The organism is Streptomyces xingningensis, assembly GCF_054957865.1.
The window spans coordinates 1-56,288 of the sequence record NZ_JBDJPF010000038.1; the positions used below are offsets into that span (position 1 = coordinate 1).

Here is a 56,288-nt window from a genome sequence, read left to right on the forward strand (position 1 = left end):
ACCAGGTCTTGGGAACCGACGTCACGCATGGGCCCGGATTAACCAACAGGGTCCGTTCAGGACCGGGCCCTCGCTGTCCGGCTTCTCCGCGTATCCTCGACCCGTGCTTCTCTCAGACAAGGACATCCGGACCGAGATCGATGCCGGCCGGGTGCGGATCGACCCGTACGACGAATCGATGGTGCAGCCGTCGAGCATCGATGTGCGGTTGGACCGCTACTTCCGGGTGTTCGAGAACCACCGGTACCCGCACATCGACCCCGCCGTGGAGCAGGCGGACCTCACGCGTGAGGTGGTGCCGGACGGCGACGAGGCATTCATCCTGCATCCGGGCGAGTTTGTGCTCGCCTCGACATACGAGGTCATCACGCTCCCCGGTGACATCGCCTCGCGGCTGGAGGGCAAGTCCAGCCTCGGCCGGCTCGGGCTGCTCACGCATTCCACGGCCGGCTTCATCGACCCGGGCTTCTCCGGTCATGTGACGCTGGAGCTGTCGAACATGGCAACGCTCCCGATCAAGCTCTGGCCGGGCATGAAGATCGGGCAGTTGTGCATGTTCCGGCTGACCTCCCCGGTCGAGCATCCCTACGGGTCCGCGAAGCACGGTTCCCGTTACCAGGGCCAGCGCGGGCCGACGCCCTCGCGGTCCTTTCAGAACTTCCATCGCACGCAGGTCTGAGCAGGACCAAGCAGGACAGGGCAAGAAGCAACAGTGAGTGACAAGCGCGAGAACCTGACCTACCCGCTCTTCGGGCAGGCCATCCGGGAGCTGGCCCAGACCATCGCGGATGACGGCTATGAGCCGGACATCGTCCTGTCCATCGCACGCGGTGGCGTCTTTGTCGCGGGCGGCCTCGCCTACGCGCTGGACTGCAAGAACATCCACCTGGTGAATGTGGAGTTCTACTCCGGGGTTGGCCAGACCCTGGAGATGCCGGTCATGCTGGCGCCGGTGCCGAACGCGATCGACTTCTCGAACAAGAAGGTCCTGATCGCGGACGATGTGGCGGACACCGGCAAGACGCTGAAGCTGGTGCACGACTTCTGCCTCGACCATGTCGCCGAGGTGCGCTCCGCGGTCATCTACGAGAAGTCCCACTCCCTGGTGAAGTGCGAGTACGTCTGGAAGCGCACCGAGGCTTGGATCAACTTCCCGTGGAGTGTTGAACGGCCCGTCGTGCGGCGTGAGGGGCAGGTCCTCGACGCGTGAACGGCCGCCCGGAGGCCCGGTTCTCAGGAACCGGGCCTCCGGCCTTGTTCAGCCGCGCTTGGCCTGGACGCCTTCGGAGAGGTCGGATTCCACGCCGTTCGCGTCGACTGCCACGACCTTGTATGTGTACCAGGTGTCGTCAAGCGCCTTGATGTCCAGGTACGAGGGCCGGTCCAGCGGGTTGCCCACCACCGGGTTGATCCGCCCGTTCTCGTAGCGGTAGAGGCGGTACGTCACCCCGTCCCCGGCGACCGCGTTCCAGGAGAGCCGTATCGAGCCCGGTGAGCTCGTGGCCGTCAGGCCGGTCGGTGTGGCCGGCCGGTCGTTCGGGAGCTGTCGCGGGCGCGTGGCGCTCACGGCCGGGCGGATGCGCTCGGACTCGTTGCCCGCCTCGTCGACGGCGGTGACGGTGTAGACGCGGCCGGCGCCCGGCGGCACGTCACGGTCGAGGTAGCCCAGTTCGGGGCCGTGCACCGTGGCCACCAGCTCGAAGGGCTCGCCGTTGTCGTCCGCCCGGTAGACCTTCCAGGCCGCGGCCTTGTTGTCGCTGTAGCGGCTGACCTCCCACCGCACGTGGATGCCCTGCGAGTCGCCGTACGCCGCGAGGTCGAACGGGATGTCGGGCGGTGTGAGGTCCTTGGTGACGAAGGGGACGGACGCGGACCGCTGCGACTCGTTCTGGTGGGTGTCGAAGGCGGTGACGGCGTAGTCGTAGGCGGTTCCGTCGAAGCGTGGCTCGTCGGTGTAGTCGGTGAGGTCGGCCGTCCAAGTGGTCCCGGCCTGCTGCCAGTTGTTGGTGTGGTCCGCCCGGCGCCAGACGTGGTAGCCGCGTACGTCCGGCTCCGTGTTGCGGTCCCAGGACAGTTTGACCTTCCGGCCGTCGGCCGTGACCTTGAGTCCGAGCGGGGCGGCCGGGGCGGTGGTGTCCGGGGCGCTCGGACGGGTCGCCGGGACGGTCGTGGTCGGGCGGCTCTCCTTGCCCGCCGTGTTCAGCCGGGTGACGCGGTAGAAGACGGTCCGGTCGTACGGGGCCGTGGCGTCGAGGTAGCCGGGCGAGGACAGGGGCTTGGCGGTCAGCCGGGTCCAGGGGCCGCTCTGCCCGGTGGCGCGGTAGACGTGGTAGCCGTTGCCGGGGAGGCCGCTGTCGTGCCAGGAGAGGGTGACGCCCTTCGGCTCGGCCGAGGCGGTCAGGTCGTACGGCGCCGGGTCGGTCGGCACCGGCTTCCCGGGCGTGGTGATCCTCGCGTCGGCGGACCGCCCCGAGACATTGCCCGCCTTGTCGACGGCCGTCACGGTGTACGCGTACCCGTTGCCGTTGTCCGCCGGGCGGTCGGTGAAGGAGGGAGATGTGAGGAGCTTGGCTCCGCTGATCTTCTTCCAGGCGCCGGGGGCGCCCTGGCGCGGCAGGTCGCGGCGGTGGACCTGGTAGCCCGCGAGGTCCAGCTCGCTGTTCCTCGCCCAGCTCAGCGTCGCCTTGCCGGACTTCTTGTCGAAGGACGCCTTCAGCCCGGCCGGGGCCAGCGGCCGGACCTTGTCATCGGCCTTGCCGGTGAGGGGGGTGTAGGCGAACTTCACCCGCGCGGGGCCGGTGAAGTTGGCATAGTCCACGCGCAGGGTGTGCTTGCCCTTGGGGACGGTGACCCGCACCGACTTCTTCTGTGCGCCCTTGGTGTTCTTCCACAGGTCCACCTTGCGGGCGTTGTCGAGGTAGACGCGGATGCCGCCGGCGGCCTCGGCGGAGAAGGTGAAGGGGCCGCCCGAGCCGAAGTCGCGGGTGGTGGTCCAGCTGGCGCCGAAGTTGTCGCGGGGCAGCCCGGCCGGGGCGCCCTTGCCGTAGTTCTCGTCGATCGTGCTGTCGCAGGCGGTCTTCTTCGGGGCCCCGCGGAAGGTGGTGTTGGGGTAGAAGGCCGCCTTCCAGACGCCGGGAGCGTCAGTCCCAGGGCAGCCGAGGCGAGAGCGAGCGTCGTGGCCGAGGCGCGGCGCACGGCGTTTCGTCCGAGCATTCTGTGAGTCCTTGCTGTGCAACGTGTGGCGCAAGGATGTGGGGGGAACGCCGGGTTGATCCTGCCATAACGGGATAGTTCGCAACCAGTCGTCTTGGCTTGACGGTTGGGGCCGGTCGTGCGAGGGCCCCGGCCGCGATCGTGCCCGTCGCGGCCGGGGCCCGTTCCATGTGGCCGTCGGGCTACAGCGTGCCCAGCTTGATGATCGCCAGCAGTGCGATCAGCTGGATCGACGAGGCGCCCAGCGCCTTGGGCCAGGGGATGTCGTGCGACTTGCTCACCATCGAGGTGAACAGCACGCCCGCCAGCAGCCAGGTCGCCCAGCCCAGCAGCTGGACGAATCCGCTGTCCCCGCCCAGGAACATTGCGAAGAGCAGCCGTGGCGCGTCCGTGATCGACATGATCAGCATCGAAAGCCCCACCGTCGGCTGCCATATGCCGTCCCCGCCGAGCTGCCGGGCCAGGGTGTGGGTGACCGCGCCGAGGATCAGGCCGGAGACCAGGACGATGACACCGGCGATCAGCACCAGCGGGATGCTGTTCGCGAGCGTGGCGTTCAGCACGTCCTTGCGGGCCTTGTCGAAGCCGAAGACCGCGAGCAGGCCGTAGACAAAGGTGACGATCAGCGCCGGGCCCCACATCGCATGGTCGCGCATCCGCCAGAACGTGGCGGACGGACGCAGCACGATGCCGGTCAGCAGCTCCTTCCAGTGCAGCCTGGGGCCGGTCGGCGGAGCCGGCGCCTGCCGGCCCGGGCCATAGGTCTGGGCCTCGCCGTACGGGTCGTACCCGCCCTGGCCGGGGTGGGCGTCGGGGGCGTAGGCGTCCGGCGCCTCGCCGATGCCGAACTGCTGGGTGTGTCCCGGGTTGTCGCCGGGCCGGGCGTAGGGGTCGTGCGGTGCGTACGGGTCGTGCGGGGCCTGGTCCCGGCCGTACGCCGGACCCCCGCCGAAGTACTCCGGCTCGTCGTGGCCGCCCGGCCGCTGCCACTGCTGACCACCGCCGGGCGCGTCGCCCCGGCCACCGTACGGGGCCTGCTGCCCGGGGTGTTGTCCCTGTTGCGAGGGGCGGGGGTCGTGAGAGTCCCGTCCGCGTCCCATCCTGAATCCAGCCACGCCTTCGAACGTACCCGCTCCGGAGAGATGGCGGAGCCCGGCCGGGGTGGCCCGGCCGGGCTTTGCCGCAGAGCTGTGACAACCCCTAGGGGAAAGGTCGGGCCCTAGGGGAAAAGTCGGGGTTTAAGGGCCGGTCCCCGAAGCGGCGTTCGGGGACCGGCCGTCAGGCGCAGGCAGCGGCCGTCACTTCACCGGCTCGGGCTCCGGCGCGTCCGCCGATTCGCCGTCGCCCGCCGGCTCGGCCGGGGTCTTGACCGAGTCCAGCAGGAGCTGGGCGACGTCCACGACCTGGATCGACTCCTTCGCCTTGCCGTCGTTCTTCTTGCCGTTGACCGAGTCGGTCAGCATCACGAGGCAGAAGGGGCAGGCGGTGGAGACGATGTCGGGGTTCAAGGACAGGGCCTCGTCCACCCGCTCGTTGTTGATGCGCTTGCCGATGCGCTCCTCCATCCACATGCGCGCGCCGCCCGCGCCACAGCAGAAGCCGCGCTCCTTGTGGCGGTGCATCTCCTCGTTCCGCAGGCCCGGGACCTTGGCGATGATCTCGCGCGGGGGGGTGTAGATCTTGTTGTGGCGGCCCAGGTAGCAGGGGTCGTGGTAGGTGATCAGACCCTCGACCGGGGTGACCGGGATCAGCTTGCCCTCGTCGATGAGGTGCTGGAGCAGCTGGGTGTGGTGGATGACCTCGTACTCGCCGCCGAGCTGCGGGTATTCGTTGGCGATGGTGTTGAAGCAGTGCGGGCAGGTCGCGACGATCTTCTTCTTGGCCTTCTCGACCTTCACGCCCTCCTCTGCATCTTCACCGAAGGCCATGTTGAGCATCTCGACGTTCTGTTGGCCCAGTTGCTGGAAGAGGAACTCATTGCCCAGGCGCCGTGCCGAGTCGCCGGTGCAGTTCTCGTCGCCGCCCATGATGGCGAACTTGACGCCCGCGATGTGCAGCAGTTCCGCGAAGGCCTTGGTGGTCTTCTTGGCGCGGTCCTCGAGCGCTCCCGCGCAGCCGACCCAGTAGAGGTAGTCGACCTCGGTGAGGTCCTCGATGTCCTTGCCGACGACCGGGACCTCGAAGTTGACCTCCTTGGTCCACTGCAGGCGCTGCTTCTTGGCGAGGCCCCAGGGGTTGCCCTTCTTCTCCAGGTTCTTGAGCATCGTGCCCGCCTCGGAGGGGAAGGAGCTCTCGATCATCACCTGGTAGCGGCGCATGTCGACGATGTGGTCGACGTGTTCGATGTCGACCGGGCACTGCTCGACGCAGGCGCCGCAGGTGGTGCAGGACCACAGGACATCCGGGTCGATGACGCCGCCCAAGCCGTTGGGCGCGGCCTCAAGGGTGCCGATCAGCGGACGCTCGGCCTCCGCCAGGGCGGCCGCGGGAACGTCCGCCAGCTGCTCGGCGGTTGCCTTCTCCGCGCCCTCCGCCGTCTTGCCGCCGCCCGCGAGCAGATACGGGGCCTTGGCGTGTGCGTGGTCGCGCAGCGCCATGATGAGCATCTTCGGGGACAGCGGCTTGCCGGTGTTCCAGGCGGGGCACTGCGACTGGCAGCGGCCGCACTCGGTGCAGGTGTCGAAGTCGAGCAGGCCCTTCCAGGAGAAGTGCTCGATCTGGGACACGCCGAACTGGTCGTCCTCGCCGGGGTCTTCAAAGTCGATCGGCTTGCCGCCGGAGGTCATCGGCTGGAGGGCGCCGAGCGCCACGTCGCCGGAGGCCTCGCGCTTGAACCAGATGTTGGGGAAGGCCAGGAAGCGGTGCCAGGCCACGCCCATGTCGGTCTTCAGCGAGATCGTGATCATCCAGATGAAGGAGGTCGCGATCTTGATCATGGCGACCAGGTAGATGAGGTTCTGCAGCGTCTCGACGCTCAGCCCCCGGAAGGCCGCGACCAGCGGGTACGAGGCGAAGTACCCGGCCTGGTAGGAGCCGACGCCGTGCAGGGCGCCCTCCAGGCCGCGCAGCGTGATGATCGAGGCGCCGACGATGAGGATGACGGCCTCGACGAAGTACGCCTGGCCGAAGTTGGAACCCGCGAAGCGGGACTTGCGGCCCGCCTTGCCCGGCCTGCTCAGCTGCCGGATGGCGATCAGGGCCAGGATGCCGAGGGTCGTCACCAGGGCGAAGAACTCGACCCAGAGCTCGAATGGCAGCCATTCGCCGATGATCGGCAGCAGCCAGTCGGCCTTGAAGAGCTGTCCGACGGCGTTGACGATCGTGATCAGCAGCGAGAAGAAGCCCAGGGCGACGCCCCAGTGTGCGACGCCGACCACGCCCCAGCGGTTCATCCGGGTGTGGCCGAGGAACTCCTTGGCCACCGTGACGGTGCGTTGCGCGGGGGCGTCGGTGCGGGTGCCTGCCGGCACGGGCCCGCCCAGCCGCATATGACGGTAGATCTGTAGGACGGCACGGCCGAGCAGCGCGAAGCCGACCGCGATTAGGGCCAGCGACACAATGATCGCGGCGAGTTGCATGGCGGGCTCCTCGAACCTGCGAGAGCGGATTACTAAGCAGTAACTTAGCCGGTCTCCGCCGAGAGTACCCAGTATCCACAGGCCCTTGAACCCGCCTTGCCGGTGATCTGCATCGCGCAGGCAACCCTTGTGGCACCCGATGCGTCCGCCGCTGACCGTAAGGCCGATATAAAAGTTGAGCCCCCCTGACTCAGCTCCGTTGACAGGTTGGGATTCGTGTTGCACCCTTGAGCCTGTTCCACTCAATTCATGGAGGATCAGAGATGGCTCGTGCGGTCGGCATCGACCTGGGTACGACGAACTCCGTCGTCAGTGTTCTCGAGGGCGGTGAGCCCACCGTCATCACCAACGCCGAGGGCGCCAGGACCACGCCGTCCGTCGTCGCCTTCGCAAAGAACGGCGAGGTGCTGGTCGGCGAGGTCGCCAAGCGCCAGGCCGTTACCAACGTCGACAGGACCGTCCGGTCGGTCAAGCGCCACATGGGCACCGACTGGAAGATCAACCTGGACGGCAAGGACTTCAACCCCCAGCAGATGAGCGCCTTCATCCTGCAGAAGCTGAAGCGGGATGCCGAGGCCTACCTGGGTGAGAAGGTCACCGACGCGGTCATCACCGTGCCGGCGTACTTCAACGACTCCGAGCGCCAGGCCACCAAGGAGGCCGGTGAGATCGCGGGTCTGAACGTCCTGCGCATCGTCAACGAGCCCACCGCGGCCGCCCTGGCCTACGGTCTCGACAAGGACGACCAGACCATTCTGGTCTTCGACCTCGGTGGCGGCACCTTCGACGTCTCGCTGCTCGAGATCGGCGACGGCGTCGTCGAGGTGAAGGCCACCAACGGCGACAACCACCTCGGTGGTGACGACTGGGACCAGCGCGTCGTCGACTACCTGGTCAAGCAGTTCCAGAACGGCCACGGCGTCGACCTGTCCAAGGACAAGATGGCCCTCCAGCGCCTCCGCGAGGCCGCCGAGAAGGCCAAGATCGAGCTCTCCTCGTCCACCGAGACCACGATCAACCTGCCCTACATCACGGCCTCCGCCGAGGGCCCGCTGCACCTGGACGAGAAGCTCACCCGGGCCCAGTTCCAGCAGCTGACCTCCGACCTGCTGGAGCGCTGCAAGACCCCCTTCCACAACGTCATCAAGGACGCGGGCATCAGCCTCTCCGAGATCGACCATGTGGTGCTGGTCGGCGGCTCCACCCGGATGCCCGCCGTCGCCGAGCTCGTCAAGGAGCTGACCGGCGGCAAGGAGGCCAACAAGGGTGTGAACCCGGACGAGGTCGTCGCCATCGGCGCTTCGCTCCAGGCCGGTGTCCTCAAGGGTGAGGTCAAGGACGTCCTGCTCCTCGACGTGACCCCGCTGTCCCTCGGCATCGAGACCAAGGGCGGCATCATGACCAAGCTGATCGAGCGCAACACCACGATCCCCACCAAGCGCTCCGAGATCTTCACCACGGCCGAGGACAACCAGCCGTCCGTGCAGATCCAGGTCTACCAGGGCGAGCGCGAGATCGCGGCGTACAACAAGAAGCTCGGCATGTTCGAGCTGACCGGTCTGCCGCCGGCCCCCCGGGGCGTCCCGCAGATCGAGGTCACCTTCGACATCGACGCCAACGGCATCATGCACGTCGCCGCGAAGGACCTCGGCACGGGCAAGGAGCAGAAGATGACCGTCACCGGCGGCTCCTCGCTGCCGAAGGACGAGGTCGACCGGATGCGCGAGGAGGCCGAGAAGTACGCGGAGGAGGACCACCGCCGCCGCGAGGCCGCCGAGACCCGCAACCAGGGCGAGCAGCTGGTCTACCAGACCGAGAAGTTCCTCAAGGACAACGAGGACAAGGTCCCCGGTGAGGTCAAGGCCGAGGTCGAGGCCGCCGTCGCCGAGCTGAAGGAAAAGCTCAAGGGCGAGTCCGCCGAGGGCGACAACACAGCCGAGATCCGCACCGCGTCCGAGAAGGTCGCCGCGGTCAGCCAGAAGCTCGGCCAGGCCATGTACGCCGACGCCCAGGCCGCCCAGGGTGCCGCCGGCGCCCAGGCGGGTGCCACCGGTGCCGCCGGTGCGGGCCAGCAGGCCAAGGCCGAGGACGACGTGGTCGACGCCGAGATCGTGGACGACGAGAAGCCCGGCAAGCCGAAGGGTGGTGCATCGGCGTGACGGAGAAGGACCCGGGCTTTGAAGAGAAGCCTGAAGGCCCCTCCGACACCCCGGCCCCCGATGAGAAGGGCACACCCGCCGACCAGGCGGGTGCCGCCCCGGCCGGGGAGGAACTGGTCGAGGTAGGCCTCCAGGCGCAGCTGGACCAGGCCCAGGCGGCGCTCAACGAGCGCACCACGGACCTCCAGCGGCTCCAGGCGGAGTACCAGAACTACCGCCGCCGGGTCGAGCGGGACAGGGTCCAGGTCAAGGAGATCGCGGTCGCGAACCTCCTGTCCGAACTCCTGCCCACGCTCGACGACATCGGCCGCGCCCGTGACCATGGCGAGCTCGTCGGCGGCTTCAAGTCCGTCGCCGAGGCGCTGGAGACGGTCGTCGCCAAGATGGGCCTGCAGCAGTTCGGCAAGGAGGGCGAGCCCTTCGACCCGCTGATCCACGAGGCCCTGATGCACAGCTATGCGCCGGACGTCACCGAGACCACGTGCGTGCAGATTCTGCAGCCGGGGTATCGGATCGGCGAGCGCACGATCCGCCCCGCGCGGGTCGCGGTCGCCGAGCCCCAGCCGGGCGCCCAGTCCAAGGGGGCCGCCGAAGGCGACGGCACGGCCGCGGACGAGGAGAGCGGTGGCCCGGACGAGGGCTGACGCGATGACGCACCGGAAGAACCGGGAGGAGGGACGCCGGGGATGAGCACCAAGGACTTCGTCGAGAAGGACTACTACAAGGTCCTCGGCGTCCCCAAGGACGCCACCGAGGCGGAGATCAAGAAGGCGTACCGGAAGCTCGCCCGCGAGTACCACCCGGACGCCAACAAGGGCGACGCCGCGGCCGAGGAGCGCTTCAAGGAGATCTCCGAGGCCTATGACGTGCTGGCCGACGCCAAGCGCCGCAAGGAGTACGACGAGGCGCGCACCCTCTTCGGCAACGGGGCCCTCTTTGATCGGGGGGGCCGTCCCGGGCCGGGCGGCGGCGGTTCGTTCAACTTCGACCTGGGCGACCTCTTCGGGGGCGCCCAGGGCGGGGCCGGTGGCGGTGGCTTCGGCGGCGGCGGGATCGGCGACGTCTTCGGCGGCCTCTTCAACCGCGGCGGCACCACCCGCACCCAGCCGCGCCGCGGCCAGGACATCGAGTCCGAGGTGACGCTCAGCTTCACCGAGGCCGTGGAGGGGGCCACCGTCCCGCTCCGGATGTCCTCCTCGGCGGCCTGCAAGGCCTGCTCCGGCACGGGCGACAAAAACGGTACGCCCAGGGTCTGCCCGACCTGCGTCGGCACCGGCCAGGTGTCCCGCGGCACCGGCGGCGGCTTCTCGCTGACCGACCCCTGCCCCGACTGCAAGGGCCGTGGGCTGATCCCCGAGAACCCTTGCGACACCTGCAAGGGCAGCGGGCGCGCCACTTCTTCGCGCACCATGCAGGTCCGCATCCCCGCCGGAGTCTCCGACAGCCAGCGGATCCGGCTGCGCGGCAAGGGCGCACCGGGCGAGCGCGGCGGCCCCAACGGCGACCTCTATGTCGTGGTGCACGTCGGCACCCACCCGGTCTTTGGCCGCAAGGGCGACAATCTGACCGTCACCGTGCCCGTCACCTTCACGGAGGCGGCGCTCGGCGGCGAGGTCAAGGTCCCCACCCTCGGCGGACCCCCGGTCACCCTCAAGCTCCCCGCGGGCACCCCCAACGGCCGCACCATGCGAGCCCGCGGCAAGGGCGCCGTGCGCAAGGACGGCACCCGCGGCGATCTGCTGGTCACCGTGGAGGTGACGGTCCCCAAGGACCTCGCCGACAAGGCCCGGGAGGCCCTGGAGACCTACCGTGACGCGACCGCGGGCGAAGACCCGCGCGCGGAGCTCTTCCAGGCAGCGAAGGGAGCGTGACCCGTGAACCCCATGGACGGCGACGGTCGCAGCCGGCGCTTTGCAGCAGCACAGCCGTATGAGCTGACCGATGAATCGCCGGTGTACGTCATCTCCGTGGCGGCCCAGCTGTCGGGCCTGCACCCGCAGACCCTGCGGCAGTACGACCGCCTGGGCCTGGTCTCCCCCGACCGCACGGCCGGGCGCGGCCGTCGCTACTCGGCCCGCGACATCGAGCTGCTCCGCCAGGTGCAGCAGCTGAGCCAGGACGAGGGCATCAACCTCGCCGGCATCAAGCGCATCATCGAGCTGGAGAACCAGGTCGCCGCGCTCGGCGCCCGCGTCGCGGAACTCCAGGCGGTGGTCGACGGCGCGGCCGCGGCCATACAGCAGCGCGAGGCCGCCGTCCATGCCTCGTACCGCCGCGACCTGGTCCCGTACCAGGACGTACAGCAGACCAGTGCCCTGGTGGTCTGGCGCCCCAGACGCGATAGGTGAGTCGCGACCGGTGAGTATGGACGGGGCCGGCCCCGTCCATACTCAGACCCCTCCGTACTCAGAACATCGTGTTGTCGTTGAAGGCCAGGTCGAAGAAGGCCGTTGCGAGCTTCTTGTTCTGGTCGAGGTCGGTCATCTGCCGTTCCTTTCATTCCTTTCGTGCCTTTCGTGGAGGGGTGCCGGTCACCAGGGGACGATCGCGTCCGCCGCCCCGTCGTTGTCGCCGCGGAAGGTGCCGGTCGGCCCGTCCGGCCCCAGCAGTGCGAGTGCCACCGGGACTTCGGCTCCCAGCTCGGGCGTACGCCTGCCCCGGTCGAAGGGCGAGTCGGAGTTGAGGTCGGTGGCCACCAGCCCCGGGTTCGCGGCGTTGACGCGGATCCCCGTCTCGCGGAGTGCGTTCGCGTACAGCACCGTGACCGCGTTCAGCGCGGCCTTGGAGGAGCTGTAGGCGAGCAGGCCGCGCTGCGAGATGGGGTTGCCGGGGTCGCTCAGCAGGTTCAACGAGCCCAGCGGGCTGGACAGGTTGACGATGCGGCCGGCCGGGGAGCGGCGCAGCAGGGGGATGCAGGCCCGGGTCATCGCGACCGCGCCGAAGACGTTCACCTCGAAGGCCCGCCGGATCTGCTCGGCGGTGATCTCCTCGACGGAGACGCCCCATTCGACGACCACGCCCGCATTGTTGACGAGGGTGTCCAGCCGCCCGCACTCCTTCTCGATCCGCTTGACCGCCGCCTCGACCTGCTGCCCGTCGGTCACATCGAGCCGGACGAACCGGATGCCGGCCCTGGCACCGCCGAGCTCGGCCGCGGCCGCCTCGCCTCGTCCGGCGTCCCGGGCGCCGAGATAGACGGTCATCCCCTCGGCGGCCAGCCGCCGGGCGATCTCCCGCCCGATGCCCTTGTTGGCGCCGGTCACCAGCGCGACTTGGCCGTGGTGTGGCCGGTTCCGGTTGCTCATGGTGGCGCCGCCTTTGCGTGCGATCGACAGTGGGACCTTGGCAGGCCTTGGCGGGCCTTGGCGGGCCCTGGTGAGGCCCTGGCCCTGGTGGAACACCTCAACTCCACCAGGTGACCGGTCAGTTGCGGAAAGACCGATTCGGTCCGATGCCATACCCTGTGGGTATGGTCGATCTGGAGGTACGGGAGTTGCTCTACTTCCGGTCCGTGGCCGAAGAGCTCAACTTCTCGCGCGCCGCGGAGCGGCTGGGAATGGCTCAACCGCCGCTGTCCCGGGCCATCCGCCAACTGGAGCGGCGGCTGGGCGTGCAGCTCTTTGAGCGCTACAACCGCCGGGTCAGGCTGACCGTCGCCGGGGCGACCCTGCTCGAGGAGTCGGGGCGCGCGCTCGACGCCATGTCGGCGGCGGCCCGCCGCACCCGCCGGGCGGGCCCCGCCACGCCCACCCTGGTGGTCACGGCGAAGGCGGGGGTGGCCACGGACCTGCTGCGCGGGATCGTGGGGGCGTTCAGCAGGGTGCCGGGCGCCCCGCGGGTGGAGATCACCGTGAGCGGGTACGGCGAGCAGGCGCCCATGGTGCGCGACGGCCGGGCCGACCTGGCGCTGGTGGGCTCCCCCTTCGACTGGAGCGGGCTGGACCACGAGCCATTGCTCACCGAGCCCAGGGTCGCCGCCCTCCCGGCCGACCATGAACTGACCCGGCGCGCGGTGTTGAGCTGCCGCGACCTGATGGGCCTGCCCATGCCGCGCTGCCCCGAGGCCTCCGCGCCCGATCACGACTACTGGGCGGGCCGGGACCTACACCCCGGCCCAGCAACTACCCCCGTTCCAGGCCCCGTTGTACACGACAGCTCGCAACTGCTGGAGTCCGTCGCCCTGGGCCAGGCCGTCGCCCTGATCCCCGCCTCCCTGGCCGAGCGCAACGCCCGGGCCGACGTCGTCTACCGCCCGGTGCCCGACGCCAGCCCGTATGCGCTGGCGATCGCCTGGCGGGACGGTGTCTGCGGGGAGTGGATGGGCCGCCTGGTACGGACCGCGGTGGAGCTGACGGCGGGGGTGGCGGAGGCGGCGTAGCGGTTGTTGGTCCGTGCTTCGACTTGGCCCGCTTTCCTTCCGCCAAACAGGATAATTCGGGCTCTAGTTGGAGGGTTTTCGATACCGGTTCATGCGTGAACCACTCAACCACCGCGTGGCCTGGCGTACTGTTGATCGACAGAGCCTGGCCCGCGAGCTCTCGCTCCCCGGCCGGGCCGTCTCCCACCACCACCACTCAGTGATGGAGCCCACTCGTGCCCGAATCATCCCTGCCGCAGCATGCCCGCGGCCCCCGCGAGGTACTGGCCGCCTACCATCGCGCAATGCTTGCCTGGTCTGCCGATGACCTCGCCGACCTCTATGCCCCCGATGCCGTGCATGAGTTCCCCTTCCTCACCCCCGGGCGGCCGGATCGCTATCAGGGGCGGGAAGAGATCCGGGCCGGTTACCGGGAGGCCTGGGGGGCCACCTCGGTGCGTCTTCAGGAGATCCATGATGTGGTGGTCTTTGACGCCGCGGACCCCGAGGTGATCGTTGCGCAATGGGCCGCCACCGCCACGGCGGGGCCCGGGGGCTCCCCGGCCACGCTCACCGGGGTGCTGATCCTGCGGGTGCGGCACGGCCTGATTGTGCACGCCCTCGATTACATGGACTCGCTCGGCACGTTCCACGCGTTGGACCGACTGCCCGTGCTGTTCAGCGCACTTGAGGGCCGGGAGTCCGCCGGTTCGCCGGACTCCCGGCCCTGATGGGCGTCAGGGCTGCTGTTTCGGGGTGTTGGGCGGGGTGTTGGGGAGGAGGGCGCTCAGGGTCTTCGCGATGTGCGCCTCGGCCGCGGCCTTGTCGATGCCCAGGCCGGTAAGCATGCCCGTGCCGCCCTCGAACTCCAGGAGCGCCAGCAGGATGTGCTCGGTGCCGATGTAGTTGTGGCCCATGCGCAGGGCCTCGCGGTAGGTGAGTTCCAGTGCCTTCTTCGCCCCGGCGTCGAAGGGGGTGAGGGCGGGGAGCTGCTCGGCCGGTGCCGGCAGCGCCGCGGTCGCCTCCTGCCGGACGGTGTCCAGCAGTACGCCCTGCGCCGTGATCGCCGCCGCGGCGAGCCCTTCCGGCTCGCTCAGCAGCCCGAGTACCAGGTGTTCCGGGCCGATTGTGTCGTTGTGGGCGGCGTGGGCCTCGTTCTGTGCGGCCACCACGACGTTCTTTGCGCGGATGGTGTAGCGGCTGAACCCCTCGCTGGGGTCGGGGTCGGAGGGGACGAAGCGCTTCTGGGCCGCCTGCCTGGTGACCCCCATGCTCTTGCCGATGTCGGTCCAGGAGGCGCCCGAGCGCCGTGCCTGGTCCACGAAGTGGCCGATCAGATGGTCGGCCACGTCGCCGAGGTGGTCCGCGGCGATGACCGCGTCGGAGAGCTGGTCGAGCGCGTCGGAGTGGGACTTCTTGATGGCTTCGATCAGGTCGTCGAGCCGGATCGGGTGTGTCGGGGTGACTGGATTCGCCATGCGTCAACCATAGGTTGACAGTCCAGGGTGTGTCAACGGGAAGTTGACGGTGGCGGGAGGCAAAGCCCCTACTGGGTGGGGCAGTTCGCGATGCGGGGGTGTTCAGGCCTGGCCCAGGGCCCGGGTGACGGCTATCTCGATCAGTACGCGGTCGGGGTTGGGGGCGGGGGTGCGTCCATACCGCTCGGCGTAGCGGGCGACGGCGTCGGCTACCGCGTCCCCCTCGGCGCGGACCACGGCCACGCCCTCGAGGGTGGCCCAGGTGCCGCCGGGGGCGACCTGGCAGACGGCCACCCGGGCGCCGCCGGGGGCGGCCTGGATGTTGGCGACCTTGCGGCTGTGCTTGCGGGTGATGATCCGGGCGGTGCGGGTGCCGGGGTCGAAGGTGACGCCCACCGGGACGACATGCGGGGTGCCGTTGGGGCGGAGGGTCGTCAGGGTGGGGAAGTGGCGCTCTCGCCAGAAGGCGAGGTAGGCGTCGGGGAGGTTGTTCAGGTCGTGGGCCATGCGGGCCAGGGTAGTTGCGGGGGGGATGGTCAGAGGAAGTCGGCGGTGTCGAGGTCGAAGGAGAAGGGGGCGGGGAGGGGGAGGGGCTTGCCGAAGTCGACGGTGTGGATCTCGGTGTAGTCGGCGCCCTCGGGGTCGCTGAAGAGGGTCACCGTGTTCTCCTCGCGGTCCACGAGGAGGTAAAGGGGGATGCCTCCGAGGGCGTAGCAGTGCCGCTTGGTGATGCGGTCGCGGTCGGCCCTGGTGCTGGTCACCTCTACGACCAGGGCGACGTCGTCGGGGGGCATCCAAGATGGCGCGCCACGGTAGAGACTCAGTTCCCGGGGGGCGAATGTGGCGTCCGGGATGGCGTAGTTCTTGGGGCACATCCCGCTTCGCGGGAGCTTCAGGCCCTTGTTGCCCGAGACGTCCATGTCGGTGGCTGACTTGTGTAGCACTTGCCTGATGAGACGGCTGAAGTAGTGCTCGTGATCGCCGTCCGGCGCCGGTGACACGACGATCTCCCCCTCGATGAGCTCGGCCCGGAACCCCTCGGGGGTGTCCAGGGCGAGGAAGTAGTCCAGGAGGGTCTCTTCCTGCGTGCGCGGCGGCTCGTGTGCCATAACCGTCATGCTGCACCCCCTTGTGTTGGGAAGCCAGCCTGACCGGCTTTCTGCGGTGGCGGGGGCCTCTTCGGGCCGTTTCACTCGCAGGAGAGGGTGTGATCTCCGTAACATGCCCTCAGGTAGAGATTGAGCTGGGTAGACTCAACTTATTGCACGTTGCTGGCAGCAATACAGACCCAAGGAGGGCCGCGTCGCCGTGGATGCCGAGCTGACCAACAAGAGCCGTGAGGCGCTGAGCGCCGCCCAGGAGCGGGCCGTGTCGGCCGGGCATGCCGATATGACGCCCGCCCATCTGCTGCTGGCCCTGCTGGCCGGGCAGGAGAACGAGAACCTGCTCGACCTGCTGGCCGCCGTGGAGGCGGACGCCGCCGCGCTGCGCGGCGGGGCCGAGCGGCAGTTGGCCGCGCTGCCCAGCGTGCAGGGCTCGACCGTGGCACCGCCGCAGCCGAGCCGGGATCTGCTGGCGGTGATCGCCGATGCGGCGCAGCGGGCCCGGGAGTTGGGGGACGAGTATGTCTCGACCGAGCACCTGCTCATCGGCCTGGCCGCCAAGGGCGGCCGCACCGGCGAGCTGCTGGAGCAGCAGGGGGCCTCGGCGGAGAAGCTGCTGGCGGCGTTCGAGAAGGCGCGGGGCGGGCAGCGGGTGACGACTCCCGATCCGGAGGGCACCTACAAGGCGCTGGAGAAGTTCGGTACGGACTTCACCGCCGCCGCGCGGGACGGCAAGCTCGATCCGGTGATCGGCCGGGATCATGAGATCCGGCGGGTCGTACAGGTGTTGTCGCGCCGGACCAAGAACAACCCGGTGCTGATCGGTGAACCGGGGGTGGGCAAGACCGCCGTCGTCGAGGGGCTGGCGCAGCGGATAGTGAAGGGGGATGTCCCCGAGTCGCTGAAGAACAAGCGGCTGGTCTCGCTCGACCTGGGGGCGATGGTCGCGGGTGCGAAGTACCGGGGCGAGTTCGAGGAGCGGCTGAAGACCGTCCTCGCGGAGATCAAGTCCAGCGAGGGGCAGATCATCACGTTCATCGACGAGCTGCACACGGTGGTGGGGGCGGGGGCCGGCGGGGATTCGGCCATGGACGCGGGCAATATGCTCAAGCCCATGCTCGCCCGCGGCGAGTTGCGCATGGTGGGCGCGACCACGCTGGACGAGTACCGCGAGCGGATCGAGAAGGACCCGGCGCTGGAGCGCCGCTTCCAGCAGGTGCTGGTGGCCGAGCCCTCCGTGGAGGATTCGATCGCGATCCTGCGCGGGCTCAAGGGGCGGTACGAGGCGCACCACAAGGTGCAGATCGCGGACTCGGCGCTGGTGGCCGCGGCCTCCCTCTCGGACCGGTACATCACCTCGCGGTTCCTGCCGGACAAGGCCATCGACCTGGTGGACGAGGCCGCCTCCCGGCTGCGGATGGAGATCGACTCCTCGCCGGTGGAGATCGATGAACTGCAGCGCGCGGTCGACCGGTTGAAGATGGAGGAGCTGGCGCTCAAGAACGAGTCGGACGAGGCGAGCAAGGAGCGGCTGGCCAAGCTGCGCCGTGACCTGGCCGACAAGGAGGAGGAGCTGCGCGGGCTCACCGCGCGCTGGGAGAAGGAGAAGCAGTCCCTCAACCGGGTCGGTGAGCTCAAGGAGCGGCTGGACGGGCTGCGCGGCCAGGCCGAGCGGGCGCAGCGGGACGGCGACTTCGACACCGCCTCCAAGCTGCTGTACGGGGAGATCCCGGCGGTGGAGCGGGAGTTGGCGGAGGCCGCGCAGGCCGAGGCGGCGGCCGAGCAGGAGGCGTCCGCCCGGAACCTGATGGTCAAGGAGGAGGTCGGGCCGGACGACATCGCCGAGGTGGTGGCCGCCTGGACGGGCATCCCGGCGGGGCGGCTGCTGGAGGGCGAGACACAGAAGCTGCTGCGCATGGAGGGGGAGCTGGGCAAGCGGCTGATCGGGCAGGAGGAGGCCGTCCGGGCGGTGTCCGACGCGGTGCGCCGGTCGCGGGCCGGGATCGCGGACCCGGACCGGCCGACGGGGTCCTTCCTGTTCCTGGGGCCCACCGGGGTGGGCAAGACGGAGCTGGCGAAGGCGCTGGCGGACTTCCTCTTCGACGACGAGCGGGCGATGGTCCGCATCGACATGAGCGAGTACGGCGAGAAGCACTCGGTGGCCCGGCTGGTCGGCGCCCCGCCCGGCTATGTGGGCTACGAGGAGGGCGGGCAGCTGACCGAGGCGGTGCGCCGCCGCCCGTACACCGTGGTGCTGCTGGACGAGGTGGAGAAGGCGCACCACGAGGTCTTTGACATCCTGCTGCAGGTGCTGGACGACGGGCGGCTGACCGATGGGCAGGGCCGGACGGTCGACTTCCGCAATGTCATCCTGATCCTCACCTCCAACCTGGGTTCGGCCTTCCTGGCCGATCCGCTGCTCAAGGAGGAGCAGAAGAAGGAGCGGGTGCTGGAGACCGTACGGGCCTCCTTCCGGCCCGAGTTCCTCAACCGGCTCGACGACATCGTGGTCTTCCACCCGCTGGGCGTCGGCCAGCTGGAGCGGATCGCGCAGATCCAGATCGACGGGTTGCAGCGGCGGCTCGCCGAGCGGCGGCTGACGCTGGAGGTGAGCGAGGGCGCGCTGCGCTGGCTGGCCTCGCTGGGGCGTGATGCCGAGGGCCAGGCGCCGGATCTCACCTATGGTGCCCGGCCGCTGCGGCGGCTGGTGCAGACCGCGATCGGTGATCAGCTGGCGCGGGCGATCCTGGCGGGCGAGGTCCGGGACGGTGACACGGTGCGGGTGGACCGGGTGCCGGGCTGGGGCGAGGGGCTGTCGGTGACGACGGCGTAGGGCGTGGCCTGTGCAGCCGGAAAGCCGCCGGGTGAGAGACGCGTACGCCAGGGGTTGCGGGGCGGGGGCGGGTGTGAGGGAGGATGGCGGTATCCGTACGAAGGGAAATCCACGGTGAGCATCGACCCGTCCTCGATTCCGAATTTCGGGGGCCAGCCCGAGCCGCAGCCCGAAGGGGGCCCGGCGGGGCCCGTCATCCCCGACCAGGACCTGGTCAAGCAGCTGCTGGAGCAGATGGAGCTGAAGTACCTCGTCGATGACGAGGGCGACCTCGCGGCGCCGTGGGAGCAGTTCCGTACGTATTTCATGTTCCGTGGCGAGGAGGAGCAGCAGGTCTTCTCGGTGCGGACGTTCTACGACCGGCCGCATGACCTCGAGGACCGGACCAAGATCCTCGAGGCCATCGACGAGTGGAACCGCCGCACCCTGTGGCCGAAGGTCTATACGCACACCAATGACGACGGCACCATGCGCCTGATCGGTGAGGCGCAGATGCTGATCGGTGTGGGTGTCGCGCTGGAGCACTTTGTGTCCAGCACGGTCAGCTGGGTGCGGGCGTCGATCGAGTTCGACAAGTGGCTCGTGGAGCAGCTGGGGCTGGAGGCCGAGATCGAGGGCGATGAGGACAAGCCCGACGACGAGGCGTAGGTGCTCGGCGGTTACCACCGGGGCGTTACGTCAGGGCATTACATGGGGATGCGGGCGATCGTCAGCAGATACGTTCCGTAGACGAAGGAGAGCCCGGCCAGCGCGCCCGCCGTCACGATGGCGGTGCGCGGCCGGGCTCTTGCCATGGCCAGGGCCGGCGGGAGCAGTAGCGGGAAGGCCGGGAGCAGGAAGCGCGGCTTGGAGGCGAAGTAGCTGGAGCCGCCGACGGCGATCACGCACAGTACGAGTACGTAGCAGAGCAGCGCGGCGGGCGGCCGGTCCAGGGCGAGGAAGACCAGCGAGACCAGGGCGACGGCCAGGATGATCAGGGCGCCGTAGTAGGCCAGGTAGTCGCGGCCGATGAAGAGGTGGCGGACAAACCTGAAGGCGTCCGCCCCGAAGTCGAAGCGGGAGCCCCAGCGGCGCTGGATGTCGAAGTAGCCCAGCGGGCCGTCGCCGGAGTGGTATCCGGCCCAGATGACATAGCCGGTCCAGCCGAGCGGGGCGAGGGCGGCGCCGGTCCAGGTCCGCCAGTCGGTGCGGGTGCGCGGGTCGCGCCAGAGGGCGAGCGTGGTGGCGCAGCCGACGGCGGCGGCGACGGCGATGGCGTTGGGCCGGGAGAGCCCGGCGAGCAGGGCGAGGAGGCCGGCCCAGATGCGGCGGCCGGTGAGGGTCGCATAGAGCGCCCAGGCGGCGAGGGCGGTCAGCAGCGACTCGGTGTAGGCCATGGTCTGCACGATGGCGTTGGGCAGCAGGCCCCAGAGGAGGACCAGCAGGGTGGCCGTGCGGCGGCCGTGCAGCTGTTCGCCGACGGCGTAGATGCCCCAGGCGGCGGCGGTGGCCGAGGCCCAGGCGACCAGCAGTCCGGCGGTGACGACGGTGAGCGGCAGGACGGTCGCCACGGCGTGCACCAGGCCGGGGAAGAGCGGGAAGAACGCCAGGTCGTTGAAGATCACGCCGCGGGTGGTGGGGGACGGGAGGACCAGCCCATAGCCGTCGCGGGCGATGCCCGCGTACCAGATGCCGTCCCAGGAGTGGCCGAGCAGGGTGCGCGGGTGGCGGCCGATGGCCCAGGCCCAGGTGGCCATGGCGGCCATTCCGGTCAGCCGGGCCGCGGCGTACAGCCCCAGCGCGGGTGCGGCCCGGCGCAGTGCTTCGCGGACGCGGTCCAGGCGGGGGGTGCTGCCGCCGTGGGGGACGCGGCGCGGCTCGGGGGTTTGTAGGGGCACGGCGGTGTCGGCTGACACGGGGGCACCTCCATACCGGGCGGAGGGGGCCAGGGCCCGTGCCGACCCATCGGACACGCCCTGAACCCGACGGGCGGGCATATCGACCATGCGGCCCGTGCCTCGCGCGCGCGGTGCGTCACGCCCGTACGGGGCGTGGCTTCCACCCACTCGGCGGCACCGGGGCCGGATCCCCGGACAGAACCTAGGGTGGGTGCGGATCAAGGTCTGGACGGAACGGATTGGGGAGGGACCGCATGGTCATGGACTGGCAGCCGGCGGCGCGGGTCGCGGGCCTGGGCACATCGGTCTTCACGGAGATGACGGAGCTGGCGAAGCGCACCGGGGCGGTCAACCTGGGCCAGGGGGTGCCGGAACTGGCGCCCCCGCGCGCGCTGCTGGAGGATGCTGCGGCGGCGCTGCTCGGGGGCGCCAACCAGTACCCGCCCGCCCATGGCTTCCCGGTGCTGCGGGAGGCGATCGCCGCGCACCAGCTGCGGCGGTACGGGCTGGAGTACCGGGCGCAGGACGAGGTGCTGGTGACCACGGGGGCCACCGAGGCGCTGGCGGCGGCGCTGCTGGGGTTGTGCGATCCGGGCGATGAGGTGCTGGCCTTTGACCCCTGCTATGACGCCTATCCGGCGGGCGCCCGGTTCGCGGGGGCGACGCTGACCGGGGTGCCGCTGGCGGTGGCGGGCGACCGGTTCGTCCTGGACGCGGACGCGCTGCGGGCGGCCGTCACGCCGCGCACCCGGATCCTGGTGCTGAACACGCCGCACAATCCGACCGGCAAGGTGTTCACGGACGCGGAGTTGGCGGTCATCGCCGGGGTGGCGCTGGAGCACGATCTGATCGTGGTGACCGACGAGGTGTATGAGCACCTGGTCTACGACGGCGGGGAGCACCGGACGATCGCCGCGCTGCCGGGCATGCGGGAGCGGACGCTGACGATCTCCTCGGCGGGCAAGACCTTCAGCGTCACGGGCTGGAAGATCGGCTGGGTGTGCGGGCCGGCCCGGCTGGTGGCGGCCCTCGCGGGGGTGAAGCAGTTTCTGACCTATGCCTCGGGAACGCCCTATCAGGAGGCATTGGCACGGATGTTGGGGGGCGTGGAGGAGTGGGCGGCGGAGTTGCGGCGGACGTTGGGGCGCAATCGTGACCTGCTGAGCGAGGGACTGGCGCGCGCCGGGTTGCGTCCCTATCGCGCGGACGCCGGGTATTTCCTGCAGGCCGACATCCGCGCGTGGGGGCACGGGGACGGCGTGCGATTCTGCCGCGAACTCTCTTTGCGCGCCGGGGTGGTGGCCATTCCGACGACCGCCTTCTATGTGCGACCCGGCGCCCCGTCCCATCTGGTGCGATTCTCGTTCTGCAAGCGGGAGGAGTCGGTCCGGGAGGCCGTTGAGAAGTTGGTAAAGGCGGTTTGATCTGGGGATTTGCAAGTGGCCCATGCTAAGCCGCATATGCGCCCGGCGGAGTTCCAACTCCCGCCGGGCGTTATTTTGTTGAACGTTTGAACTGTCCCCCCCCACGGGCGGATGGAAAATCGCCGATGATGGGTAAAACTGCGGTACGCGCCGCTAGATTTATGCTCCTCTCTCATTCAGCGCCACGTTCAGAGGAAGCTCCTCGGATTTCCTTGAAAACCCCTCAAGCGGAACCAGGACCCTCCAATGTGGGCATGAGCCGGTGCACTCGAAGGCCTGGTCCTCCTCGGGGCGGGCCGGCACCACCCTCCACTGCTCGCTCGCGGAGCCGACCCCATGCTCACCACCCTCAAGACCGGTTACACCGACACCCGCGCGGCGGATCTCGCGTGGTGTCTCGGCAGAGAACCCCTCCCGGCCCTGGCCGTCATGGATCTCCAATTCGCCGGGTCATCCGTCCAGTTGAGGCTGCTCGGCGCCTCCCACCAGGTACTTCTCAAGGAGGACGGCGGAGTGTGCTCCGAGACCGTCGCCTGCATACCCGGCAGCAGCACCCCCCTCCCGCTGGGCGTCGCCAAGCGCGTCGGCGCCTGGGAGTACGAGTTCGCGGCGCGTGTCGAGACGCTCTCGCGCTGTTCGTTCGCGGGGCGCGCGCAGGAGCTGCTGGCGCTGGTCGCCGAGCATCCACAGGGCCTGGCCGGAACGTTTCCCGGCAGCCCGCACGCGTTCACCGCGCTGCTTGCTCAACAACGGGACGGGCAGGTCAGCTGGCGCACCTGGCACGCCTATCCGCAGGAGGGGCGGCTGGTCGTCACCCGCACCCGGGTGGGTGTGCGGATCGGCTGCGCCCCGCTGGGTGCCGGTGCCCCGGGCGCCTCGGGGGCCGGGTCCGCGGTGCAGGGTGCGGGCCTCAACTCGCCCGGGGACCATGAGCATTGAACTCTTGTGGGTGACAGGAAGTTGCTGGATCGTGACGTAGCGTTCCCGCATGATCTACCGTCCGGTACCAGCGCGACTGCCCGTACCGGCCGGGCTCGGCCGCCTCCTCGTGCTGACCACCGTCTTCATCTGCGCCGCCTGCGGGCTGGTGTACGAGCTGGAACTGGTCGCCCTGGCCTCGTACCTCATCGGCGACTCGGTCACCCAGGCGTCCGTCGTGCTGTCGGTGATGGTCTTCGCCATGGGCATCGGCTCGCTGCTCGCCAAGCGGCTGCGCGGCCGCGCGGCGGTCGGGTTCGCACTGGTCGAGGCGGTGCTCGCGCTGCTCGGCGGGCTGTCGGCCATGGCCCTGTACGCCTGCTTCGCCTGGTACGGCCAGGCCCGGCTCGCCCTGGTGGGCTTCTCGCTCGCCATCGGGGTGCTGATCGGGGCCGAGGTGCCGCTGCTGATGACCCTCATCCAGCGCATCCGCCGGCAGGACGCGGGCGGCGCGGTCGCCGATCTCTTCGCCGCCGACTATGTGGGGGCGCTGGTCGGCGGGCTCGCCTTTCCCTTTCTGCTGCTGCCGGTGCTGGGGCAGTTGACGGGCGCGCTGGTGACCGGCGCGGTCAACGCCGTCGCGGGCGGGGCGCTGGTGCTCTGGCTCTTCCGCCGTGATCTGAGCGTCCGGGCGCGCTGGGTGCTGGTCGTCGCCAACGGTCTGGTGCTGGTGCTGCTCGCCGTCTGTTCGGTGCTCACCGGCTCGTTCGAGCGGGCCGCACGGCATGCGGTGTACGGAGCGGACGTACGGATCGCCGTACAGACGGGCCTCCAGGAGGTGGTGCTCACCGGCGGCGGCGCGAGCGGCAGGCCGCTCTCGCTCTTCCTGGACGGGCGGCTGCGGGTCGGCGGCGGCGATGGCTTCCGCTACCCCGAGGCGCTTGTGCACCCCGCGATGGCGGGCCCGCACCGACGGATCCTGGTGCTGGGCGGTGGCGACGGACTCGCCGTACGCGAGGTGCTGCGCTATGCGGATGTGGCTTCGGTGACCGTCGTTGAGCCCGATTCCACCGTGGTGCGCCTGGCCCGCTCCGACCCCGGGCTCGCCGCGCTCAACCAGGACGCCTACCGGGACCGGCGGGTGTCGGTGGCCGGATCGGGCCTCTTCGAGTGGCTGCGCGGGCGCCGGGAGAGCGGAGCGGACTCCTATGACGTGGCGATCTGCGATCTGCCCGACCCGCTGAGCGCGGCCGGTGCCAAGCTGTACTCCCAGGAGTTCTACGGGCTGGTGGCACGGCAGTTGGCGGTGGGCGGCCGGGTCGCGGTGCACGGCGGCGGATTCGGTGCGGGTCCGCACACCTTCTGGACGGTGGATGCGACGGTGCGTTCGGTCGGACTGCGCACCGCGCCGTACCGGGTGGGGGACTGGGGGCTGTTGCTGGCCTCCCGCACGCCGGTGGCCCTGCGGTTGCCGCGGGAGCGGCCCGGGTTGCGGTCGCTGACGCCCGACGCGCTCGCCGCGGCTGCGCCGGCCGCCGAACACACCTGGGAGGCAGGGGTGTTGCCGTCCACGCTGATGCATCCGCGGTATTAGGGCCGGGGCGCCCCAGGGGTGTGCCGGGCGCTCAGGTGTTCAGCGATGCGCGGAACGCGCCGGGGGACAGGCCCGCGCGGAGGTGGAAGAACTTCGAGAAGTTGGCGGCGTCGTCGAAGCCGAGCCGCTCACCGATCCGGGCCGCCGGCAGCCCGCTGTGTGCCAGCAGGCGCTTGGCCTCCAGCAACACCCGCCGGTCGAGGAACTCCTTGGCCCCCACCCCGGCGGCGGCCAGCGTCGCCCGCGAGAGGGTGCGCGGCGAATAGCCCAGCGCCCGGGCGTAGTCGGTGACGCGGTGGCTGACGGCGAAGTCGCGCTCGACGGCGGCCCGGAAGCGCAGGAACGCCTCCGGCGGAGCCGGGACGCTGCTGCCCACCGGCGTGGTGAGGTGCGCCAGGCGCAGCACCAGCACGGACAGCAGGTGCCGCAGGACGTCCGAGTGGACCTCGGGGGGCAGGCGTCTGCCGGTACGGAAGTCCGTCGCCAGGTGCCGCACGGCGCGGAAGACCGCTTCGCGGTCCGCGCCGGCCGGCTGCCGGAGCACCGGGCGGAAGGGGTCGTCGGCCGTCGCCGCGACGGCCGTGCCGGGCGGCAGGAAGCCGGGCTGGACGAGGATCACGGTGCCCTCGATCGCGGACGCGTCACCGAATTGCTGGACCTGGCCGGGGCGCACCCACAGCACCGAGCCCTCGGTCAGCCAGTAGCCGGTGAAGTCGACGGTGTGCGCGGTGGCGCCGGAGCCGACGGCGACGATCTGGTGGAAGTCCAGCCGCTGGGGCCGGGGCAGCAGCCCCTCGGGCGCCCGGGCGCGCAGCTGCGCGACGGTCATCACCTCCAGGCCCGTCGGGGTGCCGGGCGGGGGCTGGTAGGTGAGCTCGACGATCTCTGAGTGTCGGTTTTTCACCATGGCTGGTCGCCAGGGTACCTGGATCGGGCGGTGCGGCGTGCTTAGCGTGGACGTCATGCACAACAGTTGTTCTATGGGCAACCATTTTTGGTGAGTGATGTGGTGAGTGGGATGGATGACATGGCAGGAGCGCCGCACGGGCATCGGGTCACCTATGCGTTCGACGCGTACTGCGGCTGGTGCTACGGCTTTGGCCCGACGGTGCGTGAATTCGCTCGGGCGAATGCGGACCGGCTGGAGCTGAGGGTGCTCGGCGGTGGGCTGTTCACCGGGGCTGCGGTGAAGCCGGTCTCGGCCTATCCCGCTATCCGCGAGTCGGACGCGCGCATCGCGGAGCTGACCGGCGCGGTCTTCGGCACCGGGTACGCCGCGGCGTTGGCCGGGGGTACGACCGTGCTGGACTCGGCCGACGCGGCGACGGCGCTGGTCGCGCTGAGCCGGCAGGCGCCCGGGCGGGCACTGGAGTTCGCGGGGGCGCTGCAGCGGGCCTGGTACGGGGACGGGCTGAGCCTGTCCGACCCGGCCACGCTGCGGAAGGTGGCCGGGGGCCTCGGGGTGGACGCCGACGCGGCGGTTGCCGGGTACCTGGACCCGGACAGCCGCCGGGAGGCGCTGGAGGGCTTTCGCGAGGTGCGCCGACTGGGCGTCGACAGCTTCCCGACTTTGCTACTGCATACACCAGATGGCGGGGTGCGCCGACTGGGCGGCCCGCTGGCCTCTGCGCGGGCGCTCGGCAGGGCGCTCGATGAACATGGCAGTTGACCACCAGTTTCATGAATTTCAAGATCCTCAAGGATTCCGAAGGAGACATTTCCATGGCGAAGATCGCGATCTTCGGTGCCACCGGGACCATCGGCGGCCGCATCATGCGCGAGGCACTGGGGCGCGGCCACCAGGTGACGGCGGTGGTCCGTGACCCCGCCAAGCTCACCGAGCGGCCTGCCGGCCTCACCGTCACCACCGGTGACGTCCTCGATGCCGCGTCCGTCGCGGCCGTGGCCCAGGGCCAGGACGTCGTGGTCAGCGCGGTGGGCGGGGTCGGCGGCCCCGGCCATGTCGCGACCATCCGGCCCGCGGCCGAGTCGCTGGTGACGGGCGTCCGCACGCTCGGTGCCGCGGCCCCGCGAGTGATCTCGGTCGGCGGCGCGGGCTCGCTGCGCACGCCCGACGGCAAGCAGGTCTGGGACCAGGAGGGGCTCCCCGAGTTCCTGCTCCAGATCATGCATGCGCACGGTGATGCGCTGGACTACTTCCGCACGGTGCGTGATGTGCGCTGGACCAACATCAGCCCCGCCGCGCAGATCGCGCCGGGGGAGCGTACGGGTGCGTATCGCACCGGGCTGGACGACCTGGTCGTGGGCCAGGACGGCGACAGCCGGATCTCCGCCGAGGACTATGCGGTGGCGGTCGTCGACGAGATCGAGAAGCCGGGCCATGTGGGGGAGCGGTTCGCGGTCGGGTACTGACGAGTCGGTTGGCTGTTCCCCGGTGAGCGAACCGGTGGGTAGGCTCGCTTGTCATGGAGCATGAGGTGTTCGTTCCGTTTCCCGTCGACGAGGTCCGGCGGGCCCTCGCCGACCCGGAGTGCGTCGCCCGGTGCGTTCCGGGTGTTCAACTGGACGCCGGGGGCGGGGAGAACGGTGCCGAGGGTGTCGTCGTCGGGCGGCTGCGGGTGCGGATCGGTGGTTCCACGATCACCTATCGGGGCGCCCTGCGGCTGACCGAGCGCGAGGGGCGGTACGAGCTGTCGGGTGAGGGCACGGAGGCGCGCGGCCCGGCCACGGTGACGCTCGTGCTGAGCGCGCTGGTGACGGCGGCGCCCGGCGGGACGCGCCTGGCCTGTACGGGATCGGTCGGCAGCGCGGGGCGGCTGGCCGAGTTCGACGAGAAGACCGCGCGGACGGTGGGGCGGCGGCTGCTGGACCGGTTCGCGGCGGCGCTGGCGGAGGAGCTGCGGGCCGACCTCGAGGAGGCCGTTGAGGCCGCCGAGGCGGTGCTCGATGCGGAGCCCGCGTCCTCGGCGGTGGAGGTCGAGGATGCCGTCCTCGCGGACGACGAGCCTCCGGCGGAGGCGGCGCACGCCCGGCGCACCATGATCGGGCGCAGCGCGGAGGAGGTCGACCATGCGCCGCCGCGGGGGCGGTACGCCCCCGTTCCGGCGCCGGAGACGACGACGGGGCGGGCCGCGCTGCGGTGGGCTGCGCCGGCGGCTGCGGTGGCGTTGGCGTCGGCGGTGGTGGTGGGTCGGGTGCTGCGGCGGCGGCGCTGACGTTGTGGCTGACGCGGCACCAGGAGGGGCGTGCCCTTGCGCCGTGCCGCGCCTATCGTCGGAACCGTGAGCACCCACGAGATGAAACAGCTCCGGCTGGCAGCCGGCGACGCCGAGGTCACCATCGATCCCGGCAACGGCTGCCGGATCGCCGGCCTGAAGGTCCGCGGCATCGAACTCCTGCGGCAGGGCGCCAAATACGGCGCCTTCCCCATGGTCCCCTGGTGCGGCCGAATCGATCACGGCCGCTTCCGCAACGGCGGCGAACTGCACCAGATGCCGGTCAACTCCGCACCGCACGCCATCCACGGCACCGGCCGGGATGTCGCCTGGCGTATGTATCGTGCGGACGCGACCTCGGCGGCCTTCACCTATGACCTCGCCGAGCCCTGGCCGTACCCCGGCCGGGTCACCCAGACGGCGGAGCTGACGGAGAATTCCCTTACGCTCGGGCTGGGCGTCGAGGCGACCTCCGATTCCTTCCCGGCGCAGGCCGGGTGGCATCCATGGTTCCTGCGGAACCTCGGTACGGGCGGGGATGCCGAGATCGACTTCAAGGCCGAGTGGCAGGAGCAGCGGGGGGACGACCACCTGCCGACGGGGCAGCGCATCGCCCCTCTCCCGGGCCCCTGGGACGACTGCTTCGGGATGCCCGATGGCGTGCATGTCACCCTGACCTGGCCGGGCGTTCTGGAGCTGCAGATCACCAGCCGTGCCGAGTGGGTCGTCGTCTTCGACGAGCAGGAGGAGGCGGTGTGTGTGGAGCCCCAGTCCGGGCCGCCGAACGGGCTCAACACCTTGCCGCGCCTGGTCACGCCGATTGATCCGCTGGAGATTTCCACCACCTGGACCTGGCGGTCACTGGCCTAGGGGGTTTCTGATGGATCAGTGCGGGCCACGCGGTGTCTGGTGCGGTGGATCGCAAGGCGGAGCATCACCTGCGTACTGGGCGTACTCGGGTGATGCGACAACGCGGCGAGGCGCCGTGCCAGGCGCCGCGTGGCCTGTGCTGATCCATCAGAAACCCCCTGAGGCCCCGCACCGGCCCATCGGACACGCCCTAAGCTCGTGCGTATGACCGACGCGCGTGACGCCCTGCTTCAGCAGATCAAGGACAAGGCCGTGATCCACGGCAAGGTGACCCTCTCTTCCGGCAAGGAGGCCGACTACTACATCGACCTGCGTCGGATCACCCTGGACGCGGCGGCCGCGCCGCTGGTGGGGCAGGTGATGCTGGATGCCACCGCGGATCTGGAGTACGACGCGGTGGGCGGGCTCACCCTGGGGGCCGACCCGGTCGCCACCTCGATGCTGCACGCCGCCGCCGCGCGGGGCCGCGGGCTCGACGCGTTTGTGGTCCGCAAGGCGCAGAAGACCCATGGCATGCAGCGCCGGATCGAGGGCCCGGAGATCAAGGGCCGCCGGGTGCTGGTGGTCGAGGACACCTCGACCACCGGCGGGTCGCCGCTGACCGCCGTCGAGGCGGTGCGGGAGGCCGGTGCGGAGGTCGTGGCGGTGGCGACGATCGTCGACCGCGGGGCCGCGCCGGCCATCGCGGGGGCCGGGCTGCGTTATGTGACGGGGTACTCGCTCGAGGATCTTGGACTGTCCTGACCTGGGGTTTTGAACGGGGTGTCCGAGGAGGGTGCGAGGTTTCACGTGAAACCTCGCACCCTTTCGGTCATTCGGGATCAGTCCACCGTGTGGAGCAAATCGGGGAGTCTGGGAAGATGGGTCCGACGATGAACGTCGCCTCCCAGCACCCCCGCGCACATCACAAGGAGCGGACAGATGCCCATCGCAACCCCCGATGGGAATCGCTAGACACAACATCATCTGTGTCAGTAGCGTCACGCCATGGCTACGCATCGCCGCTACCTCGGCGTACTCAGGCTCTCGCAGGACAAGGACACGTCCACCTCGATCCAAGGCCAGCGCGAGGCCATCGAGTACCACGTCAACGCCCCGCACTTCTCCGGCAACCTGATCGGGTGGGCTGAGGACACCGACGTGTCCGGTGGCCTTTCGCCCTTCAAGCGCCCCCAACTCGGCAAGTGGCTGAGCCGCCGGGCGGACGAGTTCGACGGGATCATCGCGTACAAGGTGGATCGCCTCACCCGGCGGGCGCTTCACTTCAACCAGCTTCTCGACTGGGGCCAGGAGAACGACAAGCGCGTCATCTCCGTCACCGAGGGGTATGACTCCGAGAACCCTCAGACGAAGATGGTTGCGCAGATGACGGCCGTATTCGCCGAAGCTGAACTGGACACCATCACCCAGCGGATAAAGGACGGCGTACAGAGCCGACTCGATAATCAGTCGTGGATCAGCGGAACGCCTCCCATGGGGTACGCGATCCAGGCCATTCCGGGGACCAATCGCAAGATCTTGGTACGTGACCCCGGCTACGTGAGGGTGATGGACCGCATTCTCGCGGGTCTTGCTGCTAAGAAGTCGCTCAACAAAATCGCGCTGGAACTGAACGAGGCTGGAGAGCTCACATGGAGCGACTACCGGCTGACGCTGCGCGGGCTGGAGCCTAAAGGGGCCTACTGGCAGCAAACCACCTTGGCCAACGCGGTACGCCGTCCCACCTTCGCAGGGGTCTACACCTACAAGGGTGAAGCTATCGAGGACGAGCACGGAAACCCTGTTCTCATCGCAAAGAACCCGTTCATGTCCTTCGAGGAGTGGACCGAACTTTCCATGCGGTTGGAGCCAAAGAAGCAATACTCCCCGGCGCGAATCTCGAAGCACTTTCTGACGGGTATTGCCCTACACGGTGTCTGTAAAAGCTCACTCGGGTCCACGCCGGTTAGTCAGAAGCACGGCCGTTACCACGCGTACTACCGCTGCTCGAAGCGCGCGAAGAAGGGCGCCTGCACGGCGAAGATGAACATGCGCGTATCGGAACTCGAAGGGATCTTCGAAGAAGCCTTCGACAACATCATCGGTGATCTTGAGATCATGCAGAAGGTCCCGGGGACCCGTCGCGAGCTGGAAGCGTCCCTGGGCAAAGTCGAGGCGCGCCTTACCAAGCTGGAGCACGACTACAGCGCTGGCCGGTACGACACTCCGGAAATGGAGGAGACGTATTGGCGACTTCTCAAGTCGCAGACGGCAAAGCAGGCCTCGCTCAGGGAGCAGCTTGCCGAGGCGACGGATGACACCTTCCAGGGCACCGGCAAGAAGTACCGGGAAGTCTGGGCCGAGAAGGATGCCCAGGACCGCAAAGCCTTCCTCCGGGAACACGGCGTCACCATCCGTGTGTGGCAAGACCTTGTGCCTTGGGGCAAGCACAGCGTCCAGATCGACTTCGGTGATATCGCTGGCATGGCGAAGGCCGCTGGGGTAGAGCTACATGGTCCCCTGGACAAGCTTGTCTGGTCCTACCGGTGTCCCCCGGACGACGACCAGTGGTCTCCTCAGGGCCTCTGAATGTCTGTTGGCCCCCGGCCTAGGTTCTTCCTAGGTCCGGGGGCTTTCTGCATCCCTACGCCTCCCGGCTGGCCCCCTCTCGGGGGCCTGGGTGCTTCAAGGGCCTACAAGGGGCCCTCTGAGCTTCTGCGATCGACCGGCGCTCGGGCGCCTGGGAGGCATGCAGGGCCTTTCGGTGGCCCTTGCGTCGGAGCCTGGACGGTACAGGGGCTGAAGAGGCTCCCTGGCTCCATTGCGCCTGGGCGCCATTCCCGCGTGTGCGCGTATTCCAACGCGCCGTTAGAACGGCGCTTCTTCTTTTTGCTTGGGCCGTTCCGCGACGGCCTCATAGTCATAGCCAATAGGCATAATGCTGACATAGTCAGCGCTTAGGCTGTAGAGATTCTTCTTAGCTTTATCTCTACTAATGGCGGGCTTAGGGCCCGCCTTATTAGAGCTATCAATATTAGAGCTATCAGTGCTAGCGGGGGCTGAAGGCCCCCTAGCTGAGCTAAAGCTAGAAGAGCTAGATATGTTGTATGTCGTCTGAGACATACCCTCTTCGGGGATGCTCAGCCGGTAGATGACGGGCCCGTCAGGGACCTTCCCCGTCTTGGTGAGCCATCCTGCTTCCCGTAGCTTGCTCACCAGCCGGTTGATCCTCTGCTCCGGCGTCTTCCCGCCGTAGCCCAGGTGCTGCGCTATCAGTCCATTCGATGGATAGATGTTGGTGCCTGTCTCATAGTCGCCGTAGAGCGACATGGTTACCCCGACGAGCTTTGCTTCCCTTGGCATGTCGGAGCGCAGCAATGCGCGCCGCCAAACGTGCTCTTCCATGTCTGGGTTCCCTTCCTCCCCCTGGTGGTCCTCCCCTGTGTGGATGACGTACCTGTTACTGAGGCTGAATAGTCTCAGCACTTCCTGAAGAGTGATCAGATTCACGGTGCTGGCGCTCCCTTCGGAGGGGCGAGGAGGCTCGGGGCTTCCGGCGGGTCCAGGCGGTCCTTCGCGCGTGGAGCGCCCCGGGATGCACTGGGAGGTGTCCCGGAATCCCCAAACCCGTACAGGGTCCGAGGAAGGCACCCCCGGTGGGTCCTAGCGGGGCCGGTGCGGGCATTACCCCCAGGGTGGATGCGGGAGCCCAGGCAGGCAGTCGACCCCGGCGTGCAGTGCCTCATGGCGCAGCGTGAGCGAGCCTGGGCGTCTCAGAAACCATCGTTAGTGAGACGCTGGGGCGGTCACCGGGCCGTGCCCGTTTCGCCCCCGCTTCGATGTCTCGAAACCCGTCTCAAAACATCTGTCTCTGATCTAGCTTGTGAGACGCGTTTATGAGACGTTCTGGTCATGACGACGAGGACAACCCCGGCCAGTCAGGTGGAGCGCCACGACTGCCCGAAGTGCCAAGCTCCCGCAGGAAGTCCCTGCCGTACGGCTGCGGGCAAGGTGGCTGCCAGCTACCACACGGGCCGCTTCGCCCTGGTGCCCGCGCTCAAAGCGGAGCTGACGGTGAAGACCCCGGCCGACCGCAGCCCCGGCAAGCCGTGGACGGCTTGTGAGGCTGTGCCGGAAGCGGTCGAAGCGGTGCCGGGCGCAGCGATCCGCATCGGCTACGCCCGTTGCTCAACGGTCGGGCAGGAACTCCAGTCCCAGTTGGATGCCCTGGCTGGTGCCCAGTGCACCCGTGTGTTCTCGGAGAAGATCAGTACCCGTGTGAAGGAGCGGCCGGAGCTGGACAAGGCGCTCACGCTGGCACGGGAGATCAAGACGGCTGCCCCCGGCCAGCCGGTCATCTTGACCGTGGTGGAGATGAAGCGCCTTGCTCGCAGCGCGGCGGAGCTCATGACGCTGTCGTCCACCCTCCAGGCGGACGGCATTCAACTGGAACTCTTGTCCGGCCCCCTTCAGGGTGTCTACGACCCGAACGGTGCAGGGGCAATCGTGTTCGCCGTGCTGGCTGTCTCCGCTGAGGTGGAGCGGGAGGGCATACGGGAGAAGACGTTGGAGGGGCTGGAGGCTGCGGCCCGCAAGGGCAATCACGGCGGACGGCCGACCGTGATGGATGCCGACAAGCTTGCCGTGGCCCATGCCCGGCATGCGAAGGGAGAGAGCGTCACGGCCATCGCTAAGGCCCTTGGAGTGTCCCGCGCGACGCTGTACCGGGCGTTGAGTGACGCGGCGGGGTGATTGCCGCCTGCGCTCATGAGAGCGCCGCAGGAAGGCGCACAGAAGCATCGCAGGCACAGACGGCGCCGCCCGTGTACGGGTCACAGGCCCCAAGGTTGCCTACCTCGCTGCGAGTGCCCTGTTCAAGGCGTCGCGGTGTTCCCAGGTCCATGGGGCGTCTTGTAGCTCCTCTGGTAGCCCCGCGAGTCCCGCTGTGATGTGGTCCACGGCATCCGAATACCGGGCCAGCCCTAGGTTCGCCAGGCCCATGTTCAAGCGGTTGAACTCGGGCGTCAGCCAATAGGCAGTCTCCGGGGGCGGCAGTGCAGCGGCAGCGTCTGTCAGCCCCTCCGCGTTCTCGACCATGCGCAGAGCGTCGTCTCTCGCCCCTAGTTCCGCGAGACCTGCCGCCGCTTGGAGCATGTCCCCGAGGCGCTGAGCGGGGTGCGCACCGGGTGTGTGTGCGGCAGCGGAGTACCAGCGTGCAACCCCCTGTGGGCGTCCCTGCTGTCGCGCCAGGTACCCCTTGAAGTTGAGCGCCTGTGCGGCGAGCGTGCCGTTGCCCACCTCATCGGCCAGCTCAACGGCATCGTTGAGTAGTTGAACCGCCTTGGCGTCCTGCCGCTCCTGGGCAAGCAGCCATCCACCAAACTGGGAGAACTCCGAAGCGACTTCCGCGAGCCGGTCGCGATGGGGTCCACGGGCTCCCTTGAGGAGACGGGTTATCTCCTTCATCTGTGCCATGGTCGCCGGAATCACGGATTGAGGCTTGGCTGTGTCGTCCAATCGCCGGTAAGCGGCAAGAACTCCCCCCAGCGCGTCTACAGTGCCCGCGTCGAGCCGGGATGGGTTGGCGATGCTGCGGGCCACGCGGGAATGGTCGTCGGCGGCGAGAACGGTCCCGGCCAGAGCGCCGCCAGTCCCGAGAAGGTCATCGAGCGCCTTGGCCAGTTTTGGTGACGGCCGCTGCTTCCCGTTGAGCACTCGAGAGAGATACGCGAGGTCGTAGTGGATTGCCTGTGCGGCTGCCCTCATCGAATAGCCGCCGTCTCGTAGGGCGCGACGGGCAAGGTCGGCGAAGTCGTCGTCACGCATCGTGAACCTCTGTGGGGTTGACCGGCTGTACCCCACTGTAGTCAATACAGGTCAACTCCCCTGTGAGCTAGGGGCAGATCAAGCATGGCTGCCATGACCGAACCCACGCGACACAGCACCGCACTGGTTGATCTGCCGTTGTGCCTGGAACTGGAACGGACCTGCACCGGAGGGAGCGAAAGGAGCGCCACCCGGTGCAGCGTGCACCCTGCCACTCTGCCCGGACAGCGTGCGACCGCAGTCACGGAGGGGCGGGAGCGCCGGATGTTCCAGATCGGCCACTACATCGTGGAAACGCACCCGATCCACTGGTCGTCATGCTGACGCCCCGACCGTCCCCGCCGGTCATCTCGTTGCCGCTGTCGTCCGCCGTCGGCTCCATCCACTACGTGGACTGCACCACCTGCGTCAGCTTGCTCAGGGCGCGGAGCAGATACCGGGAACTTGGCGACGAGACCGGGGTGCAGAAGATCAACGGCGACTTGGAAGCCCACTGCGCCAAGCGCCATGTGCAGGCGCGGGAGTGGTGAGATGCCGAGCCTGCGAGCGGTACCGGGACGTCGTCAACGCCGCCATCGGGCGCCTTCAGTGGGCCCGGGTCGAGGGTTGGCCCGACACGGTCAAAGAGGCCGAAGAGCAGTTGGCCGATTACCGGGCCAGGTGGCGCAGGCAACGCGTCATCTGCGGGTGTCCCGAGTGATCCAGCGGGTGGCCTGGCTGGACATCGCAGAGGGCGTGTTGCTCGTCGGCTGCCTGGCGGTGTCCCTCGGTGCCGTCGTCTGGCTCGCCGTCCACGGCGGTCCGAGCCGCTTCTAGACCCCCGACGGGTAGCGCCACGATGGCTGACGAGCTGTTGTCGCGTCCGTCCGCCCCTTCACTGGGGTGCCGCGTAAGCGGTGAGGGGCAAGGCCCCGGTCGGCATCGGTTCTCCGAGGGCTGGCCGGGGCCCGCGTATGGGACAGGGCCCCCGACAAGATCACTACGAGATTCCCGGCGTGGGCGAGGCTTCCCGCTGTCGCATACGCGGCCCGGGGTGGGAGGTGTGCGATTGCATGGCAATGTCCGTGTTCGAGCGCGGGCGGTAGCCTGGGGCTGACGTAGGACGGCCGAACAGCCACGGCACAGTGGCTCTGCCCAGGCCCTGAACCAGCGCATGAGAGGATTGTGTCTTGGCTATCGCAACCCCCGAGGTCTACAACGAGATGCTCGACCGGGCGAAGGCAGGCAAGTTCGCCTACCCGGCCATCAATGTGACCTCGACGCAGACTCTGCACGCCGCGCTGCGCGGCTTCGCCGAGGCGGAGAGCGACGGCATCATCCAGATCTCCACCGGTGGTGCGGAGTTCCTGGGCGGTCAGTACAGCAAGGACATGGTCTCGGGCGCGGTGGCGCTCGCCGAGTTCGCGCATGTCGTCGCCAGGAAGTACCCGGTGAACATCGCGCTGCACACCGACCACTGCCCCAAGGACAAGCTCGACGGGTATGTCCGTCCGCTGCTCGCGATCTCCCAGGAGCGGGTGGCCGCCGGGCAGAACCCGCTGTTCCAGTCGCATATGTGGGACGGCTCCGCCGAGAAGCTCGACGAGAACCTCGCGATCGCCAAGGAGTTGCTCGCCGAGGCCGTCAAGGCGAAGATCATCCTCGAGGTCGAGATCACCCCGACCGGTGGCGAGGAGGACGGCGTCTCGCACGAGATCAACGACTCGCTGTACACGACGGTCGCGGATGTGGAGAGGACCGCCGAGGCGCTGGGCCTGGGCGAGAAGGGCCGCTATCTGCTGGCCGCCTCCTTCGGCAATGTCCACGGCGTCTACAAGCCGGGCAATGTGGTGCTGAAGCCGGAGCTGCTGCGTGAGCTGCAGGACGGCATCGCCGCCCGGCACGGCAAGCAGGACCCCTTCGACTTCGTCTTCCACGGCGGCTCCGGCTCCACGGAGGAGGAGATCCGCACCGCGCTGGAGAACGGCGTGGTGAAGATGAACCTGGACACGGACACCCAGTACGCCTTCACCCGCCCGGTCGCGGACCACATGTTCCGCAACTACGACGGCGTGCTGAAGGTCGACGGCGAGGTCGGCGACAAGAAGACCTACGACCCGCGCAGCTGGGGCAAGCTGGCCGAAGCGGGCATGGCCGCGCGGGTCACCAAGGCATGCGCCGACCTGCGCGCCACGGGCACCAAGCTGAAGTAGGGGCTGCACTCGGGGGAGGGGCCCGGCGCTTTGCCGGGTCCCTTTCGTATGGCCGGGCCGGGGTTCGCGAGGGATGATCCGGTCATGAGCGAGGTGCGTCTTGGTACGGCCGTGGGGCGCTATGTGCTGCTGACGGCCGTACTCGGCTCGGGCATGGCCATGCTGGACAGTACCGTCGTCAATGTCGCGCTGCCGCACATCGGCCGGGATCTGGGCGCCGGCCTGGGCGTTCTGCAGTGGACCGTCAATGCCTACATGCTCACCCTCGCCGGGCTGATCCTGCTGGGCGGTGCGCTGGGCGACCGGTTCGGGCGGCGGCGGGTGTTCGTCATCGGCGTGGTGTGGTTCGCGCTCGCCTCGCTGCTGTGCGGGGTGGCGCCGAGCGCCGAGGTGCTGATCATGGCGCGGGCGCTGCAGGGCATCGGCGGGGCGCTGCTCACCCCCGGCTCGCTGGCGCTGATCCAGTCGGTGTTCCATCCGGACGACCGGGCCGCCGCGGTGGGCGCCTGGTCGGGGCTGGGCGGAGTGGCCTCGGCGGTCGGTCCGTTCGTGGGCGGCTGGCTGGTGGACGGGCCGGGCTGGCGCTGGGTGTTCCTGATCAACCTGCCGGTGGCGGCGGTGTGTGTGCCGGTGGCGCTGCGGCATGTGCCGGAGACCAGGGATCCCTCGGCGCACGGCCGGTTCGATGCGCTGGGCGCTGCCTTGGGCGCGCTGGCGCTGGGGCTGGTGACCTATCCGCTGATCGCCGCCCCGGAGGAGGGCGCGTCGGCGGTGGTGATCGGTACCGGAGTCGGCGGGGTGCTGGTGGGGGTGTTGTTTGTGGAGGTGGAGCGGCGGCGGGCCGATCCGATGCTGCCGCTCGGGATCTTCTCGGTCCGGATGTTCTCGGCGATCAACGCGGTCACGGTGTTCGTGTACGCCGCCTTCAGCGGCTTCTTCTTCCTGTCGGTGCTCCAGCTGCAGATCGTGGTCGGCTGGTCCGCGCTGGTGGCGGGGACCGCGCTGCTGCCGACGACGGTGCTGATGCTGCTGCTGTCCGCCCGCTCCGGGCGGATCGGGGAGCTCATCGGGCCGCGCATCCCGCTGACGGTGGGTCCGCTGCTGTGCGCGGTGGGGATGCTGCTGATGGCCCGGGTGGCGGCGGGGGCGGAGTACTGGCGCGATGTGCTGCCCGCGCTGGTGGTGCTGGGAATGGGGATGGTGATGCTGGTCGCGCCGCTGACGGCGACGGTACTGGCGTCGGTGGACGTGGCGCGGGCCGGGATCGCGAGCGGCATCAACAACGCGGCCGCGCGGGCGGCGGGGCTGGTGGCGGTGGCGGCGCTGCCACTGGCCGCGGGGATGTCGGCGGCGGCATACCGGGATCCGGCCGCGTTCGGGCCGGCCTTCCGCCGGGCGATGGTGATCTGTGCGGGGGCGCTGGTGGTGGGGGCGCTGCTGGCCTGGGGTACGGTCCGCGCACCCCGGCGGCGGGCCGGCCGGCCGGAGGGCGAGTACCGGTGTGGTGCGGTGTCCCCGGGGGACATGTAGCCGCGGACGCCGACGGGCCGGTGCGGCCGGAGAACACCCCGCGCCCATCCGGACCGAGCCGGCGCAGCGTTACGGTGGAACCCATGTCCATTCACGAGAACCTGCTCGGGGGCCCGCCCCCGACCCAGCTGCCCGACGACCCCGAGCCGCGCGAGCTGCTCGCCTCCGGAGCGGCCCCCGCCGAGGTGGCCGCCAAGTACCCGGCGTCCTCGCTCGCCTGGGCCCAGCTCGCCGACGACGCGTTCGAGGGCGGCCGGGTCGTCGAGTCATACGCCTACGCCCGTACCGGATACCACCGCGGCCTTGACGCGCTGCGCCGCAGTGGCTGGAAGGGCCATGGCCCGGTGCCCTGGGAGCATGAGCCCAACCGTGGCTTCCTGCGTGCCCTGCATGCTCTCGCGCGGGCCGCGCAGGCGATCGGTGAGCAGGAGGAGTACGAGCGTTGCTCGACGTTCCTGCGGGACAGTTCCCCGACGGCGGCGAGCACCCTGGGCTGACCCGGGCCGTGGGCCGAACGTGCCGCCGGGTGCGGCACGTTCCGGCCGGGCGACCCCTTGCCGTGAGCGCTCCGGGCACGGAGGATCGCCGCAACAACCCGGCGATCCCGGGTGCATTGGCAGGGGAGACGACATGACTTCCGAACCAGCGGGCAAAGCCCCGAACCTGGACTTCAGCGGTACGACCCCGTATGAGGACTATGTCCGGGCATCCGTGCTCAGCAGACTCCAACGACCGCTCTCCGACGACCCGGGCGAGATGGTCTTCCTCGTCACCACCCAGGTCATGGAGCTGTGGTTCACGGTCCTGGTGCATGAATGGGAGACCGCCGCGCGGGCGCTGCGCGGCGATGACCTGCCGGCCGTGATGGCCGCGCTCAAGCGCTCCGGCTATGAACTCGAGTCGCTCAACGCGTCCTGGAAACCGCTGGCGCACCTGACCCCAAGTCAGTTCAACGGCTACCGCTCCGCGCTCGGCGAGGCATCCGGCTTCCAGTCGGCGATGTACCGGCGGCTGGAGTTCCTGCTCGGCGACAAGTCCCCGTCCATGCTGGTCCCTTACCGGGGCGCGCCGAGCATGCACGCCGAGCTGGAGAAGGCGCTGCACGAGCCGAGCCTGTACGACGAGGTGCTGGGCTGGCTGGCGCGCCGCGGCCATGCGATACCCGAGTCGGTGCGCGACCGGGACGTCTCCGAGCGGCACACGCCCGACCCGGCGGTCGAGGACGTGTGGCGGCGCATCTACGCGGGCGACCAGAACAGTGCGGAGTGCCGGCTGGGCGAGGCCCTGACCGAGGTCGCCGAGCTGGTCTGGCGCTGGCGCAACGACCATCTGGTGGCCACCCGCAGGGCGATGGGGGCGAAGGCGGGCACCGGCGGTTCCTCGGGGGTGGCCTGGCTGGAGAAGCGGGCGGCGAAGAGCGTGTTCCCCGAGCTGTGGACGGCGCGCAGCCATGTCTGACCTGGCCGGTGCGGCGGCCGCGCTGGACGCGGCCGATGGGCTGCGGGCCAAGCGCGCCGAGTTTGTGCTGGCCGATGACACCGTCTACCTCGACGGCAACTCGCTCGGCGTTCCGCCGCGCGCGGTCGCCCCGCGGCTGGCCGAGGTCATCGGGAGCGAGTGGGGGCGGCTGGGCATCCGCTGCTGGGGCGAGTCGGGCTGGTGGACCGCGCCGGAGCGGATCGGCGACCGGATCGGGCGGCTGGTCGGGGCCGCGCCGGGGCAGCTGGTGGTCGGCGACTCCACAAGCGTCAATGTCTTCAAGGCCGTTGTGGCGGCGGTGCGGCTCGCGGCCGACGGGCACCGCGATGAGATCCTGGTCGACGAGGCGACCTTTCCCAGCGACGGCTATCTCGCCGAGTCCGCGGCCCGGCTGACCGGCTGCCGGGTGCGGACGGTCGGGGCCGGTGCGCTGGCCGGCGCGGCCGGGCCCCGTACCGCCGTCGCGCTCGTCAACCATGTCGACTACCGCACCGGCCGGCTGCACGACCTGCCCGGTACCACGGCGGCCGTGCATGCGGCCGGCGCGCGGGTGGTGTGGGACCTGTGCCACAGCGCGGGAGCGCTGCCCGTCGCGCTGGACGCGCACGGGGTCGATCTGGCGGTGGGGTGCACCTACAAGTACCTGAACGGCGGGCCCGGTTCACCCGCCTTTCTCTATGTGCGCCGCGAGCTGCAGTCCCGTTTCGACTCCCCGCTGCCGGGGTGGAACTCGCACGCCGACCCCTTTGGCATGGCGCCGCGCTACGCCCCCGCCGACGGCGCGGCGCGCGGCCGGGTCGGCACCCCCGAGATCCTCTCCCTGCTGGCACTGGACGCGGCGCTCGACGTATGGGAGGGCGTCGACCTGGTGGCCGTACGGACCAAGAGCCTGGCACTCACCGACTTCTTCCTGCGCTGCGTCGCGGAGTATGTGCCGCCCGGGAGGGTGGAGTTGCTGACCCCGGTGGCGCACGGGGAGCGCGGCAGCCAGGTGTCGCTGCGCTGCGAGGCGGCCGGTGCGGCGGCGGCGGAGCTGGTCCGGCGTGGGGTGGTGGGCGACTTCCGGCCGCCGGATGCGCTGCGGTTCGGCCTGACGCCGCTCTATACGGGCTTCGCCGAGGTGGAGCGGGCGGTGCGGGTGCTGGGGGAGGTGCTGTGACCTCGGCCGAGGAGAGCGCGCTGTTCGGTCTGGCGCGGGTGGCGCCGGACGAGACCATGGCATATGGGGCGCACCCCAGCCAAGTGGTCGATTTTTATGCGGCATTGGGGGAGCCGTCCGGGCTGGGGGTGACGCTGCTGCACGGCGGGTTCTGGCGGGAGGCATACGACCGGCACCATCTCTCGCCGCTGGCCCGGGCGTTGGCGGAGCAGGGGCATGAGGTCGCCCTGGCCGAGTACCGGCGGGTCGGCGGGGGTGGCGGCTGGCCCATGACCTTTCACGATGTCCGGCGGGCGGCCGCCGTCGCCCGGCGTGGCGCACATCGGCAGGTCCTCGTCGGGCACTCGGCCGGTGGCCACCTCGCGCTGCTGGCGGCAGCGGCCGAGGTGCCCGGGGTGGACGCGGTGGTGGCCGTGGCGCCGGTCGCGGATCTCGAGTGGGCCGCGGAGCTGGGCCTGGGCGGGGGCGCGGTGCGGGAGCTGCTCGGTGGCGAGAACGGCCGCGCGGCGGATCCGATGTGGATGCTGTCGCTGGGGATGCCGGTCGTGCTGCTGCACGGGGCGGTGGATCCGGAAGTGCCGGCGGAGCTGTCCCGGCGGTACGCGGCGTTCGCGGGGGTTCCGCTGCGGGTGCTGGACGGAGTGGGGCACTATGCGGCCGTCACACCGGGGACGGCCGCGTTCGCGGCCCTGCGGTCGGCGATCTCGTCGGTCGGCGCAGAGATCGGAGGCGCGTAGTACTTGCGGCGGACCCCCGCGGATCCACTTCGCCGGGGACGCCCCGGCCATGCGTTCTGTTTACCGTTGAACGCGTGACCACGACCCATGAGACGACCACCATCCGCAGCGAGCTGCGCATGGTGAAGAGCGCCCTCGACGGCATCCACAAGGATCTGTTCGCCGACGCCTTCGCCTTCCGGCCGCTGCCGCCGCTCGCCGAGGAACACCGGCTCGTCCGCCTGGCGCCGGGGCGGCTGGGCCGGTACACCCGCTGGCTCCCGCACACGGCGGTCGTGGGCCTCACCCTGCCGGCGATGCTGCAGACCCTCGCCTACAGCCACAGCCCGCTGACCGCGATGCTCATCGGGGCTCCCCTGCTGACCACCCTGCTGCGCCCGGTCGGCGCCTGGTGGCTGTCCGTCGCGGCGATGTTGCTCTCGGCCGCCGTCGGGCCGGGGGCGCGGTTCGCTATGGCCGGCCATGTCGCGGTGATGGTGCTCGTCGCCATGCGGACCCGGCCGCGCATCGCCGCCGAGATGTGGCTGCTGACCGGCGCGCTCTGGATCTTCCTGACCGTGTTCAACCCGCTGGGCGGCTACTTCACCGGTTTCTTCGAGCTGTACGCCCTCTCCGGCGTGCTGCTCTTCGCCGTCCTCGCCGTGCGCGGCATGCGCGAGTCCCGGCAGCAGGTCGCCGCCCAGCAGGCGGTCACCCGGGTCGAGCGCACCCGGCGGACCGTGCTCGAGGAGCGCACCACCATCGCCCGCGAGCTGCACGATGTCGTCGCGCACCATATGTCGGTGGTCGCCATCCAGGCCGAGGCCGCCCCGTACCGCGTGGAGCAGACCCCGCCCGAGCTGGCCGCCGCCTTTGTCACCATCCGGGAGAACGCCGTCGCCGCCCTGACCGAGCTGCGCCGGGTGCTGGGCGTCATCCGCTCCGAGGACCCCGATGCCTTCGACCCGGAGGCGCCCCAGCCCACGCTCGCCACCCTGGACGGGCTGCTCGCCAATGTCCGCGAGGCGGGCCTGGCCGTCGAACACATCACCACCGGGTCCGTACGGCCGCTGCCGCAGGGCGTCGAGCTGTCCGCCTACCGGATCGTCCAGGAGGCGCTGAGCAATGTGCTGCGGCATGCGCCCGGCGCCGCGGCCCGGGTCGAGATCAGCCATGTGCCCGTCGGGCTCGGCCTGCGCATCGTCAATGGTCCGCCTGACCGGCTGGCCAAGCCCTCGCCGGGCGCGGGGCACGGGGTGCTCGGCATGCGGGAGCGCGTCGCCATGCTCGGCGGCGAACTGACGGCCCGGGCCACCGACGACGGCGGCTATGAGGTCGCCGCGTTCCTGCCGGTGGCCGTGGCCGCGGAGGCCGCCGCGTGAACCCGGTCAAGGTACTGATCGTCGACGACCAGATGATGGTCCGCGAGGGCTTCTCCGTCCTGCTGAACGCCCAGCCCGACATCGAGGTCATCGGCGAGGCCGTGGACGGCCGCCAGGCCGTCGCACAGGTCGCGGCGCTGCGCCCCGATGTGGTGCTGATGGACATCCGGATGCCCGAGCTCAACGGCCTGGAGGCGACCCGGGAGATCGTCGCCGCCGACCCGGACGCCAAGGTGCTGGTGCTGACCACCTTCGACCTGGACGAGTACGTCTACCAGGCGCTGCGGGCCGGGGCCGGCGGCTTCCTGCTCAAGGACGCCTCGGCCGGCCAACTCGCCGAAGGCGTACGGGTGGTGGCCTCCGGCGAGGCACTGCTCGCGCCGACCGTGACCAGGCGGCTCATCCAGGAGTTCTCCCGCCTCGGCACGCCCCGGGCGCCCACCCGGGAGCGGGTGGGCGAGCTCACCGGGCGGGAGACGGAGGTGCTGGTGCTGGTCGCCCAGGGGCTGTCCAACTCGGAGATCGCCGAGCACCTGGTGGTTGCCGAGTCCACGGTCAAGACGCATGTCAGCCGGATCCTGGTGAAGCTGGGGCTGCGCGACCGCACCCAGGCCGCGGTCTTCGCCTATGAGGTGGGACTGATCACACCCGGCGGGTGACCGGCCCCGGCTGCCTCCGGGCAGTGGCCGCCCGCTTCCCGGACCCGGACCGGCTGGATGTGACCCGGGTCGGCAACCCCGGCTCCGGCCGGACACCGCAGGGCCCGCACTGATCCATAAGACACGCCCTCAGGGCGTGCCCGGCAGCGTCAGCCGCCATGCCTCCGGGACCGCGGTCCAGGTGCGGGCGGACACCGGACCTCTGGTCCGGTTGTCCGCGCGGTAGCGGAAGTCCGGCCCGGAGACCGTGACCGTGCGCGCCCGGCAGCGCAGCGGATCCTCCGCGCCCTGCGGATGGACCAGCACCTCGGCCAGGCCCTCGACCGCCGAGACCGCGACCCGCCCCACCGGCTGGTCGAGATCCGTCAGCAGCACGCCGTCCGCCACCACCCGCAGCCGCGAGCCGGGGCCGCGCCCAGCGGGCTTGGCCAGCAGGGCCAGCGCCGTGCGCGCCGTCCGGGCGGCCGGGGACCACCACGCCTGATGGCCGTCCTCGGCACCGTTGGCGGCCGGGGTCCCGGGGGTGTACGAACCGACCCGGGCGGCCCCGGCGGGCACCCACAGCCCGCCGAGCACCACTCCGTCGCTCTCGTCGGCCAGCAGCCCCAGCCGCCGCTCGACGCCGTCCAGCACCGCCCGGGCGGCGGCCACCGCCCCCAGTGGCACCCCCAGCACCCGGGCCACCGACACGGCGGGCAGCGGCCCCACCGGAACCCAGGCCAGGGGTGCCCCGGACAGCTCGCGCTGCCGGTGCAACAGCCCGACCACGCGCAGTAACGCCCGGTCGTCGCCGATCACCACGGTCCGCCTTCTGCCGCGGCGGGCCACCGCCCGCACGGTCTCCTGCGGACCGTCCGGGAGGCAGATTTTCGCCACCGCTCCACCGCACAGCACGTCCTTGGCGATCCGCACGGATTCGCCGTCCACGCGCCGCGCGACGGGGTCGATGACGACGAGCAGCTGCTGTCCAGTCGGGTCTGCAGCCGACACGTTCGTCCTTCCTCAGGTAACCTCTCGGTGCAAGAGCCCCTGTCGCTGTTGCGCCAGGGGCTTCGTCTATCCGGGGCACCGGTTCGACGGCTCTAGCGGTGGTACATGCCCGAATCAAGCCGGGTCACACCACCTACGCACGTTGGACATGCCCCGCCCGGAAGGGGTGTACGCCTGTGCCCGCACTTGTGCTGCTCGGTGCTCAGTGGGGTGACGAGGGCAAGGGAAAGGCCACCGATCTGCTCGGTGGCTCCGTGGATTATGTGGTGCGCTACCAAGGTGGCAACAACGCCGGCCACACGGTCGTCGTGGGTGACCAGAAATACGCGCTGCACCTCCTCCCCTCCGGAATCCTTTCACCGGGGTGCACCCCGGTGATCGGCAACGGTGTCGTCGTCGACCCGGCGGTCCTGCTCTCCGAGCTGAGCGGGCTGAACGAGCGCGGTGTCGACACATCCAAGCTGCTGGTCAGCGGTAACGCGCACCTGATCACGCCGTATCACACGACCGTCGACAAGGTGACCGAACGCTTCCTCGGCAAGCGGAAGATCGGCACCACCGGTCGGGGCATCGGCCCCAGCTACGCGGACAAGATCAACCGCGTGGGCATCCGGGTCCAGGACCTCTACGACGAGTCGATCCTCATCCAGAAGGTGGATGCGGCTCTCGACTTCAAGAACCAGATCCTGGCGAAGCTCTACAACCGCCGCGCCATCGACGCGAACAGGATCGTCGAGGAGCTGCTGGGCTACGCCGAGCAGATCAAGCCGTTTGTCGCCGACACCACGCTGGTCCTCAACAACGCCATCGACGAGGGCAAGGTCGTCCTCTTCGAGGGCGGCCAGGGCACCCTGCTCGACGTGGACCACGGCACGTACCCCTTCGTCACCTCCTCCAACCCGACCGCGGGCGGCGCCTGCACGGGTACCGGCGTGGGCCCCACGAAGATCAACCGGGTGATCGGCATCCTCAAGGCGTACACCACGCGCGTGGGCGCCGGCCCGTTCCCGACCGAGCTGTTCGACGAGGACGGCGACAAGCTGCGCACCATCGGCGGCGAGCGCGGCGTCACCACCGGCCGGGACCGCCGCTGCGGCTGGTTCGACGCGGTCATCGCCCGCTATGCGACCCGGGTCAACGGCCTGACGGACTTCTTCCTCACCAAGCTCGACGTGCTCACCGGCTGGGAGCAGATCCCGGTCTGCGTCGCCTATGAGATCGACGGCAAGCGGGTCGAGGAACTCCCGTACAGCCAGACCGACTTCCACCACGCCAAGCCGGTCTACGAGATGCTGCCGGGCTGGTCGGAGGACATCTCCAAGGCCAAGACCTTCGCCGAGCTGCCCAAGAACGCCCAGGCATATGTGAAGGCGCTGGAGGAGATGTCGGGCGCCCCGATCTCCGCGATCGGCGTCGGCCCGGGCCGGGACGAGACGATCGAGATCAACTCGTTCCTCTCGTAGGGCTCGTGCCGCCGGGGCCGGCGGGCTTCGGAGCCTGTCGGCCCCGGCTACCCTGTGTGCCGTGAAGGAGACGGGATGCTGCTGAGATTCCGGGTGGCCAACGTACGGTCCCTGCGCGAGGAACAGGAGCTGTCGTTCGTCGCGCCCGAGGGCGACGAGGGCAGGGGCGCCCGTCGGCTGCGGCTCTCGGACGGCAAGGAGCTCCCGCTCTATCCCGTGCTCGGGATCTTCGGCGCCAACGCGTCCGGCAAGTCCAATGTCATCACCGCCCTGAAGAGGATGCGCGAGGCGGTTCTCCAGTCGTACGCGGCGTGGACCTCGTACGAGGGCATCCCGCGCGACGAGTTTGCACTCGACCCCGAAGCGGCGGCCGAGAGCACCTTCTACGAGGTGGACTTCGTCCTGGGGGACGGCGTCCGCTGGACGTACGGCTTCGAACTCGGCTCCACGCGGGTGGAGTCGGAGTGGCTCTTCTCCTACCCCAAGGGCCGCCGCCAGGTCTGGTTCGACCGGGACGCCTCGCGCGAGAAGGTCTACGAATTCCCCGGCGACCGGGTCAGGGACCGCGCCCTGCTGGCCCGCATCACCCGCCCCAACTCCCTGCTGCTGACCCGCGCCGCCGACGACGGACACCCGCAACTCACCCCCATCTACGAATGGTTCAGGGACAACCTCTGGGACGTCACCCCGGAGGCCGAGCGCCCGCAGCGCGAGGCGTACACCGCGCAGCTCCTGTTGCGGGACGAGCCGACCCGCCGCCGCGTCGAGGAGCTGCTGCGCGTTGCCGACCTGGGGATCGCCGGGGCCGAGGTGGAAGAGGAGCCGGGTGGACAGCCCGTGGTACGGCTGCGGCACTCCGGCGGCGGTACGGAGGCCGTGCCGTTGGACTGGCAGGCGGAGTCCTTCGGCACCCGCTCCTGGTTCGCGCTGATCGGCCCGCTGCTCCTAGCCCTGGACAAGGGGGCGGTGCTCCTCGTCGACGAGCTGGACGCCAGCCTCCACTCCCGCTTCGCCGCCGAGGTGGTGCGGCTCTTCCAGACGCCGTGGGTGAACCCCAAGGGGGCGCAGCTGGTGTTCACGGCGCATGATCCGTCGCTGTTCCGGACGCCCAGCGGCCGGCGGCTGCTGGAGCCGGGGCAGCTGTGGCTCACGGAGAAGGACGAACGAGGTACCACGGAGCTGTTCCCGGTCTCCGACTGGGAGCCGACGGAGGAACAGGATCTGATGGCCTCGTATGTGAAGGGTTCCTTCGGCGGGGTCCCCAGGGTCTCGGAGGGGCAGGTCGCCCGGCGGCTGATGCAGACGGACGCGATCGCGGAGATGGAGACGGAAGAAGTCTGATGGCGAGGGGTGACCAGGGGAGGGACCGCGCGGAGCGGCCGAAGAGCACCAAGCGGGGCCGGGGCAAGAACGCCAAGCAGGTGCATATCTTCGCCGAGGGCGAGGTCACCGAGATTCAGTACATCGACCTCATCATCAAACGCGGCAAGTGGCTCGACCCGGCGAAGACGGTCGATCATCACTTCGAGAACGACACCGCGCCCAGCAAGCTCCGGAAGCCCCTGCGCATGGTCCGGGAGGCCGTCACGCTGCTTCGGGACGTCGAGCGCCAGGCAGAGAACGAGGGCCTGGCGAAGAACGACTGGAACTGGCCCGAGGTATGGGTGCTCTACGACCGTGACGACCACCCCGGCATTCCCGAGGCCCGGGACCTGGCCGGGCGGAACGGAGTGCGGATCGCCTACTCGCATCCCTGTTTCGAGCTCTGGCGCCTGCTGCACTACGAGAACTACACCAGCACCTTCGGCGGCGTCTGCGGCGATGCCAACGGCAAGCTGCGCCAGCAGCCCGGCTTTGCCCAGACGTATGGGCGGAATGTCCGGAGGATTTCCGCGGATCAGTCGAAACAGGTCAAGTCGGGCCAGATTCTGAGCACCGAGGAAGACGATCGGTACAACACGGCCAAGAGGTATGCGCAGAAGATCAACAATGGGCGCAGCGGGTCGAATCCCAACGGCTGGGACCCGTACACCGACGTATTCGACTTCGTGGAGCAGGGCCTGCTGCTGAGCGGCTACTGAGCTGCCCCGGCGCATGCGGCGTGGCTACGCTGTGTGCCGTGAAGGGGGGAGGCGCATGGCGTCGAGGAAGCCTCCGACCGAACGGCAACGCCGGTTGGGTGCGGAGCTGCGCAAGATGCGCGAGCGGGTGGGTCTGTCGATCAACGAGGCCGCCGTGCTGCACCGCACGGACCGGACCACGGTCAGCAACACGGAGTCCGCGCGTTCTGGTGTCAGCGGCGACCGGGTTCGTGTCTGGGCGGCCAACTATTCGTGCCCCGATGCCGCATACATAGACGCTCTCGCCGAGATGGCCAGAGAGCGGGGTGCGTACTGGTGGGACGAGTACCGGGACGTTATGCCCGCGGGAGTCCTGGATCTCGCCGAGATGGAACACCGTGCCGTCGGGCTTCGATCGGTGCAGATCATGCATATGCCGGGGCTTCTTCAGCACCAGGACTACGCACGCGCCATCTTTGAGGAGGCTGTGCCGGCACTGACTCTCGAAGATCTCGAGCGGAAGCTTGCTTTCCGGGTCCGGCGCAGCAAAGTCCTGGACCGGCCGCAGGCTCCGGACTGCACGTTTCTCATCCACGAGGCCGCGCTCCGTATCAGGTTCGGCAACCGGGGCGTGATCAGGCGCCAGTTGAACCACCTGTTGAAGCAGTCGGAGCGCGAGAACGTGAGGATCCACGTCGTGCCGTTCGAAGCAGGCGGGTTTGCCAATGCCGGAAGCTCAACCCACTATGCGTATGGGCCGGTTCCCCAGCTCGATGTGGTGCAGATCGACGTTCCCACAGGAGTTACCTTTCTTCATGCGGAAACCCATCTGGTGAACTATCGCGTGGTGCTGGACCGCATGGAGCAGCGTTCGCTCAGCCCGGGCAAATCGCTGGACTTCATCCGCGATGTGGCACAGCAGCTATGAAGGCGTGAGAACAGTGGAAATATGGTGGCGCAAGTCATCGTTTTCGACAGATACCGGCAATTGTCTGGAACTGGCTTCGTGCGAGGAGGGCATCCTCGTCCGTGAGAGCGATGCCCCCGGCATCGTCCTGAAGGCGACCCCGGATCGGGTCTCCGCGTTGCTGAGACATCTGAAGGGCGGGCAAGGCCCGGCGATGATGTAGTCGCCAATGCTCGCGATCGGACCCCGCCTTGCGGTTGGTGGGGGAGCGTTTTTCGTGCCTGAGTTCCCTTCGGCATATGCCACTTGTGAGCGGCTTGAGGCAACATGTTGTGTCAAGCCGCATGTGGGTCTACGGTGCGTATGGGTCCCCCAACTCCTGGCTCATTCCGGGTGGGTTGGGGGACGGAAACCGGACGCCCCGGCGGTGTTCGCAGCACCCCGGGGCCGGCCAACGCTTGTTAGGAGCGTCAGCATGGCCCACCGTATCGGCTCCCTCCTTCGAGGAACACTCACCCGCCTCCGCGCCCTCCTCGTCCCGGCCGTCTTCCAACGCCGCAAACCTCTTCCACCACGGCAGTTGGCAGACACACCCCACCCCGGCGTTCCCCGCACGACCTCCGGCCGCTGCCTCCTCCGCGCCAACACTCTGCCGAACCTCCTCCCCGAGGGCTCGAAGCCGCTCGCCAACTCCCCGTTCCCCGCCTACCCCACCCCCCTCGTGCGGCCCTATCCCCTCACGCGACAGCAGGGTCGCACCGCCACCACCTGGGCGGTGGCGCCCTGATGGAAGCCTGCACGCCCAACTCGCCCAGCGGCAGCGCCCCGTATGGGCTGCGTATCAGCTGCGTCCCCGGCAAGCCGGTGACGCGTGAGCCCGATGGCAGCCTCGCCATCCCCCTCTGGCTGGAACGCGACGGCAGGTTCGACGCCGACCTCGCCCTGCGACTCTCGCCCGCCGAGGCGGAACACTTGCACGCCCAGCTCTGCCGGGCGCTCGACGGTATGCCCGTGACTACACCGCCCGACCGGACGCCGGAGTGCCGCAAGGACGTACGCGGCAGCCGGGGCGTGCACTGGCCGTGAGCTGTCTCGCTGCGGTCGGCCCGCGAAGACCCCGAAGGTGAATAACCGAGCGAAGCCGCCGGGATCGCGTTGTTGATGTGAGACCGGGGCGATACGCTGCCACCACGTTCCTCAACCACCCGGATCCCGATGGGCAGCGGCGGAACACACCAGCCAGGTGTGGGCCGAAATGAGATGGGAGGGGCGGGAACAGTGAAGCCCATCGCCGGGACCACGACGATGAGCTTCGTTTGAAGGACATTGCCGTAGCAACGTCCCCCGCCAGGTTGTTTGGCGGGGGGCTACAGCTAGCGCCTCACCTCCAACCACCACCGGACAACCGCTCCGACGATCGCCGCCGCCAAGGCGATGACCAGACGAGCGAGCCAGCGGAGGCAGGCCCTGAGGAGGGCACGGTCCTTCGGTTTACGACGATTGCCCAACGAACACCTTTCTCCAGGGTGGGGCAGTGCCCTACCTGTGTCAGGCCCTCCGGACGGAGGGCCCTGGCAGGACGCGGCCCTGGGCCCCAGGCCCGGTTGCCGCGTCCCGGTCAGGCCCTCCGCTGAGGACGGGCCTGATACAGGACGGGGCGCCCCGGAAATGGGCGTGTTGGGTGTTTCGCCGTGCTCGGAACCCTACACGTATGCAGTGCAACACCGGGAATAACAAAGGGAATTGCCAAGCTCAGTCCGCGAGATCGCGGAGCTTGGGGGTAAATTTGTTCCCCGTGTAACGGGTGTTACCGAGCAAATCGGCGTGATATTCGTACCGTTGACCGGATCTCATGGTGTGCTCGGCCCTTGCGACGCGCCCCCATGTACAACTGCCGGGGCGCGCCGCCCTGTTCCTGTGACCTGATGACCCGGGTGCCGTGGTCAGCTGGCGTCACGGGCCGAGGCGGAGGGCGGAGCCCGCGGTGCCGCCGCCGGTGACGGGCGCGGACCAGCGGCAGGTGTAGGTGGTGCCGTCGTCGAGGGTGCCGCTGCCCTGGATGTCGGCGGAGCCCTGACTGACGCTGAGAGTGCGGTAGTTGGAGTAAAGCCGGACCGTCAGGTGCCGAGGCGGACACCGTCATTTCGCACGGGAGACCTCGCATGGGCGGAAGGCCGTCACCAGCAGAGTGCTGGCGGTGCGCGGCCCGCCGATGGCGGCCGGCAGTACGTCGATGCCGACGTCAGTGAACCCGGCCTCATCGAGGAGCTTGGACCATACGTGCTCCTGGAGCACCCAGCGACGCATCGTGGTTGCCTCACCGTCGGGTGTCTTCGCCGGGATGTCGGCGTGCGCCACATCGGGCTGGGCGGGCGCGCCGCTCAGATAGTGGGCGAGGGTGGAGAACACCAGCCGTCCACCGGGCCGCAGCGCGGCGGACACCGTCGGCAGCAGCTCCTGCGGCGCGGTGAAGTCCAGGGCGCCGAAGATGCTGTACAGCACGTCGTACGTGTCGGCCTTGGCGTGCAGGTGGTCCACCACGTCGGACTGCACGATGCGCAGGCGCGGCGCGAGGTGACCGAAGAGGTCGGTGGCCATGGCGTACTGCGCGGGCGAGGCGTCGACCGCGACGACTCGGGTCGGCTGGTGACGGGTCGCCAGGTAGGCGGCGTGCCGGGCCGTCCCGGCGCCGAGGTCACCGACGCACAATCCGGTCAGGTCGCCGAGGGCTTCCGAGCCGGGCCCGCCGTCCTGGCTCCAGGTCCAACGGAAGGTCTCGGGGACGGTCCGGTCGGTGGCGGCGCGGGTGCGGCCATAGTGGTGCCAGAGGTCTGTGGCGGTCGTCACCCGCCCCATCCTGGCGGGAGCGCCCCGGCGGCGGGCCGGTTCGGCGGCATCTCACCCGGGCGTGCCCCGGGCGCCGCCCGTAGGCTCCGACGACGGCCATCGACATTCCGCACCGGGAGAGCCTGCATGGCTGATCAACGCGTAACTCTCCGCATCCTCTGCACGCCCGACGAAGGCGGCTACAACGCTCTGGAACCGGTCACCGGCACGACGAGCTGGGGCCAAGACCTCGCCGAGGCGAAAGCGATGATTGCCGAGGCTCTTGAGCTGTACTTCGCCGAGGTCTCCCGCGAAGACGCGCAAAAGATTGCCGCTCGTCGGGCTGACTCCCGGTTCGGTGCTGCCGAAGTGGCCCTCAACCGCACCCCGTTGGCGAACGAGGCATCCTCGGGTGCGCCCCGGTGGTTCTGACGGCCACCGGGGCGCTCTCCGTCCTCAGCCCGTCTTGCGATACACCAGCGAGGCGTCCTTCGTGCCCGAGTCGGTGAAGTCGCGCCGCATCCGTCCGTCCGGGAGCAGGACCAGGTCGGAGGCGGAGCCGGGCTGGCAGGCCGTGGTGGGGCTGGCCTGGGTGACGGTGGAGGGGCCGAGGCGGAGGGCGGAGCCCGCGGTGCCGCCGCCGGTGACGGGCGCGGACCAGCGGCAGGTGTAGTTGGTGCCGTCGTCGAGGGTGCCGCTGCCCTGGATGTCGGCGGTGCCCTGACTGACGGTGAGGGTGCGGTAGTTGGTGGTGAAGCTGGACGTCCAGGTGCCGAGGTACGCCTGGATGCCGCTCGGCGTCGTCGGTGCTTCGCTGGTGGGCGCCGGGGTGGTGGGGTTGGGGGTGGTCGGCGGTGCGGTGGGGGAGGAGCCGGCGGGGGAGGGGGACGGGCCGGCCTTGTCGTCCTGTGTCCCCCGGTGCTTGACCAGGTAGACGGTGCCGGCGCCGGCGAGCAGGCCGACGACCGCGATGGCCACCACGATCCAGGGTGTCCTGGACCGGGGCGGCGGGGGAGGCGGCAGCATCGGCTGGTACGGCGCGGTGTGCGGGTGGGTGGCGTAGGGGTTCTGGGACAGCTGCGGCGGATAGCCGTAGCCGGGCGGGGGAGCCATCGGCGGCGGGAGCGGGCTGCTCGCGGTGATCGTCGGCGGCTCGGCGGGCGGGATGGCCGGCGGCACGGGGCGCGGCTCCACCCGGGTGGGCGGCTCGGCGGGGCCGGTCGGCTCCTCCGCGTCCAGCAGCTGTACGGCGTGCCGGCCCAGCTGGGCGACCAGGCCGCCGGGCAGCCAGGGCTCGGCGGTCCGCAGGTCGGCCAGGGCGTCCTCGACGCCGGTGCGCTCCAGCACCTGCGCGGGGGTCGGCCGCGCGGCCGGGTCCTTGGCGAGGAAGGAGGTGATCAGGGGGAGCAGCGGTTCGGGCACCCCGGTGAGGTTCGGCTCCTCCTCGGCGATGCGGAACATCAGGGCGTGGATGCCGCTGTCGGCGGTGCCGAAGGGCATCCGGCCGGTGGCCGCGTAGGCCAGTACCGAGCCGAGGCAGAAGACGTCGCTGGCCGGGGTGACCTGCCCGCCGCGCACCTGCTCGGGGGACATGAAGCCGGGCGAGCCGACGGCCGCGCCGGTGCGGGTGAGGCCGCCGCCGTCGGTCAGAGTCTCCAAGGCGCGGGCGATGCCGAAGTCGATGACGCGCGGCCCGTCGAGGGTGACCAGGACGTTGGAGGGCTTGAGGTCGCGGTGCACGATCCCGGCGGCGTGGATGGCCTGGAGCGCGCGGGCGAGCCCGGCGGCGAGGATGCGCACGCTGCGCTCGGGCAGCGGCCCGAAGTCCTGGTCCACGACCTGGCGCAGGGAGGGCCCGGCTATGTAGCCGGTGGCGACCCAGGGGATGTCCGCCTCGGTGTCCGCGTCCAGCACGGGGGCGGTCCACTCGCCGCCGACCTGGCCGGCGGCGCGTACCTCGTGGCGGAAGCGGCGGCGGAATTCCTCCTGTCCGGCCAGTTCCGGCTGTACAAGCTTGACCGCGACCGTGCGGCCGCGGTCCGAGCGGGCCAGGTAGACCCGGCCCATGCCGCCCTGGCCGAGCCGTCCGAGCAGCCGGTAGGCGCCGAGTGTGCGTGGATCCTCCGGCGACAGAGCTTCCATCAGCGTCCGTGCTCCTTCCCCCCAGGTATCTGAGCGGAGAATAGCCGGACGGCAAAAGGGCCGGGGCCGCATGGTCGAACTGCGAGGCCCCGGCCTTCGGTCGGGCGGGACGGTCAGGCGGGGGCGGGGACGATGTTCTCCGCCTGCGGCCCCTTGTGGCCCTGGGTGATGTCGAAGGTGACCTTCTGGCCTTCGGTGAGTTCCCGGAAGCCCTGGGTCGCGATGTTGGAGTAGTGGGCGAAGACGTCGGCGCCGCCGCCGTCCTGCTGGATGAAGCCGAAGCCTTTCTCCGAGTTGAACCACTTCACGGTGCCGGTGGCCAAGGTGTTCTCCTCTAATGGGGCGTATGCCGGAATTTCCGCGCGGTGCGGAATTCCGAATGGGGGGAGTGGGGGGGAGTCCGGAAAGAGTGGAAAGAGAAGAGCGCCCGAGGTCCCGGACCGTCAGGCGCAGATGTCTTCGGTGGGTCCATAAGTGTTGAACCGCGGATGACCGTAGCACGTGGAATGGTGGCGAATCGGTATTTCTCGCCGGGTGTGTGCTGTGGCGTGCCCCGGCACTGTGTCGGCGCCGGGACCGGGCGCGGGGACACTGTGCCGGTATCCGGCCGCGGCGGTGATCCCTACGCTGGGCGGGACGCCAGCCCCGAGCCCCCCGAGGTCGCGACCGTGAGCCCGCTCCCCTCCACCGCCGCCGCCGTCAAGGCCGCCGACCGCGCGCATGTCTTCCACTCCTGGTCCGCGCAGGGCCTCATCGACCCGCTTGCCGTCGAGGGCGCCGAGGGCTCGTACTTCTGGGACTACGACGGCAACCGATACCTCGACTTCTCCTCCCAGCTGGTCAACACCAACATCGGTCACCAGCACCCCAAAGTGGTGGCGGCCGTGCGGGAGCAGGCGGCGAAGCTGTGCACCATCGCGCCGGGTTTCGCGGTGGACGTACGGTCGGAGGCGGCGCGGCTGGTCGCCGAGCGGACGCCCGGCGACCTGGACAAGATCTTCTTCACCAACGGCGGGGCGGAGGCGGTGGAGAACGCCGTCCGGATGGCCCGGCTGCACACCGGGCGGCCCAAGGTGCTGAGCGCCTACCGCTCGTACCACGGGGCGACCGCCACCGCGATCAACCTGACCGGTGACCCGCGCCGCTGGGCGTCCGACAGCGCCTCGGCGGGGGTGGTGCACTTCTGGGGCCCGTACCTCTACCGCTCGCACTTCCATGCGACCACCGAGGAGCAGGAGTGCCAACGGGCGCTGGCACACCTCGAGGAGGTCGTCGCCTTCGAGGGCCCGCAGACCGTCGCCGCGATCATCCTGGAGACGGTGGTCGGCACCGCCGGGATCCTGGTGCCGCCCGCCGGGTACCTGGCGGGCGTGCGGGAGATCTGCGACCGGCACGGCATCGTCTTCGTCCTCGACGAGGTGATGGCGGGCTTCGGCCGGACCGGCGAGTGGTTCGCCGCCGACCACTGGCGGGTCAGGCCCGATCTGCTGACCTTCGCCAAGGGCGTCAACTCCGGCTATGTGCCGCTCGGCGGGGTGGCGATCTCCGCCGAGATCGCCGCGACCTTCGACCGGCGCCCCTACCCGGGCGGGCTGACCTACTCGGGGCACCCGCTCGCCTGCGCCTCCGCCGTGGCCACCATCAACGCGATGGCCGAGGAAGGCATCGTGGCGAACGCGGCGCGCATCGGCGAAGAGGTGCTCGGCCCCGGGCTGCGGGAGCTCGCCGCCCGTCACCCCTCGGTCGGCGAGGTGCGCGGCATGGGCGTCTTCTGGGCCGTGGAGCTGGTCAGGGACCGCACCACCCGGGAGCCCCTGGTGCCCTACAACGCCACCGGCGAGGCCAACGCGCCGATGGCCGCCTTCGCCGCGGCCTGCAAGCGGGCGGGCCTGTGGCCGTTTGTGAACATGAACCGCACCCATGTGGTCCCGCCGTGCACCATCACCGAGGCCGAGGCCAGGACCGGCCTGGCCGCGCTGGACCAGGCGCTCACGGTGGCCGACCGGCACACCACCGGCTGAGCCCGGCATTCCCTTTCCGTTCCCGAACGGCCCTCGCCTATCTTGTTGCGAGGGCCGTTCGCATGTGGGCGGGCGGTCAGGGAGGGGAGACGGACACCATGGCCGGCAGTGAGGCCGTCAGACGCACGACGCTGCGCTCACAGATAGCCGACGCCCTGCGCGAGGAGGTGATCGCGGGGCGGCTTCCGGCGGGGCGGCAGTTCACCGTCAAGGAGATCGCCGAGAGCTACGGGGTCTCGGCCACCCCGGTCCGCGAGGCGCTGCTCGACCTGTGCTCCCAGGGGCTGCTCGACGTCGAGCTGCACCGGGGCTACCGGGTGCGCGAGTTCTCGTACCAGGACTTCCTGGCGCTGGTGGAGGCCCGCACCCTGATCGTC

The 56,288-nt window shown here is 69.7% G+C and carries 55 protein-coding genes (1 of these 55 running past the window's edge); 40 read left to right on the forward strand and 15 right to left on the reverse strand.

Annotation, left to right across the window (positions count from 1 at the left end):
- Positions 1–103 precede the first annotated feature (103 nt).
- Positions 104–679: a dCTP deaminase gene (gene dcd / locus ABCR83_RS20090; RefSeq protein ID WP_462696468.1), complete on the forward strand. Its 576-nt coding sequence runs from the start codon at positions 104–106 to the stop codon at positions 677–679.
- A 33-nt stretch (positions 680–712) separates the two neighbouring features.
- Positions 713–1,210, forward strand: a complete 498-nt coding sequence (locus ABCR83_RS20095; RefSeq protein ID WP_462696469.1) for a phosphoribosyltransferase — start codon at positions 713–715, stop codon at positions 1,208–1,210.
- Between the two features lie 48 nt (positions 1,211–1,258).
- On the opposite strand, the gene ABCR83_RS20100 is transcribed toward ABCR83_RS20095, so the two are convergent.
- The 3 genes from ABCR83_RS20100 to ABCR83_RS20110 form a co-directional block, all read right to left on the reverse strand.
- Positions 1,259–3,235, reverse strand: coding sequence for a PA14 domain-containing protein (locus ABCR83_RS20100; protein WP_462696470.1), 1,977 nt, complete (start codon positions 3,233–3,235; stop codon positions 1,259–1,261).
- 160 nt (positions 3,236–3,395) lie between these two features.
- Positions 3,396–4,313, reverse strand: a complete 918-nt coding sequence (locus tag ABCR83_RS20105; RefSeq protein ID WP_462696522.1) for a Yip1 family protein — start codon at positions 4,311–4,313, stop codon at positions 3,396–3,398.
- A gap of 198 nt (positions 4,314–4,511) precedes the next feature.
- A complete protein-coding gene (locus ABCR83_RS20110) occupies positions 4,512–6,791 on the reverse strand; it encodes a (Fe-S)-binding protein (protein WP_462696471.1) in 2,280 nt (759 codons plus the stop codon).
- A gap of 263 nt (positions 6,792–7,054) precedes the next feature.
- Here ABCR83_RS20110 and dnaK point away from each other — a divergent pair, with 263 nt between their 5' ends.
- The 4 genes from dnaK to ABCR83_RS20130 are packed head-to-tail and all read left to right on the forward strand — an operon-like array spanning position 7,055 to position 11,298.
- The gene (gene dnaK / locus ABCR83_RS20115; protein WP_462696472.1) at positions 7,055–8,950 is read left to right on the forward strand and encodes a molecular chaperone DnaK; all 1,896 of its coding nucleotides are present in this window, start codon (positions 7,055–7,057) and stop codon (positions 8,948–8,950) included.
- Entirely contained in the window at positions 8,947–9,594 is a 648-nt protein-coding gene (gene grpE / locus ABCR83_RS20120; protein ID WP_462696473.1) for a nucleotide exchange factor GrpE, read from the forward strand. Before dnaK ends, grpE begins: the two co-directional genes overlap by 4 nt.
- 42 nt (positions 9,595–9,636) lie before the next feature.
- Entirely contained in the window at positions 9,637–10,821 is a 1,185-nt protein-coding gene (dnaJ, locus tag ABCR83_RS20125) for a molecular chaperone DnaJ (RefSeq protein WP_462696474.1), read from the forward strand.
- Between the two features lie 12 nt (positions 10,822–10,833).
- A complete protein-coding gene (locus ABCR83_RS20130) occupies positions 10,834–11,298 on the forward strand; it encodes a heat shock protein transcriptional repressor HspR (RefSeq protein WP_462696523.1) in 465 nt (154 codons plus the stop codon).
- A gap of 183 nt (positions 11,299–11,481) precedes the next feature.
- Here ABCR83_RS20130 and ABCR83_RS20135 read toward each other — a convergent pair whose 3' ends face one another.
- Entirely contained in the window at positions 11,482–12,255 is a 774-nt protein-coding gene (locus tag ABCR83_RS20135; protein ID WP_462696475.1) for an SDR family NAD(P)-dependent oxidoreductase, read from the reverse strand.
- 164 nt (positions 12,256–12,419) lie between these two features.
- Here ABCR83_RS20135 and ABCR83_RS20140 point away from each other — a divergent pair, with 164 nt between their 5' ends.
- Both ABCR83_RS20140 and ABCR83_RS20145 read left to right on the forward strand, forming a co-directional pair.
- Positions 12,420–13,328 (forward strand): LysR family transcriptional regulator, encoded by a 909-nt coding sequence (locus ABCR83_RS20140; RefSeq protein ID WP_462696476.1) that lies wholly within the window; start codon positions 12,420–12,422, stop codon positions 13,326–13,328.
- Between the two features lie 215 nt (positions 13,329–13,543).
- Entirely contained in the window at positions 13,544–14,038 is a 495-nt protein-coding gene (locus ABCR83_RS20145) for a nuclear transport factor 2 family protein (protein WP_462696477.1), read from the forward strand.
- A gap of 6 nt (positions 14,039–14,044) precedes the next feature.
- On the opposite strand, the gene ABCR83_RS20150 is transcribed toward ABCR83_RS20145, so the two are convergent.
- The 3 genes from ABCR83_RS20150 to ABCR83_RS20160 all read right to left on the reverse strand — a co-directional run bounded on the left by ABCR83_RS20150 (position 14,045) and on the right by ABCR83_RS20160 (position 15,894).
- The gene (locus ABCR83_RS20150; protein WP_462696478.1) at positions 14,045–14,785 is read right to left on the reverse strand and encodes a Clp protease N-terminal domain-containing protein; all 741 of its coding nucleotides are present in this window, start codon (positions 14,783–14,785) and stop codon (positions 14,045–14,047) included.
- Between the two features lie 102 nt (positions 14,786–14,887).
- Positions 14,888–15,292 (reverse strand): pyridoxamine 5'-phosphate oxidase family protein, encoded by a 405-nt coding sequence (locus tag ABCR83_RS20155; protein ID WP_462696479.1) that lies wholly within the window; start codon positions 15,290–15,292, stop codon positions 14,888–14,890.
- 29 nt (positions 15,293–15,321) lie between these two features.
- Positions 15,322–15,894: a Uma2 family endonuclease gene (locus ABCR83_RS20160; RefSeq protein WP_462696524.1), complete on the reverse strand. Its 573-nt coding sequence runs from the start codon at positions 15,892–15,894 to the stop codon at positions 15,322–15,324.
- 199 nt (positions 15,895–16,093) lie between these two features.
- On the opposite strand from ABCR83_RS20160, the gene clpB reads away from it, so the two are divergent.
- Both clpB and ABCR83_RS20170 read left to right on the forward strand, forming a co-directional pair.
- Entirely contained in the window at positions 16,094–18,721 is a 2,628-nt protein-coding gene (clpB, locus tag ABCR83_RS20165; protein WP_462696480.1) for an ATP-dependent chaperone ClpB, read from the forward strand.
- 114 nt (positions 18,722–18,835) lie between these two features.
- Positions 18,836–19,369, forward strand: a complete 534-nt coding sequence (locus tag ABCR83_RS20170) for a YbjN domain-containing protein (RefSeq protein WP_462696481.1) — start codon at positions 18,836–18,838, stop codon at positions 19,367–19,369.
- Between the two features lie 38 nt (positions 19,370–19,407).
- On the opposite strand, the gene ABCR83_RS20175 is transcribed toward ABCR83_RS20170, so the two are convergent.
- The gene (locus ABCR83_RS20175; RefSeq protein ID WP_462696482.1) at positions 19,408–20,616 is read right to left on the reverse strand and encodes a hypothetical protein; all 1,209 of its coding nucleotides are present in this window, start codon (positions 20,614–20,616) and stop codon (positions 19,408–19,410) included.
- Positions 20,617–20,858: 242 nt separating this feature from the next.
- On the opposite strand from ABCR83_RS20175, the gene ABCR83_RS20180 reads away from it, so the two are divergent.
- From ABCR83_RS20180 to ABCR83_RS20190, 3 genes are all read left to right on the forward strand, one after another.
- The gene (locus ABCR83_RS20180; protein WP_462696483.1) at positions 20,859–22,022 is read left to right on the forward strand and encodes an aminotransferase class I/II-fold pyridoxal phosphate-dependent enzyme; all 1,164 of its coding nucleotides are present in this window, start codon (positions 20,859–20,861) and stop codon (positions 22,020–22,022) included.
- A gap of 336 nt (positions 22,023–22,358) precedes the next feature.
- Positions 22,359–22,961 (forward strand): DUF2617 family protein, encoded by a 603-nt coding sequence (locus ABCR83_RS20185; protein ID WP_462696484.1) that lies wholly within the window; start codon positions 22,359–22,361, stop codon positions 22,959–22,961.
- Between the two features lie 49 nt (positions 22,962–23,010).
- Positions 23,011–24,534 (forward strand): polyamine aminopropyltransferase, encoded by a 1,524-nt coding sequence (locus ABCR83_RS20190; protein WP_462696485.1) that lies wholly within the window; start codon positions 23,011–23,013, stop codon positions 24,532–24,534.
- Positions 24,535–24,565: 31 nt separating this feature from the next.
- Here ABCR83_RS20190 and ABCR83_RS20195 read toward each other — a convergent pair whose 3' ends face one another.
- The gene (locus ABCR83_RS20195) at positions 24,566–25,441 is read right to left on the reverse strand and encodes an AraC family transcriptional regulator (protein WP_462696486.1); all 876 of its coding nucleotides are present in this window, start codon (positions 25,439–25,441) and stop codon (positions 24,566–24,568) included.
- A gap of 120 nt (positions 25,442–25,561) precedes the next feature.
- Here ABCR83_RS20195 and ABCR83_RS20200 point away from each other — a divergent pair, with 120 nt between their 5' ends.
- From ABCR83_RS20200 to ABCR83_RS20225, 6 genes are all read left to right on the forward strand, one after another.
- Positions 25,562–26,203 (forward strand): DsbA family protein, encoded by a 642-nt coding sequence (locus tag ABCR83_RS20200; RefSeq protein ID WP_462696487.1) that lies wholly within the window; start codon positions 25,562–25,564, stop codon positions 26,201–26,203.
- Positions 26,204–26,256: 53 nt separating this feature from the next.
- On the forward strand, positions 26,257–26,907 hold the full coding sequence (locus ABCR83_RS20205; RefSeq protein ID WP_462696488.1) for an NAD(P)-dependent oxidoreductase: 651 nt from the start codon (positions 26,257–26,259) through the stop codon (positions 26,905–26,907).
- Between the two features lie 53 nt (positions 26,908–26,960).
- Positions 26,961–27,710, forward strand: coding sequence for an SRPBCC family protein (locus tag ABCR83_RS20210; RefSeq protein ID WP_462696489.1), 750 nt, complete (start codon positions 26,961–26,963; stop codon positions 27,708–27,710).
- Positions 27,711–27,791: 81 nt separating this feature from the next.
- Positions 27,792–28,580 (forward strand): aldose epimerase family protein, encoded by a 789-nt coding sequence (locus tag ABCR83_RS20215; RefSeq protein WP_462696525.1) that lies wholly within the window; start codon positions 27,792–27,794, stop codon positions 28,578–28,580.
- Between the two features lie 204 nt (positions 28,581–28,784).
- A complete protein-coding gene (pyrE, locus tag ABCR83_RS20220) occupies positions 28,785–29,324 on the forward strand; it encodes an orotate phosphoribosyltransferase (RefSeq protein ID WP_462696490.1) in 540 nt (179 codons plus the stop codon).
- A gap of 243 nt (positions 29,325–29,567) precedes the next feature.
- Positions 29,568–31,148, forward strand: a complete 1,581-nt coding sequence (locus tag ABCR83_RS20225; RefSeq protein ID WP_462696491.1) for a recombinase family protein — start codon at positions 29,568–29,570, stop codon at positions 31,146–31,148.
- A 279-nt stretch (positions 31,149–31,427) separates the two neighbouring features.
- Here the strand turns inward: ABCR83_RS20225 and ABCR83_RS20230 are convergent, their stop codons facing one another.
- Complete coding sequence (locus tag ABCR83_RS20230) at positions 31,428–32,069, reverse strand: hypothetical protein (protein WP_462696492.1); 642 nt, start codon at positions 32,067–32,069, stop codon at positions 31,428–31,430.
- A gap of 402 nt (positions 32,070–32,471) precedes the next feature.
- Here ABCR83_RS20230 and ABCR83_RS20235 point away from each other — a divergent pair, with 402 nt between their 5' ends.
- Positions 32,472–33,311 (forward strand): recombinase family protein, encoded by an 840-nt coding sequence (locus ABCR83_RS20235; RefSeq protein WP_462696493.1) that lies wholly within the window; start codon positions 32,472–32,474, stop codon positions 33,309–33,311.
- A gap of 99 nt (positions 33,312–33,410) precedes the next feature.
- Here ABCR83_RS20235 and ABCR83_RS20240 read toward each other — a convergent pair whose 3' ends face one another.
- The gene (locus ABCR83_RS20240; protein WP_462696494.1) at positions 33,411–34,385 is read right to left on the reverse strand and encodes a helix-turn-helix domain-containing protein; all 975 of its coding nucleotides are present in this window, start codon (positions 34,383–34,385) and stop codon (positions 33,411–33,413) included.
- A gap of 317 nt (positions 34,386–34,702) precedes the next feature.
- Here ABCR83_RS20240 and ABCR83_RS20245 point away from each other — a divergent pair, with 317 nt between their 5' ends.
- The 10 genes from ABCR83_RS20245 to ABCR83_RS20290 all read left to right on the forward strand — a co-directional run bounded on the left by ABCR83_RS20245 (position 34,703) and on the right by ABCR83_RS20290 (position 43,502).
- A complete protein-coding gene (locus tag ABCR83_RS20245; RefSeq protein ID WP_462696495.1) occupies positions 34,703–34,915 on the forward strand; it encodes a hypothetical protein in 213 nt (70 codons plus the stop codon).
- 157 nt (positions 34,916–35,072) lie between these two features.
- Positions 35,073–35,201: a hypothetical protein gene (locus ABCR83_RS20250; RefSeq protein WP_462696496.1), complete on the forward strand. Its 129-nt coding sequence runs from the start codon at positions 35,073–35,075 to the stop codon at positions 35,199–35,201.
- A gap of 353 nt (positions 35,202–35,554) precedes the next feature.
- On the forward strand, positions 35,555–36,577 hold the full coding sequence (gene fbaA / locus ABCR83_RS20255; RefSeq protein WP_462696497.1) for a class II fructose-bisphosphate aldolase: 1,023 nt from the start codon (positions 35,555–35,557) through the stop codon (positions 36,575–36,577).
- Positions 36,578–36,661: 84 nt separating this feature from the next.
- On the forward strand, positions 36,662–38,107 hold the full coding sequence (locus ABCR83_RS20260) for an MFS transporter (protein WP_462696498.1): 1,446 nt from the start codon (positions 36,662–36,664) through the stop codon (positions 38,105–38,107).
- A gap of 83 nt (positions 38,108–38,190) precedes the next feature.
- Complete coding sequence (locus ABCR83_RS20265; RefSeq protein ID WP_462696499.1) at positions 38,191–38,604, forward strand: DUF3151 domain-containing protein; 414 nt, start codon at positions 38,191–38,193, stop codon at positions 38,602–38,604.
- A gap of 133 nt (positions 38,605–38,737) precedes the next feature.
- Positions 38,738–39,565 (forward strand): tryptophan 2,3-dioxygenase family protein, encoded by an 828-nt coding sequence (locus tag ABCR83_RS20270; protein WP_462696500.1) that lies wholly within the window; start codon positions 38,738–38,740, stop codon positions 39,563–39,565.
- Complete coding sequence (gene kynU, locus ABCR83_RS20275; protein WP_462696501.1) at positions 39,558–40,745, forward strand: kynureninase; 1,188 nt, start codon at positions 39,558–39,560, stop codon at positions 40,743–40,745. Before ABCR83_RS20270 ends, kynU begins: the two co-directional genes overlap by 8 nt.
- Positions 40,742–41,482 (forward strand): alpha/beta fold hydrolase, encoded by a 741-nt coding sequence (locus ABCR83_RS20280; RefSeq protein WP_462696502.1) that lies wholly within the window; start codon positions 40,742–40,744, stop codon positions 41,480–41,482. Before kynU ends, ABCR83_RS20280 begins: the two co-directional genes overlap by 4 nt.
- A gap of 119 nt (positions 41,483–41,601) precedes the next feature.
- Positions 41,602–42,843 (forward strand): sensor histidine kinase, encoded by a 1,242-nt coding sequence (locus ABCR83_RS20285; RefSeq protein ID WP_462696526.1) that lies wholly within the window; start codon positions 41,602–41,604, stop codon positions 42,841–42,843.
- Positions 42,840–43,502: a response regulator gene (locus tag ABCR83_RS20290; RefSeq protein WP_462696503.1), complete on the forward strand. Its 663-nt coding sequence runs from the start codon at positions 42,840–42,842 to the stop codon at positions 43,500–43,502. The genes ABCR83_RS20285 and ABCR83_RS20290 overlap by 4 nt, the downstream gene beginning before the upstream one ends.
- Positions 43,503–43,631: 129 nt before the next feature.
- Here ABCR83_RS20290 and ABCR83_RS20295 read toward each other — a convergent pair whose 3' ends face one another.
- Positions 43,632–44,492 carry a diacylglycerol kinase gene (locus ABCR83_RS20295; RefSeq protein ID WP_462696504.1) on the reverse strand — a complete coding sequence of 287 codons (861 nt, stop codon included), beginning with the start codon at positions 44,490–44,492 and terminating at the stop codon, positions 43,632–43,634.
- Positions 44,493–44,668: 176 nt separating this feature from the next.
- Here ABCR83_RS20295 and ABCR83_RS20300 point away from each other — a divergent pair, with 176 nt between their 5' ends.
- From ABCR83_RS20300 to ABCR83_RS20330, 7 genes are all read left to right on the forward strand, one after another.
- Entirely contained in the window at positions 44,669–45,955 is a 1,287-nt protein-coding gene (locus tag ABCR83_RS20300) for an adenylosuccinate synthase (RefSeq protein WP_462696505.1), read from the forward strand.
- A gap of 75 nt (positions 45,956–46,030) precedes the next feature.
- On the forward strand, positions 46,031–47,296 hold the full coding sequence (locus ABCR83_RS20305; RefSeq protein ID WP_462696506.1) for an AAA family ATPase: 1,266 nt from the start codon (positions 46,031–46,033) through the stop codon (positions 47,294–47,296).
- The gene (locus tag ABCR83_RS20310; RefSeq protein ID WP_462696507.1) at positions 47,296–48,036 is read left to right on the forward strand and encodes an RloB family protein; all 741 of its coding nucleotides are present in this window, start codon (positions 47,296–47,298) and stop codon (positions 48,034–48,036) included. Before ABCR83_RS20305 ends, ABCR83_RS20310 begins: the two co-directional genes overlap by 1 nt.
- Positions 48,037–48,091: 55 nt before the next feature.
- Complete coding sequence (locus tag ABCR83_RS20315; protein WP_462696508.1) at positions 48,092–48,943, forward strand: helix-turn-helix domain-containing protein; 852 nt, start codon at positions 48,092–48,094, stop codon at positions 48,941–48,943.
- On the forward strand, positions 48,924–49,145 hold the full coding sequence (locus tag ABCR83_RS20320; protein WP_462696509.1) for a DUF397 domain-containing protein: 222 nt from the start codon (positions 48,924–48,926) through the stop codon (positions 49,143–49,145). The genes ABCR83_RS20315 and ABCR83_RS20320 overlap by 20 nt, the downstream gene beginning before the upstream one ends.
- Positions 49,146–49,397: 252 nt before the next feature.
- A complete protein-coding gene (locus ABCR83_RS20325) occupies positions 49,398–49,709 on the forward strand; it encodes a hypothetical protein (RefSeq protein ID WP_462696510.1) in 312 nt (103 codons plus the stop codon).
- Positions 49,709–50,008: a hypothetical protein gene (locus ABCR83_RS20330; RefSeq protein ID WP_462696511.1), complete on the forward strand. Its 300-nt coding sequence runs from the start codon at positions 49,709–49,711 to the stop codon at positions 50,006–50,008. The genes ABCR83_RS20325 and ABCR83_RS20330 overlap by 1 nt, the downstream gene beginning before the upstream one ends.
- Before the next feature lie 1,053 nt (positions 50,009–51,061).
- Here ABCR83_RS20330 and ABCR83_RS20335 read toward each other — a convergent pair.
- Complete coding sequence (locus ABCR83_RS20335; RefSeq protein WP_462696512.1) at positions 51,062–51,769, reverse strand: class I SAM-dependent methyltransferase; 708 nt, start codon at positions 51,767–51,769, stop codon at positions 51,062–51,064.
- 126 nt (positions 51,770–51,895) lie between these two features.
- On the opposite strand from ABCR83_RS20335, the gene ABCR83_RS20340 reads away from it, so the two are divergent.
- The gene (locus ABCR83_RS20340; protein ID WP_462696513.1) at positions 51,896–52,180 is read left to right on the forward strand and encodes a type II toxin-antitoxin system HicB family antitoxin; all 285 of its coding nucleotides are present in this window, start codon (positions 51,896–51,898) and stop codon (positions 52,178–52,180) included.
- Between the two features lie 24 nt (positions 52,181–52,204).
- Here ABCR83_RS20340 and ABCR83_RS20345 read toward each other — a convergent pair whose 3' ends face one another.
- Together ABCR83_RS20345 and ABCR83_RS20350 are read right to left on the reverse strand one after the other, a co-directional pair.
- Entirely contained in the window at positions 52,205–53,890 is a 1,686-nt protein-coding gene (locus tag ABCR83_RS20345) for a serine/threonine-protein kinase (RefSeq protein WP_462696514.1), read from the reverse strand.
- 113 nt (positions 53,891–54,003) lie between these two features.
- On the reverse strand, positions 54,004–54,213 hold the full coding sequence (locus ABCR83_RS20350) for a cold-shock protein (protein WP_462696515.1): 210 nt from the start codon (positions 54,211–54,213) through the stop codon (positions 54,004–54,006).
- 345 nt (positions 54,214–54,558) lie between these two features.
- On the opposite strand from ABCR83_RS20350, the gene ABCR83_RS20355 reads away from it, so the two are divergent.
- Together ABCR83_RS20355 and ABCR83_RS20360 are read left to right on the forward strand one after the other, a co-directional pair.
- Positions 54,559–55,911: an aminotransferase class III-fold pyridoxal phosphate-dependent enzyme gene (locus ABCR83_RS20355; RefSeq protein ID WP_462696516.1), complete on the forward strand. Its 1,353-nt coding sequence runs from the start codon at positions 54,559–54,561 to the stop codon at positions 55,909–55,911.
- A 98-nt stretch (positions 55,912–56,009) separates the two neighbouring features.
- Positions 56,010–56,288 carry the 5' portion of a GntR family transcriptional regulator gene (locus tag ABCR83_RS20360; protein WP_462696517.1) on the forward strand. It continues 411 nt past the right edge of the window, so only the first 279 of its 690 coding nucleotides appear in the window; the start codon lies at positions 56,010–56,012; its stop codon lies off the right edge, out of view.

Coding starts and splice junctions, on each gene's coding strand:
- ABCR83_RS20105 (WP_462696522.1), bottom strand. CDS start 4,313: ATGGGACGCGGACGGGACTCTCACGACCCCCGCCCCTCGCAACAGGGA.
- ABCR83_RS20110 (WP_462696471.1), bottom strand. CDS start 6,791: ATGCAACTCGCCGCGATCATTGTGTCGCTGGCCCTAATCGCGGTCGGC.
- dnaK (WP_462696472.1), top strand. CDS start 7,055: ATGGCTCGTGCGGTCGGCATCGACCTGGGTACGACGAACTCCGTCGTC.
- dnaJ (WP_462696474.1), top strand. CDS start 9,637: ATGAGCACCAAGGACTTCGTCGAGAAGGACTACTACAAGGTCCTCGGC.
- ABCR83_RS20130 (WP_462696523.1), top strand. CDS start 10,834: ATGGACGGCGACGGTCGCAGCCGGCGCTTTGCAGCAGCACAGCCGTAT.
- ABCR83_RS20135 (WP_462696475.1), bottom strand. CDS start 12,255: ATGAGCAACCGGAACCGGCCACACCACGGCCAAGTCGCGCTGGTGACC.
- ABCR83_RS20140 (WP_462696476.1), top strand. CDS start 12,420: ATGGTCGATCTGGAGGTACGGGAGTTGCTCTACTTCCGGTCCGTGGCC.
- ABCR83_RS20150 (WP_462696478.1), bottom strand. CDS start 14,785: ATGGCGAATCCAGTCACCCCGACACACCCGATCCGGCTCGACGACCTG.
- ABCR83_RS20155 (WP_462696479.1), bottom strand. CDS start 15,292: ATGGCCCACGACCTGAACAACCTCCCCGACGCCTACCTCGCCTTCTGG.
- ABCR83_RS20160 (WP_462696524.1), bottom strand. CDS start 15,894: ATGGCACACGAGCCGCCGCGCACGCAGGAAGAGACCCTCCTGGACTAC.
- ABCR83_RS20180 (WP_462696483.1), top strand. CDS start 20,859: ATGGACTGGCAGCCGGCGGCGCGGGTCGCGGGCCTGGGCACATCGGTC.
- ABCR83_RS20185 (WP_462696484.1), top strand. CDS start 22,359: ATGCTCACCACCCTCAAGACCGGTTACACCGACACCCGCGCGGCGGAT.
- ABCR83_RS20190 (WP_462696485.1), top strand. CDS start 23,011: ATGATCTACCGTCCGGTACCAGCGCGACTGCCCGTACCGGCCGGGCTC.
- ABCR83_RS20195 (WP_462696486.1), bottom strand. CDS start 25,441: ATGGTGAAAAACCGACACTCAGAGATCGTCGAGCTCACCTACCAGCCC.
- ABCR83_RS20200 (WP_462696487.1), top strand. CDS start 25,562: ATGGCAGGAGCGCCGCACGGGCATCGGGTCACCTATGCGTTCGACGCG.
- ABCR83_RS20205 (WP_462696488.1), top strand. CDS start 26,257: ATGGCGAAGATCGCGATCTTCGGTGCCACCGGGACCATCGGCGGCCGC.
- ABCR83_RS20210 (WP_462696489.1), top strand. CDS start 26,961: ATGGAGCATGAGGTGTTCGTTCCGTTTCCCGTCGACGAGGTCCGGCGG.
- ABCR83_RS20215 (WP_462696525.1), top strand. CDS start 27,792: ATGAAACAGCTCCGGCTGGCAGCCGGCGACGCCGAGGTCACCATCGAT.
- pyrE (WP_462696490.1), top strand. CDS start 28,785: ATGACCGACGCGCGTGACGCCCTGCTTCAGCAGATCAAGGACAAGGCC.
- ABCR83_RS20225 (WP_462696491.1), top strand. CDS start 29,568: ATGGCTACGCATCGCCGCTACCTCGGCGTACTCAGGCTCTCGCAGGAC.
- ABCR83_RS20235 (WP_462696493.1), top strand. CDS start 32,472: ATGACGACGAGGACAACCCCGGCCAGTCAGGTGGAGCGCCACGACTGC.
- ABCR83_RS20240 (WP_462696494.1), bottom strand. CDS start 34,385: ATGCGTGACGACGACTTCGCCGACCTTGCCCGTCGCGCCCTACGAGAC.
- ABCR83_RS20245 (WP_462696495.1), top strand. CDS start 34,703: ATGCTGACGCCCCGACCGTCCCCGCCGGTCATCTCGTTGCCGCTGTCG.
- ABCR83_RS20260 (WP_462696498.1), top strand. CDS start 36,662: ATGAGCGAGGTGCGTCTTGGTACGGCCGTGGGGCGCTATGTGCTGCTG.
- ABCR83_RS20265 (WP_462696499.1), top strand. CDS start 38,191: ATGTCCATTCACGAGAACCTGCTCGGGGGCCCGCCCCCGACCCAGCTG.
- ABCR83_RS20270 (WP_462696500.1), top strand. CDS start 38,738: ATGACTTCCGAACCAGCGGGCAAAGCCCCGAACCTGGACTTCAGCGGT.
- kynU (WP_462696501.1), top strand. CDS start 39,558: ATGTCTGACCTGGCCGGTGCGGCGGCCGCGCTGGACGCGGCCGATGGG.
- ABCR83_RS20285 (WP_462696526.1), top strand. CDS start 41,602: ATGGTGAAGAGCGCCCTCGACGGCATCCACAAGGATCTGTTCGCCGAC.
- ABCR83_RS20305 (WP_462696506.1), top strand. CDS start 46,031: ATGCTGCTGAGATTCCGGGTGGCCAACGTACGGTCCCTGCGCGAGGAA.
- ABCR83_RS20310 (WP_462696507.1), top strand. CDS start 47,296: ATGGCGAGGGGTGACCAGGGGAGGGACCGCGCGGAGCGGCCGAAGAGC.
- ABCR83_RS20315 (WP_462696508.1), top strand. CDS start 48,092: ATGGCGTCGAGGAAGCCTCCGACCGAACGGCAACGCCGGTTGGGTGCG.
- ABCR83_RS20320 (WP_462696509.1), top strand. CDS start 48,924: ATGTGGCACAGCAGCTATGAAGGCGTGAGAACAGTGGAAATATGGTGG.
- ABCR83_RS20325 (WP_462696510.1), top strand. CDS start 49,398: ATGGCCCACCGTATCGGCTCCCTCCTTCGAGGAACACTCACCCGCCTC.
- ABCR83_RS20330 (WP_462696511.1), top strand. CDS start 49,709: ATGGAAGCCTGCACGCCCAACTCGCCCAGCGGCAGCGCCCCGTATGGG.
- ABCR83_RS20340 (WP_462696513.1), top strand. CDS start 51,896: ATGGCTGATCAACGCGTAACTCTCCGCATCCTCTGCACGCCCGACGAA.
- ABCR83_RS20345 (WP_462696514.1), bottom strand. CDS start 53,890: ATGGAAGCTCTGTCGCCGGAGGATCCACGCACACTCGGCGCCTACCGG.